Source organism: Erwinia sp. B116 (genome assembly GCF_002865965.1).
GTDB lineage: Bacteria > Pseudomonadota > Gammaproteobacteria > Enterobacterales > Enterobacteriaceae > Erwinia.
Window position 1 is genome coordinate 91,597 of the sequence record NZ_JRZZ01000007.1, and the last position, 45,232, is coordinate 136,828.

Annotated in this window: 43 protein-coding genes and 3 pseudogenes; 26 read left to right on the forward strand and 20 right to left on the reverse strand. The window is 60.2% G+C overall.

Annotated elements, in window-relative coordinates:
* From NV64_RS23955 to NV64_RS07565, 3 genes and pseudogenes are all read left to right on the forward strand, one after another.
* Positions 1-286: pseudogene (locus tag NV64_RS23955) on the forward strand (thiamine phosphate synthase); the annotation flags it as partial.
* The gene (gene dgoD, locus NV64_RS07560; protein ID WP_101505655.1) at positions 283-1,431 is read left to right on the forward strand and encodes a galactonate dehydratase; all 1,149 of its coding nucleotides are present in this window, start codon (positions 283-285) and stop codon (positions 1,429-1,431) included. The pseudogene NV64_RS23955 and the gene dgoD, both read left to right, overlap by 4 nt.
* A gap of 229 nt (positions 1,432-1,660) precedes the next feature.
* Positions 1,661-2,953 carry an MFS transporter gene (locus NV64_RS07565; RefSeq protein ID WP_056241350.1) on the forward strand — a complete coding sequence of 431 codons (1,293 nt, stop codon included), beginning with the start codon at positions 1,661-1,663 and terminating at the stop codon, positions 2,951-2,953.
* Between the two features lie 127 nt (positions 2,954-3,080).
* On the opposite strand, the gene NV64_RS07570 is transcribed toward NV64_RS07565, so the two are convergent.
* Complete coding sequence (locus NV64_RS07570) at positions 3,081-3,374, reverse strand: SelT/SelW/SelH family protein (RefSeq protein WP_056241347.1); 294 nt, start codon at positions 3,372-3,374, stop codon at positions 3,081-3,083.
* 315 nt (positions 3,375-3,689) lie between these two features.
* Between NV64_RS07570 and NV64_RS07575 the strand changes: the two genes are divergently transcribed.
* Positions 3,690-4,559 (forward strand): ABC transporter substrate-binding protein, encoded by an 870-nt coding sequence (locus NV64_RS07575; protein ID WP_101505656.1) that lies wholly within the window; start codon positions 3,690-3,692, stop codon positions 4,557-4,559.
* Positions 4,560-4,632: 73 nt separating this feature from the next.
* On the opposite strand, the gene NV64_RS07580 is transcribed toward NV64_RS07575, so the two are convergent.
* On the reverse strand, positions 4,633-5,028 hold the full coding sequence (locus NV64_RS07580) for a cupin domain-containing protein (RefSeq protein WP_056241772.1): 396 nt from the start codon (positions 5,026-5,028) through the stop codon (positions 4,633-4,635).
* Between the two features lie 423 nt (positions 5,029-5,451).
* Between NV64_RS07580 and NV64_RS07585 the strand changes: the two genes are divergently transcribed.
* The 5 genes from NV64_RS07585 to NV64_RS07605 all read left to right on the forward strand — a co-directional run bounded on the left by NV64_RS07585 (position 5,452) and on the right by NV64_RS07605 (position 9,477).
* The gene (locus NV64_RS07585) at positions 5,452-5,877 is read left to right on the forward strand and encodes a hypothetical protein (protein WP_199177636.1); all 426 of its coding nucleotides are present in this window, start codon (positions 5,452-5,454) and stop codon (positions 5,875-5,877) included.
* 454 nt (positions 5,878-6,331) lie between these two features.
* On the forward strand, positions 6,332-6,907 hold the full coding sequence (locus NV64_RS07590; protein ID WP_056241340.1) for a peroxiredoxin: 576 nt from the start codon (positions 6,332-6,334) through the stop codon (positions 6,905-6,907).
* A 26-nt stretch (positions 6,908-6,933) separates the two neighbouring features.
* Positions 6,934-8,184 carry a protein-disulfide reductase DsbD gene (locus tag NV64_RS07595; RefSeq protein WP_101505658.1) on the forward strand — a complete coding sequence of 417 codons (1,251 nt, stop codon included), beginning with the start codon at positions 6,934-6,936 and terminating at the stop codon, positions 8,182-8,184.
* Between the two features lie 116 nt (positions 8,185-8,300).
* Positions 8,301-8,858, forward strand: coding sequence for an RNA polymerase sigma factor (locus tag NV64_RS07600; RefSeq protein WP_056241769.1), 558 nt, complete (start codon positions 8,301-8,303; stop codon positions 8,856-8,858).
* Positions 8,842-9,477: an NrsF family protein gene (locus NV64_RS07605; protein ID WP_056241334.1), complete on the forward strand. Its 636-nt coding sequence runs from the start codon at positions 8,842-8,844 to the stop codon at positions 9,475-9,477. Before NV64_RS07600 ends, NV64_RS07605 begins: the two co-directional genes overlap by 17 nt.
* Before the next feature lie 39 nt (positions 9,478-9,516).
* On the opposite strand, the gene map is transcribed toward NV64_RS07605, so the two are convergent.
* Positions 9,517-10,305, reverse strand: coding sequence for a type I methionyl aminopeptidase (gene map, locus NV64_RS07610; protein WP_056241333.1), 789 nt, complete (start codon positions 10,303-10,305; stop codon positions 9,517-9,519).
* A gap of 80 nt (positions 10,306-10,385) precedes the next feature.
* On the opposite strand from map, the gene NV64_RS07615 reads away from it, so the two are divergent.
* Positions 10,386-11,294 carry a DMT family transporter gene (locus NV64_RS07615; protein ID WP_101505659.1) on the forward strand — a complete coding sequence of 303 codons (909 nt, stop codon included), beginning with the start codon at positions 10,386-10,388 and terminating at the stop codon, positions 11,292-11,294.
* A 103-nt stretch (positions 11,295-11,397) separates the two neighbouring features.
* Complete coding sequence (locus NV64_RS07620) at positions 11,398-11,979, forward strand: flavin reductase family protein (RefSeq protein WP_056241327.1); 582 nt, start codon at positions 11,398-11,400, stop codon at positions 11,977-11,979.
* A gap of 13 nt (positions 11,980-11,992) precedes the next feature.
* Here the strand turns inward: NV64_RS07620 and NV64_RS07625 are convergent, their stop codons facing one another.
* The 6 genes from NV64_RS07625 to NV64_RS07650 form a co-directional block, all read right to left on the reverse strand.
* Entirely contained in the window at positions 11,993-14,716 is a 2,724-nt protein-coding gene (locus tag NV64_RS07625) for a DEAD/DEAH box helicase family protein (RefSeq protein ID WP_056241323.1), read from the reverse strand.
* Complete coding sequence (locus NV64_RS07630) at positions 14,703-16,616, reverse strand: hypothetical protein (RefSeq protein ID WP_146005459.1); 1,914 nt, start codon at positions 16,614-16,616, stop codon at positions 14,703-14,705. Before NV64_RS07630 ends, NV64_RS07625 begins: the two co-directional genes overlap by 14 nt.
* Positions 16,613-17,962, reverse strand: a complete 1,350-nt coding sequence (locus NV64_RS07635; protein ID WP_101505661.1) for a hypothetical protein — start codon at positions 17,960-17,962, stop codon at positions 16,613-16,615. The genes NV64_RS07630 and NV64_RS07635 overlap by 4 nt, the downstream gene beginning before the upstream one ends.
* A gap of 81 nt (positions 17,963-18,043) precedes the next feature.
* Positions 18,044-20,143, reverse strand: coding sequence for a peptidase domain-containing ABC transporter (locus tag NV64_RS07640; protein ID WP_101505662.1), 2,100 nt, complete (start codon positions 20,141-20,143; stop codon positions 18,044-18,046).
* The gene (locus tag NV64_RS07645; RefSeq protein WP_056241312.1) at positions 20,136-21,422 is read right to left on the reverse strand and encodes an HlyD family secretion protein; all 1,287 of its coding nucleotides are present in this window, start codon (positions 21,420-21,422) and stop codon (positions 20,136-20,138) included. The genes NV64_RS07640 and NV64_RS07645 overlap by 8 nt, the downstream gene beginning before the upstream one ends.
* A gap of 103 nt (positions 21,423-21,525) precedes the next feature.
* The gene (locus NV64_RS07650; RefSeq protein ID WP_101505663.1) at positions 21,526-21,741 is read right to left on the reverse strand and encodes a hypothetical protein; all 216 of its coding nucleotides are present in this window, start codon (positions 21,739-21,741) and stop codon (positions 21,526-21,528) included.
* An 837-nt stretch (positions 21,742-22,578) separates the two neighbouring features.
* Between NV64_RS07650 and NV64_RS07655 the strand changes: the two genes are divergently transcribed.
* From NV64_RS07655 to NV64_RS07685, 7 genes are all read left to right on the forward strand, one after another.
* Positions 22,579-23,211: an aldolase gene (locus tag NV64_RS07655; protein ID WP_056241309.1), complete on the forward strand. Its 633-nt coding sequence runs from the start codon at positions 22,579-22,581 to the stop codon at positions 23,209-23,211.
* A 102-nt stretch (positions 23,212-23,313) separates the two neighbouring features.
* Positions 23,314-24,618 carry an MFS transporter gene (locus NV64_RS07660; RefSeq protein ID WP_233208948.1) on the forward strand — a complete coding sequence of 435 codons (1,305 nt, stop codon included), beginning with the start codon at positions 23,314-23,316 and terminating at the stop codon, positions 24,616-24,618.
* 53 nt (positions 24,619-24,671) lie between these two features.
* Entirely contained in the window at positions 24,672-26,759 is a 2,088-nt protein-coding gene (locus NV64_RS07665) for a hydantoinase/oxoprolinase family protein (protein WP_101505665.1), read from the forward strand.
* A complete protein-coding gene (locus tag NV64_RS07670) occupies positions 26,759-28,447 on the forward strand; it encodes a hydantoinase B/oxoprolinase family protein (RefSeq protein ID WP_101505666.1) in 1,689 nt (562 codons plus the stop codon). Before NV64_RS07665 ends, NV64_RS07670 begins: the two co-directional genes overlap by 1 nt.
* Positions 28,444-29,250, forward strand: coding sequence for an SDR family oxidoreductase (locus NV64_RS07675; RefSeq protein ID WP_101505667.1), 807 nt, complete (start codon positions 28,444-28,446; stop codon positions 29,248-29,250). Before NV64_RS07670 ends, NV64_RS07675 begins: the two co-directional genes overlap by 4 nt.
* Before the next feature lie 132 nt (positions 29,251-29,382).
* Positions 29,383-30,534 (forward strand): pyridoxal phosphate-dependent aminotransferase, encoded by a 1,152-nt coding sequence (locus NV64_RS07680; protein ID WP_101505668.1) that lies wholly within the window; start codon positions 29,383-29,385, stop codon positions 30,532-30,534.
* Between the two features lie 46 nt (positions 30,535-30,580).
* Positions 30,581-31,201: a TetR/AcrR family transcriptional regulator gene (locus tag NV64_RS07685; protein WP_233208949.1), complete on the forward strand. Its 621-nt coding sequence runs from the start codon at positions 30,581-30,583 to the stop codon at positions 31,199-31,201.
* A 97-nt stretch (positions 31,202-31,298) separates the two neighbouring features.
* Here the strand turns inward: NV64_RS07685 and NV64_RS07690 are convergent, their stop codons facing one another.
* The 6 genes and pseudogenes from NV64_RS07690 to NV64_RS07715 all read right to left on the reverse strand — a co-directional run bounded on the left by NV64_RS07690 (position 31,299) and on the right by NV64_RS07715 (position 34,045).
* Positions 31,299-31,799, reverse strand: a complete 501-nt coding sequence (locus tag NV64_RS07690; RefSeq protein WP_101505670.1) for a hypothetical protein — start codon at positions 31,797-31,799, stop codon at positions 31,299-31,301.
* Positions 31,796-32,155 carry a tlde1 domain-containing protein gene (locus NV64_RS07695; RefSeq protein WP_101505671.1) on the reverse strand — a complete coding sequence of 120 codons (360 nt, stop codon included), beginning with the start codon at positions 32,153-32,155 and terminating at the stop codon, positions 31,796-31,798. The genes NV64_RS07690 and NV64_RS07695 overlap by 4 nt, the downstream gene beginning before the upstream one ends.
* 80 nt (positions 32,156-32,235) lie before the next feature.
* Positions 32,236-32,727 carry a type VI secretion system tube protein TssD gene (locus tag NV64_RS07700; protein ID WP_101505672.1) on the reverse strand — a complete coding sequence of 164 codons (492 nt, stop codon included), beginning with the start codon at positions 32,725-32,727 and terminating at the stop codon, positions 32,236-32,238.
* Positions 32,728-32,791: 64 nt separating this feature from the next.
* Positions 32,792-33,301: a hypothetical protein gene (locus tag NV64_RS07705; RefSeq protein WP_101505673.1), complete on the reverse strand. Its 510-nt coding sequence runs from the start codon at positions 33,299-33,301 to the stop codon at positions 32,792-32,794.
* Positions 33,298-33,588 (reverse strand): annotated as a pseudogene (locus NV64_RS07710) (tlde1 domain-containing protein); the annotation flags it as partial. The pseudogene NV64_RS07710 and the gene NV64_RS07705, both read right to left, overlap by 4 nt.
* A 247-nt stretch (positions 33,589-33,835) precedes the next feature.
* Complete coding sequence (locus NV64_RS07715; protein ID WP_056241284.1) at positions 33,836-34,045, reverse strand: YdgH/BhsA/McbA-like domain containing protein; 210 nt, start codon at positions 34,043-34,045, stop codon at positions 33,836-33,838.
* Between the two features lie 366 nt (positions 34,046-34,411).
* On the opposite strand from NV64_RS07715, the gene NV64_RS07720 reads away from it, so the two are divergent.
* The 6 genes from NV64_RS07720 to NV64_RS23120 all read left to right on the forward strand — a co-directional run bounded on the left by NV64_RS07720 (position 34,412) and on the right by NV64_RS23120 (position 38,296).
* Positions 34,412-35,656: an MFS transporter gene (locus tag NV64_RS07720; protein ID WP_101505674.1), complete on the forward strand. Its 1,245-nt coding sequence runs from the start codon at positions 34,412-34,414 to the stop codon at positions 35,654-35,656.
* Between the two features lie 148 nt (positions 35,657-35,804).
* Positions 35,805-35,963, forward strand: coding sequence for a hypothetical protein (locus NV64_RS23395; RefSeq protein ID WP_156365633.1), 159 nt, complete (start codon positions 35,805-35,807; stop codon positions 35,961-35,963).
* Positions 35,964-36,065: 102 nt separating this feature from the next.
* A complete protein-coding gene (locus NV64_RS07725; protein ID WP_056241280.1) occupies positions 36,066-36,926 on the forward strand; it encodes a hypothetical protein in 861 nt (286 codons plus the stop codon).
* Between the two features lie 235 nt (positions 36,927-37,161).
* Complete coding sequence (locus NV64_RS07730) at positions 37,162-37,857, forward strand: sugar phosphate isomerase/epimerase family protein (protein ID WP_369878860.1); 696 nt, start codon at positions 37,162-37,164, stop codon at positions 37,855-37,857.
* Complete coding sequence (locus tag NV64_RS24480) at positions 37,854-38,030, forward strand: hypothetical protein (RefSeq protein ID WP_369878861.1); 177 nt, start codon at positions 37,854-37,856, stop codon at positions 38,028-38,030. The genes NV64_RS07730 and NV64_RS24480 overlap by 4 nt, the downstream gene beginning before the upstream one ends.
* A 29-nt stretch (positions 38,031-38,059) precedes the next feature.
* Positions 38,060-38,296 carry a hypothetical protein gene (locus NV64_RS23120; RefSeq protein WP_146005460.1) on the forward strand — a complete coding sequence of 79 codons (237 nt, stop codon included), beginning with the start codon at positions 38,060-38,062 and terminating at the stop codon, positions 38,294-38,296.
* Between the two features lie 12 nt (positions 38,297-38,308).
* Here NV64_RS23120 and NV64_RS07735 read toward each other — a convergent pair whose 3' ends face one another.
* The 4 genes from NV64_RS07735 to NV64_RS07750 all read right to left on the reverse strand — a co-directional run bounded on the left by NV64_RS07735 (position 38,309) and on the right by NV64_RS07750 (position 42,994).
* Positions 38,309-39,289 carry a LacI family DNA-binding transcriptional regulator gene (locus tag NV64_RS07735; RefSeq protein ID WP_101505675.1) on the reverse strand — a complete coding sequence of 327 codons (981 nt, stop codon included), beginning with the start codon at positions 39,287-39,289 and terminating at the stop codon, positions 38,309-38,311.
* Between the two features lie 234 nt (positions 39,290-39,523).
* Complete coding sequence (locus NV64_RS07740) at positions 39,524-40,672, reverse strand: Gfo/Idh/MocA family protein (protein ID WP_101505676.1); 1,149 nt, start codon at positions 40,670-40,672, stop codon at positions 39,524-39,526.
* The gene (locus tag NV64_RS07745) at positions 40,669-41,733 is read right to left on the reverse strand and encodes a sugar phosphate isomerase/epimerase (RefSeq protein ID WP_101505677.1); all 1,065 of its coding nucleotides are present in this window, start codon (positions 41,731-41,733) and stop codon (positions 40,669-40,671) included. Before NV64_RS07745 ends, NV64_RS07740 begins: the two co-directional genes overlap by 4 nt.
* A 22-nt stretch (positions 41,734-41,755) precedes the next feature.
* A complete protein-coding gene (locus NV64_RS07750) occupies positions 41,756-42,994 on the reverse strand; it encodes an MFS transporter (RefSeq protein ID WP_101505678.1) in 1,239 nt (412 codons plus the stop codon).
* A 379-nt stretch (positions 42,995-43,373) separates the two neighbouring features.
* On the opposite strand from NV64_RS07750, the gene NV64_RS07755 reads away from it, so the two are divergent.
* Both NV64_RS07755 and NV64_RS07760 read left to right on the forward strand, forming a co-directional pair.
* The gene (locus tag NV64_RS07755) at positions 43,374-44,282 is read left to right on the forward strand and encodes an SDR family oxidoreductase (RefSeq protein WP_101505679.1); all 909 of its coding nucleotides are present in this window, start codon (positions 43,374-43,376) and stop codon (positions 44,280-44,282) included.
* Between the two features lie 176 nt (positions 44,283-44,458).
* On the forward strand, positions 44,459-44,854 hold the full coding sequence (locus NV64_RS07760; protein ID WP_056241263.1) for a YgiW/YdeI family stress tolerance OB fold protein: 396 nt from the start codon (positions 44,459-44,461) through the stop codon (positions 44,852-44,854).
* Between the two features lie 136 nt (positions 44,855-44,990).
* Here NV64_RS07760 and NV64_RS23960 read toward each other — a convergent pair.
* Positions 44,991-45,232: pseudogene (locus NV64_RS23960) on the reverse strand (ABC transporter ATP-binding protein); the annotation flags it as partial.

Below are 45,232 nucleotides of genomic sequence, written 5' to 3' on the forward strand. Positions count from 1 at the left end.
CACTGAAGCTTTTACCGCGCTGCAGGCCGGCGCACAGTCGCTGAAAATCTTTCCCTCCGCGGCGTTTGGCCCGGACTATATCAAAGCCCTGAAGGCGGTGCTGCCGCCGGAGGTGCCGGTGTTCGCCGTCGGCGGCGTCACCCCGCAGAACCTGCATCAGTGGCTGGCGGCAGGGTGCATCGGCGCCGGGCTGGGCAGCGATCTCTACCGTGCCGGGCAGCCGCTGGCGCGCACCGTTGACCAGGCACTCGCATTTGTTGCCGCATATAAGGAAGCGTTACGATGAAAATAACCAAACTGACCACTTACCGCCTGGCACCGCGCTGGATGTTTCTGAAGATTGAGACCGATGCAGGCGTGGTCGGCTGGGGCGAGCCGGTAATCGAAGGGCGCGCGCGCAGCGTGGAAGCGGCGGTGCACGAGCTGTCGGAGTACCTGATTGGCCAGGACCCGGCCCGCATTAACGATCTGTGGCAGGTGATGTATCGCGGCGGCTTCTACCGCGGCGGCCCGATCCTGATGAGCGCCATTGCCGGTATCGACCAGGCGCTGTGGGATATTAAAGGCAAAGTGCTGGGGGTGCCGGTGTGGCAGCTGCTGGGCGGTCTGGTGCGCGACAAAATGAAAGCCTACAGCTGGGTAGGCGGTGACCGTCCGGCCGAGGTGATCGCCGGTATTAATAAGCTGCGGGCGATCGGCGTCGATACTTTTAAGCTTAACGGCTGCGAAGAGATGGGCATTATTGACAGTTCACAGAAAATTGACGCTGCGGTGAATACCGTAGCGCAGATCCGTGAAGCCTTCGGTAATCAGATTGAATTTGGCCTGGATTTCCACGGCCGCGTCAGCGCACCAATGGCAAAAGTATTAATTAAAGAGCTGGAGCCGTATCGCCCGCTGTTTATTGAAGAGCCGGTACTGGCCGAACAGGCGGAATATTATCCGAAGCTGGCGGCGCAAACGCATATTCCTATTGCCGCCGGTGAAAGGATGTTTGACCGCTTTGAATTTAAACGCGTGCTGCAGGCCGGTGGCCTGGCGATTCTGCAGCCGGACCTGTCGCACGCCGGTGGGATTACCGAGTGCTATAAAATCGCCGCAATGGCGGAAGCCTATGACGTGGCGCTGGCTCCGCACTGCCCGCTGGGGCCGATTGCACTGGCCGCCTGCCTGCACGTCGACTTTGTCTCGCGCAATGCGGTATTCCAGGAGCAGAGCATGGGTATCCACTACAACAAAGGGGCCGAACTGCTGGATTACGTGCTGAATAAAGATGACTTTAAAATGGATGACGGCCACTTTGCCCCCCTGCAGAAACCTGGCCTCGGGGTGGAAATTAATGAAGAGCTGGTGACTGAACGCAGCAAACAGGCACCGGACTGGCGGAATCCGCTGTGGCGTCTGCCGGACGGCTCCGTCGCCGAGTGGTAATTGCCGTTACTGAATAAACAGTGAAAACAGATTAAAACAGCCTGTTAATAAAACAGGGACGGGATCGGCTGCGCCTCAGTCAGGCCGCACGACCGCTTCTGCACGCATCCGGCATGGCACAATAATAACCCACGGCGCATATTTAGCGCGGCAGGGTGGGCCATGCCGTTTTCAACACAACCTCTACCCGGTGCGCAACCCGGCACCTTAAATATAACAGGTACCCTCTATGGAACTTTCTCAGGTTAACGCCAGACCAACCCGCAGGCGTTATTTAACGCTGCTGATGATTTTTATTACCGTGGTGATCTGCTACGTCGATCGCGCCAATCTTGCCGTGGCCTCCGCGCACATTCAGGAGGAGTTTGGCATCAGCAAGGCGCAGATGGGTTACGTCTTCTCCGCCTTTGCCTGGCTCTATACGCTGTGCCAGATCCCCGGCGGCTGGTTCCTTGACCGCGTAGGCTCGCGGCTGACCTACTTTATCGCCATCTTCGGCTGGTCGGTGGCGACGCTGCTGCAGGGCTTTGCCACCGGGCTGATGTCGCTGATTGGCCTGCGGGCGATCACCGGCATCTTCGAAGCGCCGGCGTTCCCGACCAATAACCGGCTGGTGACCAGCTGGTTCCCCGAGCAGGAGCGCGCTTCGGCGGTGGGCTTCTACACCTCAGGCCAGTTTGTCGGCCTGGCGTTTCTGACCCCGCTGCTGATCTGGATCCAGGAGCTGCTGAGCTGGCACTGGGTGTTTATCATCACCGGCGGCATCGGCATTATCTGGTCGTTTATCTGGATCAGATACTATCAGGCCCCGCGTAAAAGCGCCGGCATCAACCAGGCCGAACTTGACTATATCCGCGACGGCGGCGGCATGATCGACGGCGATGCGCCGGTGGAGAAAAAGACGCGGGTGAAGATGACCGCGGCGGACTGGAAGCTGGTGTTCCATCGTAAGCTGTGCGGCGTCTATCTCGGACAGTTCGCGGTGACCTCGACGCTGTGGTTCTTCCTCACCTGGTTCCCTAACTACCTGACCCAGGAGAAGCAGATCGCGGCGCTCACGGCCGGCTTTATGACCACCGTACCGTTCCTCGCCGCGTTTGTCGGGGTGATCCTCTCCGGGATGGTGGCGGACCGGCTGGTACGCAGCGGCCGTTCGATCGGTTTTGCGCGGAAAACGCCGATTATCTGCGGCCTGCTGATCTCCACCTGCATTATGGGCGCGAACTACACCAACGATCCGCTGTGGATCATGGTGCTGATGGCGGTGGCGTTCTTTGGCAACGGTTTTGCCTCGATCACCTGGTCGCTGGTCTCGTCGCTAGCTCCGGTGCGGCTGATTGGCTTAACCGGCGGCGTATTTAACTTCGTTGGCGGACTGGGGGGCATCACCGTGCCGCTGGTGGTCGGTTATCTGGCGCAGGATTACGGCTTTGCCCCGGCGTTAACCTATATCTCCTGCGTGGCGCTGCTCGGCGCACTCTCCTACATCCTGCTGGTGGGCGACGTGAAGCGGGTCGGCTGAGTCGACTCCTGCATGCGAACCGCCTGCACACCGTGCAGCCCGTGTGGCTGCACGGTGCATAATCCTCTCCTGAAACCGCAGGTCAGCGCTGCGCAACAGCCCCCCTCGTCACGCCGCTGACAGGCGCTTACTGCGCCGCCTGATGCTTATCAATATGCCCCAGATCACGCTCCGGCCAGCACACCGCGCGCAGGCGACGTTTGATTTCAGCGGCGTCCGGGAAGCCGTTATCCGTTTTGCGATCCCAGATAAGTTGTTCGTTAACATGGATCTGATAAATGCCGCCGGTGCCGGGCACCAGCGTCACCGCGCCGAGATCGGTGCTGAAGGTGTGCAGCAGCTCCTGCGCCATCCAGCTGGCGCGCAGCATCCAGTTGCACTGGGAACAGTAGTTAATGGTCACAACGGGCAGGGTACTCATGGCTGAACTCCTCGGAAGGGGGCGGCGATCGCGGTTAAACAAGTCTCTGTAGTCTAACGTTTTAGTGCCCGGCTGTCGCGCAGCACAGGCGGCCTGCGGGATGACGCGAATAAATGCTTTCTTCCTCTGACGATTCCCCGATTTCTTCTTTGTCCCGCCGCCTGCGGTTTGCTATTGCTGAGAGAGGCTACTCAGAATTCAGAAAGGAAACGACATGGAAATCTACTGGTATCTTACCGTCCCCGACGGGCCGCAGCCGTGGACGGCGGACGGCAGTTACAAAACTGACTACGACGGGTTTAAGAGGGTGGCGTCATGACGCTTCGTATTGGCAGCCACCCGGACAACCTGTCGCTGTTTATTCTGCGCCATCGCGGCGTGCTGGAGAGCGCGCTGGCAGACGCGGGCGGGGTGGCCTGGGTGGACTACCTGCACGGCGGCGACAGCGCCAGCCTGCTGAGCGATGGACGGCTGGACGTGGCCGGCACCGGCTCGACGCCGCCGGTGATCGCCGCCGGCAACGGACTGGACGTCGCCTATCTCGCCGCCTCGCCGGATCGCGGGGCCAGCTGCGCGCTACTGGCGATGAAGGAGGGGCCATACAGAAGCCTCGACGACCTGCGCGGCGCGCGCATTGCCTGTATGCAGGGCTCGTTTACCGATCGCTTTATCGCCCGCCTGTTGCTGCAGCAGGGGCTACGGCTGGAAGACGTCACGCTGGTCGATCTCAACGGCAGCGATTCGGCGCGCGCGCTGCGTGAAGGGCGGGTGGATCTGTGGGCGGCGATTGACCCCTGGCTGACCGCAGCGCGGGATGCTAAAAAAATCCGCTGCGTGGCCCAGGCCGACGATGCGATCGCCAACCGCTCGCTGTTCTGGTGCCGCCGGCGCTGGCTGCAGCAGCACGAAGCGCTGGCGGAACCGCTGCTCGACGCGCTGACCGCCAACGATCGCTGGATCGCCCTGCATCCGCGCCAGGCAGCAGAGCTGCTGCACCAGCACCTGCCCGGCGCGGTCAGCGCCGCCCACTGGCTGACGACCATTGGCGCGCGGCCGTGGGGTATTCAACGGATGAACGATGCGCTGCTCGCCGGGCAGCAACGGCAGGCCGACGATCTGTTGGCCGCCGGATTTATCACCCAGCCGCTGGCGATTGCCGCCGCGGTGGTACAGGAACCACGATGAAAAAGCAGAGAACGCTGGCCGATGGCTGCCGCATTGGGAGGATCCCCTGACAGGTCACCCGGGGTTGTGAATGTTATTGCTGATACTGCTCATCCGTCACATGCTCCAGCCAGTCAATGGCGCTGCCGTTCACCTCCTCAGCAATCGCCACATGGGTCATGCTGCTCTCCACTCCGGCCCCGTGCCAGTGTTTCACGCCGGGGCGGATCCATACGCTGTCGCCTTCGGCGATCGGCTGCGCGGCTTTTCCCCACTCCTGCACCCAACCCTGGCCGGCGATCACGATCAGCGTCTGCCCCAGTGGATGCGTATGCCAGGCGGTGCGCGCGCCGGGGCTGAATGACACGGTAGCCCCGCTGACCCGTGCCGGTTCGGTGGTTTTAAACGGCTGGTTAATCTTTACCCTACCGCTGAAGTAGCTGGCCGGGCCATCGGTGGTGGGGGTGCTGGCTTTTTTCGTTACGTCGATCATCAGAAATCCCTGATTAAAACAGATCACAGCAGCCAGTATGCCAGCGGTAACCTCGTCGGCCTTATGACAAATTTTTAGTTACTGTGCAAAAAAATGAATGAACCGGGCGTTTCACTTTCTCTCTGTAACTTCATATTATTGATGTGATTTATTATCTCGCTATGACAACGTAATTTTATAGATGAAACCCTTGAAGTGCCCAGGCTGCTCGCAATAGCATCAGTGAGAACGTTACTCCTGGAGGGTAGCGCATGTTCCTCATCGATTTCAGGTAACGCAGCGTGGCAAAGTATCAAATCGTGTCGATCCAAAACTGGCCTGCCTTCGTTTTTAACAACGTTTCTTATTCACTGTCGCATCTGGATGCGCATGAGATCGGTTTGAAAGGCCGAAGTCAGAATTACACATTTGTGGTGACCTATGGCCTTCACTGCCATCGCAAAGGATGCTACTGCCTGGAATATCCCTTTCCGCTACGAAGATGGTCGCGAGAAAATAGCCATATGTATGGAGCGCTATGAGGCTTCAAAACAGCTAAGACATATCCTGAAGAATCTGCCTGCAATGAATTTGTATCACACGGCGGCTGAGAAATTTTTCACGCTGGACATGATGAACAGCGCCACTGGACAGGTCGAACCTTATAAAATTTGTATCGCCTTCTACAAAGAGAAACGCCTGCTAAGGATGCACATTCTCTCGGCCTTTTTTGTGCGTGAAGGACCCGGAGCACCGGGTGTGCCTGTACCTAACAAGTCGGTGAGTATCTTTAAAATTGCGATGGACACCGCAAAACGCCCGAAAACAGCGGCGATGCCAAAAGAGGCACGAAACCGATACCGGTAAGGGAACGTTACAGCACAGAGAGATTAAGGCGCTGAGCAAACAGCTGAAGATAGTGTCAAAAAAGAGAGTCAAGGCAGGAAGGGGAAACTATTCAGATCCTGAAAGAATCGCCCCCCTTGCGGGGGGCTCAGCCGCCTTAGGGCGGGGCAGGACACTTTACCATCATGGATGAACCCGTTATCGGGAAGTGGGATGCGATTCCGTTGCCGAAATCCCTGTAACCATCCGAAGACTATTTTAACCCGTTCCCTGAGAAGACTCAACCAAAGGTTGAAAAACAACCTAATCAACTCGCTCCCTTGCGCATTAAAGTTCACTTTAAGGGTGCGTCCCCTTCGCCGGGTACCTCACTTTTTTATCTTTTTATGCATTCCTGCGAAACTTTCTGCGCATGCTGGCGAACCATAGAAGAAAGCATACCCTTAATCTGAATCTTATCTGACAGGAGTGGACTATGACCCGCATGAAAAAAATGTTCTCCGCACTGACCGCCACCGCCGTTCTGGGCTTGTCCGTCGCTGCGCTGCCGGCGCAGGCAGCACTTAAGGCCGGTGAAAAAGCGCCGGACTTTACCCTGCAGGCGGCGCTGGGCGGCAAGCCGATGAGCTTCTCGCTGCAGCAGGCGCTGAAGAAAGGGCCGGTAGTGCTCTACTTCTTCCCGGCCGCCTTTAGCGCCGGTTGCACCATTGAGGCACACGCCTTTGCCGAAGCGACCGACGGCTTCAAAAAGCTCGGGGCCAGCGTGGTTGGCGTTACGGCCGGCAATGTCGATCAGATCGGCGAGTTCTCGCGCCTTGAGTGCCGCGATAAGTTTGCCGTCGCGGCTGACCCGGGCGCGAAAGTGGCTACCGAGTACGATACGTTGATCAAGCTGGCAGATAAAACGCTCTCTGACCGCACCTCCTATGTGATAGCTATGGACGGCAAAATCCTGCTCAGCTATACCGACCGCAACCCGGAAACGCACATCGACAAAACGATGGCCGCCGTGAAGCAGTACAGCGAAACGCATCCCGCTAAAGCACTGTAATCCGCAATATCACCGAGGCCAGCATCATGTTAACCGCCATGCTGGCCGCCTTTGCAGGCGGCCTGATCCTGAATTTTATGCCCTGCGTTTTCCCGGTGATCTCACTGAAGGCGCTCAGCCTGCTCGGGCAGCAGGGCAACGCCGCGGAAACGCGTAAAGAGGGGCTGGGCTTTCTGCTCGGCGTGGTGGTGACCATGCTGGCGCTGGCCGCGCTGTTGCTGGCCCTGCGCGCCGGCGGTACGGCGGTCGGCTGGGGCTTCCAGCTGCAGTCTCCGCTGGTGGTCGCCGCGCTGGCGCTGGTGATCCTGCTGGCTGCCGTTAATCTGCTGGGGGTGTTTGAAGTCGGCTTAACGGCGCAGCGCGCGGGGTCGATCGACGGCGGCAAGGGCACCTTTACCCGCTCGGCGCTGACCGGCGCGCTGTCGATTATCGTCGCCACGCCGTGCTCGGCGCCCTTTATGGCCGGCGCGGTTGGCTATGCGCTGGTGCAGCCGACCGCCGTGGCGCTGCTGATTTTCCTGATGCTGGCGCTCGGCTTCGCCGCGCCTTTTGTGCTGATTTCGCTGTTCCCGGCGCTGGCGCAGCGGCTGCCGCGTCCCGGCGCCTGGATGGCGACGCTGCGGCGCGGGCTGGCATTCCCGATGTTTGCCGCCTGGGGATGGCTGGTTTGGGTGCTGGCGCAGCAGGCGGGCACCACCGCGCTGGCCGCGCTGCTGGCGGCTTCGGTGGTGGTCAGTTTTGCTGCCTGGATCTACGGCATTGCGCAGCACCGCCAGTTTGCCGGGCGCAGCTATAAGGCGCTGCTGGCGGTGGCCGCCGTGCTGCTGCTGGTGACGGTGATCCCGCTGCCGGGGGTGATGAAGGTCACGGCAGCGCCGACGGCGTTAGCCACCAGCACGCCACCGGCGGGGCAGGAGAAAACCACGCCCGTCGCCTGGACGCCGCAGGCGCTGAGCGAAAACGAGGGCAAAGGTCGGCCGATTCTGGTTAACTTTACCGCCTCCTGGTGTATTACCTGCCAGGTGAACGAACGCACGTCACTCTCCACCGCCGCGGTGAAAGCGGCGCTGGCGCGCACCGATACCCTGTATATGGTTGGCGACTCAACCAAATTTAACCCGGATATTGACGATATGCTGACGAAGTTTGGTCAGGGCGGCCTGCCGTTCTACCTGGTCTACCCCGCCAGCGGCGGTAAGCCGGAAGTGCTGCCGCAGGTGCTGACCCCGGCGATTGTGGTCAGTGCGCTGGAACGTGCGGCGGCGAAAAAAACATAACCATTCTGCGCGCCTGCGGGCGCGCCGGATTTCGTGAGGAAGGGAATGCCAGCGTGACCGTCGCAGAGCAAGAGAGTTCGCCACAGCCCGCGCCGCGTGAAGCGTGGCCGCGCCTGATGGCCCGTGCCCAGCGCGGCGACGGCCAGGCGTACGCCCGCCTGCTGACCAGCCTGCTGCCGGCGATCCGCGCGCTGATACGGCGGCAGATTGCCGATCCGCTGCTCACCGAGGATGTGATCCAGGACGTGCTGCTCAGCCTGCACCGGGTGCGGCACACCTACGATCCGCGCTGCCCATTTTTACCCTGGCTGACGGCGATCGTCTCCGCGCGCAGCACGGATGCGCTGCGCCGTCGCGGCCGCGATCGCCGCTGGCACCCGGCTGCTGACGGCCCGAACGGTGACGTGAGCGAACCGCCAGACGCGCCGGCGGCGCGCGGTGATGAGCCGGGATTTTCCCTGCATCAGCGCGACCGCCAGCGCGAACTGCAGGGCATTCTCGGCCAGCTGCCGCTGCGCCAGCGTGAGGTGGTGGAAGATATTCATCTGCGGGAGATGAGCCTGGCCGAGGCGGCCAGTAAAAGCCAGCTGAGCGTCGCGGCGGTGAAGTCGCTGCTGCATCGGGCGCTGACCACCCTGCGGCGCTATGGAGAAAAAAATGACCGATCATCGTAAACTTATCGCCGAACTGAGCCGTGATGCCGTACCGGTGCGGCGGCCGCTTACCCGGCCGTGGCGCCTGTTAAGCTGGCTGTTGATCGCGCTGCCGTGCGGCGCGTTGATGAGCCTGCTTTCCGCCCGGCCGCTGACCGACTGGTCGCAGCCCGGTGCAGAATGGGCGCTGCTGCAGCTGGCGCTGTGCCTGCTGGCCGGGCTGTTTGCCATGCTGCAGGCCTTCACGTTAAGTATCGCCGGACGGCGTAAGCTGAGCTGGAAATGGTTACTGCCGCTGGCCGCTGGCTGGCTGCTGGCGCTGCTGATGGGGCAGGCGACCGCGACGCTGCCGTCGGCCGATCATGATGCCAGCAGCTGCTATCGCTTTATGCTGACGGTCAGCGTGCCGATGGTGCTGATAACGCTGCTCTACCTGCGGCGCACCCGCACGCTCTATCCGTTACAAAGCCTGGCGGCGGCCGGTTTTGGCGTCGCCTGTATGGCGATGGCGCTGCTGATGCTGTGCCACCCGGTGCATCAGCATCCGCTGGATCTGCTGCTGCACGTCGCCGCCTTTATCAGCATTATCGCGCTGACTCTCGTCAGCGGCCGCTGGCTGGTTGGCCTGCCGCGTTCCTGAGGGCAGCCCGGCGGCAGCCCTCAGGAACGTTAACCGCTATTACACCGGCGAGTAATCACCCAGCCCGTCCGGCCACGGCGTTAACAGATCGAAGCCGGTTTCGGTGACGGCAACGGTGTGCTCCCACTGCGCCGACAGTGAGCGGTCTTTGGTCACCACCGTCCAGCCGTCGCCCAGCACGCTCACCGCCTGCTTACCGGCGTTGATCATCGGTTCAATGGTGAAGATCATCCCCGGTTCCAGCACCATGCCCTGGCCCGGATTACCGTAGTGCAGGATCTGCGGTACGTCATGATAGATACGGCCAATGCCGTGGCCGCAGTACTCGCGCACCACGCTGAAGCCGCTGGCTTCGGCCAGCTTCTGGATCGCGGAGCCGATATCGCCGAGGGTGTTGCCAGGGCGCACGGCGCGGATGCCGGCCAGCATCGCCTCGTAGGTGACTTCAACCAGCCGCTTTGCACGAATCGACGGCGTGCCGACGTAGTACATGCGGCTGGTATCGCCAAACCAGCCGTCGCAGATCAGCGCCACGTCAATATTGACGATATCACCGTCGCGCAGGCCTTTCTTATCGGTAGGGATGCCGTGGCACACCACGTGATTCACCGAGGTGCAGACGGTTTTGGTATAGCCGTGATAGCCGATATTGGCCGGGATGCACTTCAGCGTGTTGACGATATAGTCGTGGCAGATCGCGTCGAGCTGCTCGGTGGTGACGCCCGGACGCACGTGTTCGCCGATCATCGCCAGCACCTGCGCCGCCAGGTTGCCCGCGGTGCGCGCCTGTTCAATCTCCGCCGCGGAGTGGATTTTGACTTTTTCCATCTCAATTCTCGTATTTCAGTGTCTGATAAGGCATTTTAATAGATTCAACGAGTTAATTGAAACACTGATTCAGGGATAGCATGGAAAAGGTGAATGCACGTCAGCGCTGGCTGGCGGAGGGATTACTGGTTTGCGTGGCGGCGGGCTGGGGAATCGGCTTTCCGGTGATGAAAAGCGCGGTGGATGTCTATCCGGTGCTGATGGTGCTGTTCCTGCGTTTTCTGCTGTCGACGCTGCTGATGCTGCCACTGACCGGCAAAAAACTGCTCAGGGTGCAGCGCAGCACCCTGATGACCGGCGTGCTGCTGGGGACGTTACTGGGCGCGACCTATCTGTTGCTGATCTTCGGGCTGCAACAGACCTCGGCGGCCAGCACCGGTTTTCTGGCGGGCCTGAATGTGATCTGGGTGCTGTTACTGGCGGCGCTGCTGGCCGGCCGTTTCCCCGGTGCAGACGCCTGGCTGGCGACCGGCTGTGCGCTGCTCGGGCTGGCCCTGATGTCAGACATCAGCAGCCTGCAACTGCGGCAGGGCGATCTGCTGGTGATTGCCGGCTCGTTTTTCTCTGCCCTGCATATCCTCGCGCTGGACCGCTGGAGCGGCCGTCACGATACGCTGACGCTGACGGTGATTCAGATTGCTACCATGACGGTGATGATGCTGCTGGCACTGCTGGGCACCGGTCAGCCGCTGTTCCCCGACCATGTTGACACCTCGCTGCTGACCGCACTGCTGATAACCGCCGTCTTCTCGACCGTATTTGCCTTCTGGGTGCAGACCCACTATCAGCGCTTCACCACCCCAACGCGGGCGATTCTGATCTACAATCTTGACCCGGTATTCTCCGCGCTGTTTGCCGTCTGGCTGCTGCACGAAACCCTGTCTGATAACGTAGTGACCGGTGGCGCTTTTATCCTGCTGGGCATGTGCCTGCCGGGGGTGTTGAGTACGTTTGTACAGCGTTATCGTGTCAGGAAGGTTGCAAATTAACCATTCCGGTGAACGGCGGCCTGACGAGAAAATAATGATGGGTGTCCGATAAACATCGGATCGAGATTGAGTCGACTTCACTAATCAAAAGAGAGCTGTCCTGATGAACAATACGTTTATTCGCCCCGTAGCCTTAGAAAAATCCTGGCGTTTAATTAACCACGGGCCGACGGTGCTGGTCTCCGGGCGGCATGACGGCGTGGACAATGTGATGGCCGCCGCCTGGGCTACCGGGCTGGATTTCAATCCGCCGAAAGTGCTGGTGGTGCTGGATAAAATCGCGGTGACGCGCCAGCTGATTGAAGGTAGCGGTCAGTTTGTTCTTCAGGTGCCGACGGTGGCGCAAATCAAACTGACCCACGCGGTGGGCCACAGCAGCCTGGCCGACCAGCCGGATAAGCTGGCGCGTCACGGCGTTGAGCTGTTCGGCTTCGACGGCTTCGACCTGCCGTTTGTTGCTGGCTGCTCCGGCTGGCTGGCCTGCCGCCTGATTAACGAGCCGCATAACCAGCAGGCGCACGACCTGTTTATTGGTGAAGTGATCGGGGCCTGGGCCGACAGCCGGGTGTTCAGCGACGGTCACTGGCATTTCGAACAGGCGGACCCGTCTCTGCGCAGCCTGCACTACGTGGCCGGCGGCCAGTTCTACGCCACCGGCGAGTCGCTGAACGTAGCGGAAGAGTGACCGGGGCGAGGGGTCAGCCCTCATCCTCCCGCAGCGCCGGCCAGGGATCGATCGCGCTGGCGTCAGGATCGGGCTGGCGCAGATAGTCGCGCCAGCGGCTGCCGTCTACCTGCATATCAATCTCGCCGCTGAACGCCTGGACGCGGCAGGCATCTACCCGCTTTTCCACCTGGTGTTTGGCGATGATAAAGCGCGCCAGCTGCTCCTGGTCGAAGGAGTTTTCCAGATAAGGGTAGTTAATGGTCAGGCGCGTTTCCCCCCGCTGGCGCAGCTGATGGTTTAGCAGCCCGAACAGCCGATCCACCCGGCCGATACGTTGCTCATTTGCGCCTGGTGTCCAGGCCAGCCCGTAGTGGTGCACCTTACGGCACTGCAGGTGCAGGTTAACGCCCTCCTGGAACACGGCGGTGGCGACCAGCACGTTGGGGTAGAACGGGCTGTTAAAACCGATTTTCAGCGGCGTCCGGTTGCCCGTTTCACCGCTGGCAAAGCGGGCGGGGCTGTGCATGCTGCTGATAAATGTCCAGGGCGTATCGCAGTCTTCCAGCGAACGCGAGACGACCTTTGTGCACAGCGCCTCAAAGGTGCGCAGCGCGGCGGAAAAGTAGTTAAAAAGATGCGACCCGGCGATTTTCGGTTGCACAAAGCGGATAAAAGCGCGGTATTCGCCTTCAACGCCTTCAGCTTCTCCCCGTTGCTGGCGCTGCCGCCAGAAGCCGGTGTACCAGCAGTATAGCTCGATCATTACCGGGCTGGCGTAGAGGAAACCGCTTTGCAGATAGCGGGAAAAGTTCTCCACGATGCGCGGGTTTGTCTTGCGCCAGTCAAGAATTTGCTGCTGCTCAGATGCGATCAGCAGCGGCCAGACCAGTGCCCAGGCGGTGGTGGCTGGCTGGCTGATGGGGAGCCGCCGCTGCACTGCCTGTTGCCCGAGCAGGCGGTAATGCTGCGCGGCCAGCACATAGTTAATGCGATCCCGATCCTGTTCAGCAGCGTGATCCCCCCCTGGGTACTCAGCCTGGCAATAGTCCGCTGCCGGCTCAAGAAACAGAGCAAACAGACTCTCTTTTTTGCGAAAGCGCTGGCGCACGTTGGCGCAGTCGCTGCGGTTTTCTTCGGGGTTACCCCCTTTTTTTACCGTAAACAGATCGGCGATGCGCGAACCCGTAGCATCGTCCTCCCGGTGCGGCAGGTCGTGGTCAGCGTCGGCATCATATTCATCCTGGTAGACAGGATCGGTAACAGCTGCGGTCTCAGATCTCGTCCTGGCGCGTTTTTTACCGGTACGGGAGGCATTCTGCGACACCGCTGACTGCCAACGAACCATCCCGTTAAACCAGCTGCGTGACCATTTATCCTGGTGCCACTGCGCAAGATTTTCCGCCACCTGGTCTTCCGGCAGCCAGGCCTCCAGCAGCAGCCGTGCCTGCTGGCGGTCATAATCATCATTGATGCGGCGGGTTAATTCGCGCACGGAGGGGATACGGCGTACGAACACCAGATGCTTATGCTCTTCGATATTTTTGCAAGGCGTCAGCGGATCGCTGGCGCGGCAGAGATCGACCAGCTGCTGATATTTCGGGTGCTCCGGCACACTGCCGGTGAATTTCTGATGAGCCTCTGTCAGCTGCTGCAACAGTGAGGAGTCGGGTGCCTGATGCCACGACTGCCCCTGATTATCATTGTCAGCCTGTTCGGTCGGACGCTGCGGGGTGGTGGACTCAAACCCTTCCAGATATCCATAGAAAAAACGACGTGGCGCGTCGGCCTGCTCGTTCTCTTTTAACAGCAGCTTATGGTAGAGCGCAAAAAACAGCTCCGCCCGTTCGTCACCGGCCAGTGAGGCAGGAAGCGCCCGCTCTTCACGATAGTGATATTTGTTAAACGCTTTCCCCCCGGCACCGGACAGAATACGCATCCGCCGGATGGCGAAGCGCCGGAGCAGCTCGTCCGCATCCGGCAGGCTGTTACTCCCTTCAGCGGCGAGAAAGTAGCTGAACATATTGGGAATATCATCCAGCGAGGAGTAGCTCGGCGTGGCGGTCATCAGCAGCACCTGCTGACTCAGCGGCTGCGCGGGGGGGCCGAACAGTCCGCGCGCGGCAGATGCCCGCTGGCTGCCGCTCCACGCGTGGCGAAAATAGTGCGCCTCATCAATCACCAGCAGGTCAAATCCCTGTGCGCCCAGCGCCGCTTTAAGCCGCTGATGGATCCGGCTGGCGGCCGTAAAAGCAGCCTGAGCACGATCGTCGGTGGTCTCTTTCTCCGCGCTGCTCAGCAGATGGCTCAGCGCGTGGATAGTGGTGATACAGAGCTGGCTGCTGCCGGCCTGCACGGCGGTGACCAGGTCCTCCAGCCGGTAAGCCACGGTAAGCGCCGGGCAGAGCGTCTTATCCCGGACGTGCTTTGCGAAAAAGGTAGCAAATTCCGTCTCCCAGTGCTGGCAGATATCCCGGTTCGGTGCCATGACCAGCACCTTAGCCGCGGGGTTCTTCTGCCAGTTCCACGCCATCACGGCCAACGCCTGCAGCGTTTTGCCCATGCCAACTTCATCTGCCAGCAGGGCCAGCCCGCCAGCGTGCAGGCGGTTAAGCAGTCCGGCAACGCCTTCTGCCTGGCGGTCGGCCATGCTGTTACCGCCCGGTTGCGGCAGCCAGTCCGGCTGGCTGAGGTCAAAATTGATCCGTTCTGCGACCTGTACCACGCTAACCGGTTTGTCTTGTTTACTGTTTTTCATAACCGCAGTTCTTCTTAATCCAGCGCTGATATTGCGGTGACACTGTCACCGGGAGTTTTAAGGAGGGCAGTGCCAGGCGCGACCACGGCAATCCGGACAGCTCCGGCCACGCTTCTGCCAGCTCCCCGGCATGGTTTACCAGCGAACTTAACTCCTGAATCAGAAACCAGCGGAACAGTGGGCTGGGGTGCGCCTGCGGCTGACGTGCAAAGGCCACCAGTTCAGCCAGGCCGCCGGGAAAACCAAACGTCTGCTGGTAAAAAGCCTGGCCGGTTGCCGCTGCATCCAGCCTGGTGCGCAGCTGTGAGCAGGCCAGAAACAGGCCGTGCCACGACACGGTATCCTGCGCGGTGTCTGTTGCATGCTCCGCCGGAGAGCCATCCGTTTCCAGGTTTTCTGCCAAACCGCGCAGCAGCAGGCTGTCCGACTGCTGCGGGTCGCGCTGTAAAATCAAATCCTGCAGCAGATCGTTCAGCGAGGCATAACCCTGTGCCGGGCGGCAGTGCGGATGGCTCTCCACGATCGGCCCGGAAAACGGAACTTCACGCCTGCGCCACGCCTGCCAGGCACGATCGTGGAGCAGTGCGGTGTTATCGGCCACGTGCAGCGTTGTCGGTGAGATCAGGCGGAAGCTGTTTTTGCCCTTGCTGCGGCGCTGCGCCCACTCCAGCGTCAGGTTGCCCTTAACGCCCGGCAGATGCAGCCGGTAACCGCTCTGCGGTTTACCCTCCGCCCAGCTGCCGCTGATAGTGTACTCACCGCGCTGCCAGTCCCAGTGCACCTGCAGGTCGAACGGTGGCGGCAGCGGCCAGTCCGGGCCAAGTGCTTCCAGCTGTTCAGGGCTGGCAAAGTGTACCTCTTCCGGCGGCAGGGCGGCCCCGGCGATCGCCAGACCGACCGGGACCGTCTGCACCACCCCGGCCTCAATATTGTGACCCACGCCGCTGGGGGTGAAATTCCACGAGCCGGTGGCCATTCTGGCGCGTTCACCGTCGTGCAGATGCCAGATCTTGGCGTGCATCAGCTCGCTGTGCGGCTGTTGCAGCGGGTTATGACAGAAATGCAGCTTCTCTTCTGCCATCAGCTCCAGCAGCGCTTCGCTCCGGCGGGTGCGGTAAACGCGGCCGTCCACCCGATCGCTGACCAGGCTGACCGACAGGCTGGCGTTATGACTCTCTTCCGCCAGCTGTTGCCAGAACCCGGCCAGATCGGCGGCCAGGTAAGGCGACCAGACCGTCAGCCTTCCGCGGCGCATACCGCGAAACAGGGTGCTGAGAAAACTACCGGGCTGGAAGCTGTGAACAAATCGCCAGCCCGTCTCCCCCGGCAGATAGCGACAGCGCGGGGGCAGGCCGCCTTCGTGCTGGCTCTCCTGCTCCTGAAACGGGCGCAGCGGGGCAAAGAAGTCGAGAATGGCCTGATACTGCACCCGCGCACTCACCGGATAGAAGCGAAACACCTCCTGATTGCGGCCCCAGCCGCCCAGCGTCAGGTTTGCGCTGCCAGTGCCGAGGATCGTCTCGCCGAGGCTGTTCTGCAACAGGATCACCTTGGGGTGAAACAGGGTATGCCGATCCGGCGTTATTTCAGCATCCGGCCACTGCAGCAGGCGGGGAGCCACCGGATGAATCTTCAGCGCGGTGCGCTTCACCTGGTCGCTGCCGGCCAGCCGGTGATCGCAGAAGATGCGCAGGTCGAGGCCGCTCTCATTGAGTCTGCTCTGCAGCAGCTCATAATCCATGCGGGTAACCGGCTCCACTTCGCCATCCAGCACACGCGGCAACAGGTATTTTTCAATAAACGGGATGTTGAGGTTAAAGCTGGTCATCCACACCCGGACGAGCGGAGCCCGGCCGCGCAACGCCGCCAGCTGCTGTTCAAATTCGGTCAGCAGTTTCACGGTGTGTTCCCCCATAACCCCTGCAGCAGATACTGAAACTGCGGCAGGTAGTAACTGTTTTTCCAGCGGCCTGGCAGCTGCCGCTCCTCCTCGTCGACTGCGGCTGAGAGCACGCTGACGGCGTAACGGCCGGGGGCGGTCTCCCGCAGCCAGGGCAGCTGACCGCGCAGCGCCATCACCCGTTGATGCCAGCTCAGCAGCAGGGCAATCTGCTCTGCCAGCGTACCGGCGCGGGCAATGTCCAGCAGCTGCCTGCGCCGCTCGCCGGCGGTGCTCTCCGCCAGCCACGCCACCTCGGCCTGTTCCGCCTGTACGGCCAGCGCAGGCAGGGTCTGCGCATCCCGCTGCATCGCGCGCCAGTCGGCCTCAATCTGCCGCAGGCTGTTGTGCCGGCGGCAGGTCAGCGTGCGGAACAGCAGATCGATACCGGTCAGCAGCGGTTCGGTCAGGCGGATATCATCCAGCCGCTGGCGTGCATCACCGGCAGGCAGTGCGGCACGCGCAAGCCTGAACACCTCAGCGTTGTGCAATGCGGTGGCCGGCGGCCACTGCAAAAGGACGTCGCCCAGCGCACCGGCGGCGGCGTCATCCAGCCCGGTGACCTCCAGCCAGAATTCACGCGCGTAGCTGCCGCAGTGTTCCCGCGAGCGAAAAGCCGCCACGTAGTGTGCGGCCAGCGCCGGATCGCACTGGCTGAAGCGGGCGATACGGCGGGCAGCGGGCAGCGCCAGCTGCTGCTGCAGGTGGGTTACCAGCGCGGTAAACAGCGGATGCAGCACGCCGCCGTGCCCCAGCAGCACCTGCGCCTTCTGCCAGACGGCGCCGCTTTCCGCGCCGCTGTAGTGGTAGTGCCGGTCAAAAAACTGCATCTCCATCATCGGCGTTTTATAGCGGCCGCTGATGCCCAGCAGCGTCTGTCGTTCCAGCAGCCAGCCGTCCCCCCGATGGCTGAACAGCAGCCGCTCACGCTTCTCATGCCGGTTTTTCTGCCCCATGCGGATGCCGGGAACCCCGCTCAACACCACGTCCTCGCGATCCTGCGCGCTGAGCATACTGTAAACAAACAGGTTCTCCAGGTACGTCAGGCAGGCATGTTTAAACGCCAGGCTGTTGAGGTCGGGGTAGTCCGCCGGGGTCAGGTCGCTGGATTCGGTAAGGCGTTTGATCACCGCGTGGTGCAGCAGATTGAGGGTATACTGGCGCACGTCGTTTGAAATCGAGCTGAGTCGGTGGCGAAAAACCCGCTGCCCGAACGCAGACCAGATAACCAGGTTGCCCAGCGGGTCGCTATTGATTTCTGCCGTCAGGCGCTGATCATATTCGGTAAGAAACTCCGCGAGTTGCATCCTTTCATGACTCCCTTATCACTGTGATAAGGGAGTATCGGCAGCCGGTGGAAATTCCTGAATCCGCCCGTGCGTTCGCCGTCAGCCCAGCGTCATTACCCGATCCGCCGAGGCAATGGTCGAAGGCCGGTGGGCGATGATTACCCGGGTGATATTCAGCCCCTGAATGGCGGTGTTAACCCGCGCTTCGCTGTCGGTATCCAGGTGGCTGGTCGCCTCATCGAGGAACAGGATCGCCGGGCGGCGATAGAGCGCGCGGGCGATCAGCAGCCGCTGTTTCTGGCCGCCGGAGAGGCTGCTGCCCAGCTCGCTGATCAGCGTCTCATAGCCCATCGGCATGCGCATAATATCCTCGTGGATCGCGCTGCGCTGTGCGCACTCCAGCAGCCAGGCCTCATCCTTCTGGCCGTCGAAGCCGGCAATATTATCGGCGATCGAACCGGCAAACAGCGTGTCCTCCTGCAGCACGCAGGCGATGCAGGCGCGGTAGTTATTGCTGCCCGCCTGGCTGATATCCAGACCGTTAAGCCGCACCTCGCCAACGGTGGGCTGCAGCAGACCGGTGAGGATCTTCATCAGCGTGGTTTTGCCCTTGCCGGAGGGGCCGGTAATCGCCAGGCACTCGCCGGGAGCGACGCTGAAGCTCAGTTCGCGGAACAGCGGCGCGGAGAGCGCATCGTACTGGAAACCGAGGTTGTGCACCTCCAGCCCGGCCGGTTCGCCGGGGCGCAGCAGCGGCCGGTCCGGCTGTACCGGTTCGGTTTCGGTCAGCGCGATGTCGGCGATGCGTTCGGCGTGCAGCGACAGCATGCGCAGCTGCAGCAGCATCTCCAGCAGGTTGGCGGTGCGCTCCGAAAACTGCCCGCGGTAGGTGTTGAAGGCGACAAACATCCCCAGCGTCATATGGCCGTCAATGACCTGAGTGGCACCCAGCCACAGCAGGGCGATCTGATCCAGGGTGGCGATCAGCGTGCTGCCGCCGCTGAACAGCATCTCAAATTTGGCCTTGCGCACCCCGACGTTGGCGGCGTCGATATTCATATTCAGCCAGTGCTGCGCCCGGGTGCCGGAGAGCCCGAGCACCTTCAGCGTGGTGATGCCGTACAGGGTTTCCATAAAGTGCGAGCCGGAACGGGCATTTTTTACCAGCATCTCTTCCGAGATCTGCCGGTAACGCTGATAGGTGCTCAGGCGGAACAGGCAGTAAATCGCGGTGAATGCCAGCACCACCCACACCAGCCAGCCGCCGTACAGTACCATCATCACCAGCAGCCCGATGGTCATCACGCCGTCCATCAGGCTGTTAACGACGTTGCTGGTCAGCGTGGCTTTCAGCGTATCAAGGGAGAGAAAGCGCGACTGAATGTCCCCCAGCTTGCGCTTTTCAAACCACGCCAGCGGCAGCGCCATCAGATGGTCAAACAGCCGCGCCTTCCACTGCACGTCGATCAGCGTGGTCATCACCAGCGTGGTCCAGGATCGCACGATGCCCATGCCGGTGCGGAACAGCACAAAGAACAGCAGGCCGAGGCAAATCAGCGTCAGCAGGTCGGCGTCCCGCGCCGGGATCACATGGTCCATCACCAGCTGCATCCCCACCGGCAGCAGCAGGTTAACCGACTCGATCATCAGCGCCAGGCAGGCGATTTTGGTCAGGGTGGCGGGCAGGCCGCTGATGCTGCCCATCAGCGAGCGGATGCTGACGCGTTTCTGGCGTTTCTGGCGGGTGAATTCACCGTCCGGCCACAGCTCCAGCGCCACGCCGGTGAAGTGCTGCGACACATCGTTCAGGCTCAGCACCCGTCGCCCGGAAGCCGGATCGTGAATAATTACCCGGCTGCCGCGCACGGCGACCAGTACCACAAAATGGTTCATATCCCAGTGCAGGATCGCCGGGGTTTTCAGCGCCGCAAGCTGGTCGATATCCAGCTGCAGCGCGCGCGATTTCAGATTCAGCGCGCCGGCCACCGCCATCAGCGTGCGCAGCGTCACGCCGCGGCTGGAGACGTCAAACCGCTGGCGCAGCGTCAGCAGGTCGGTATGCAGGCCAAACCAGCCGCAGACCATTGCCAGACAGGCCAGCCCGCACTCGGCGGCTTCGGTCTGGATGATTTGTGGCACGCGGCGTCGCAGGCCCAGGTGCAGGCGGCTGGCCAGTTGCTGCACGTCTTCTTTATTCATTGACGGGTCCCGTGATGCTTTTCTTCAGGCTGTAATAGGGGGAGAGCATCCACTGATAGAGCGGGCGTTTTTCCAGAAACAGCGTCGACTGCGCCTGCATGCCGCTGGAGAGCACCAGCGGCTGGCCCTGCCAGCTCAGGCCGCCGTTATCCAGCGCCACCGTGGCCTTATACCAGGAGCCGTTAACCCGGCCGGCCGGGTCGCGCGGCACGCTGGCCCACCCCTCCAGCTCACGCACCGGCACCGGCGCAGCGGAGACGGAGACAATGCGGCCGGGGAACTGGCCGTACTTCTCATAGGGGAAGGCGGCATAGCGGATATTGATGGTTTCCCCCGGTGCCACGTGCGGGCGGCTGTCGTCGGGCAGCCAGGCGACAAAGAGCACGCTGGCATGCGAGGAGGGCACCAGCTGGATCAGGCTGTCGCCGGCGTTGACCATCTGCCCTGGCGTCACGCTGAGCGAGGAGACCACGCCGCGGGTCGGGGCGATGATCATCCGGCTGCCGCGCGCGCCGGTCTCTGCCCGCTGGCGCGCGAGGTCATCACGCTGATAGCGCGACTGGGCGATCTGATTATCGAAGTCGGCGGCTTTGGTCTGCAGCTCGCTTTTCAGGGTGGTGATCTGCAGCGACTGTTGCAGCGCCTGCGAGTTCAGGCTCTGAAATACGCTCTGCTGCTGATAGTAGAGGTAACGCTGGTTATTCATCTGATCGGTGTTGATCAGCCCCTTGCGCAGCGAGGCTTCATAGGAATCCCGACTGGCACGCATCGCCTGCAGGCCTTCGCGGGCCGTGGTCACCATCCCCTCCAGGCCCTGCTGCGCCTGCTGATACTGTTTCAGCTGTTGTTGCAGGCTGGACAGCGTTTCCCGTTTGTTGCTCTGCAGCTGGCTGATAATGGCGTCCAGCTGCTTCGTCTGTTGTTCGAGGATGGTGAGGGTGGTGCCGCTGACGCTGCCCGTGTCGGTCACCTGGCTGACGTCCAGCTGGTAGAGCGGCGTACCTGCGTTAACCTGCTGACCGTCGGCCACCAGCAGCTTTGAGACGATGCCCTGTTCCGGGGCAAACAGGTTGATGGTGCGCGGTTCGGTGATGATTTCACCGTTAACGGTAATGCGGCGGGTGTAGGTACCTGAAATCAGTAAGGTAAGCAGTGCGATGATAAAGCCGGCGGTCAGCAGCAGGGTCAGCCACAGCGGCCAGCCGTTCAGCAGCAGCACCTGGCCGTTCCAGCGGCTTTGCTGATGCTGCGTCACCTCCGGGCGAAACTGTATCGGCATGGCATATCCCTGGTCAGATGTTCTGTGGCAGCATAGCATACTAAAAAAAGCCCCCGACGCGGCGGAGGCTTTTTTTCCTGAAGAGGATGTCTGACGGGCAGTATCAGAACAGCAGTTTGCCCAGCAGGCCGCCAACGCCAACGGTCGCCGCCTGTACGCCCGGCAGCGCCACGGTGACGCCCTGGCCCGGCGTGACCTGGACGACAGAACCGAGGTTGAGACCTAATGAACTGGTTAGCCCCAGCACGCTACCCAGGAGACCGCCACCTGCAACATCATCAATTTCTGTTTCAGTTAATTCACGAATGGTTGAAGTCATTTCCACTACTCCGCAATAAACTTGATGTGCCTGATGACTGAGCATCAGGGGAGGTAAGCCATTAACAGCAGGCTGAAAAGAGCATAGCAGAACAGTTGTTGGCAACCAGTCTCTGTGGCGGAGTTTTGGCTGCGTTTATGAGACTGGCGGTCAGGTGATTTATGGAAATCATTAATTTTATGACTGTTTTGGTGATGCGGGTGGGGTGATAAATCATAAAAAATACTATTGAATTTTGGAATGGAGATAGAAGGGCTCGTTGTCTTTGTGATCGAGAGTGCCGGGCCTGTCAGCGGGCGACCCTGCGCGGGTTACCCCGCTTCGGGCTCATCCCGCTGCCCTCCCTGATAATCAGCGATGGCGTTGGCTGAGTTATTCCTCGTCGCATATTGGATCGGGGAAGAAGCTTGCACCTTAATTGCACGGGTAATGGGGAAGAATGGTCCGGCGGGGTGCAAAATTGATGAAAATAATGTTCCTTTACTGGCTTTGTGCACATTTTTGGGGCGGGGAGAGCATGCGTGCGTTTATTTTCGGCAGAATTTAGTTAACCCTGCATTATGTTTAACTCCAAAACCATAAGAAAAGAGAATGACCTGTTTTATGTGATGCTACCTGCATTTTTGAACGTCTGTAATTTTCGATTTAAATTATTCTAACGTTATGTTTTTGAATGATTTTTGTCATTTCAACTTAATCATAGCATGTCATTTTATTGTGATGAATCTCACCTTTTCCATTAATTCCCTCCGCAGAAATCGATTGCCAGATTAATTTTTAAAGTGATAAAACATTCTCATTCGAGAAATCATTATCACAATAACGACGAGGTAAGTTATGGCACTTGAAACTGCAGAGGTTCGTATTGCCCCGCGCTGGACGCGGCCATCTTCCGAGTGGCTGGAAGCATTTTCCGCGTTTCCGGTAGCCAATATCGGTGATGCGATGGAACGGCTGAGTATGTGTGATGCCGGGATTGTTCCGCTGGCCGGGCAGAGCCAGTTTTGCGGGTTTGCGCTGCCGGTACAGGTGACCGCCGGCGATAACGCGGCGGTGATTATGGCGCTGGAGTATATCGAGCCGGGTGATGTGATGGTGATTAACGGTATGGGCCACACCGACCGGGCGCTGGTGGGCGAACAGCTGACCCAGCGTTTCCAGCACGCCGGGGCATGCGGGCAGATTATCGACGGCGCGATCCGCGATCGCAGCGTGATTGAGTCGACCGGTTTTCCGACCTTTGCCCGCGGCACCACGCCGGCCGGTCCGTATAAGAATGGTCCGGGTGTGATTGGTGAACCGGTGGCGATCGGCGGCGTGGTGTGCTGCGCCGGCGATATCGTGGTAGCCGATGCCGATGGCGTGATTGTGATCCCGTTCTGGCGCGCCGCCGGTGTGCTGGAAAAAGTCAGAGAGGTGGCTAAGCGAGAAGCGGAGATGACCGCCGAAGTCACCCGTCAGTACCGCTAGCTGAATACGCCGTGCCGGTTCAGCCGCGCTGACCGGATTTCGTCAACACTGTAGCAGGGCACAACCATGAATAAATCTCAGGCAGTCCCGATGGATTACCCGATGCCATCAAAAGCGGCGGCACAAAACAGCGTGGTCAGGCGCGCGTCGCTGGCCGGTGGCGTCGGCTCCTTTGTCGAATGGTATGACTACGGCATTTATGGCCTGCTGGTCAGTACGCTGGTGCTGGTGTTCTCCTCCAGCGAGATGGGGATGACCGATGCCGGGCTGATGCTGACCTATCTCGGCTTTACCGTCAGCTTTGTGGTGCGGCCGTTTGGCGGCATTATCTGCGGTTACTTCGGCGACAAAATTGGCCGCCAGAAGCTGCTGGCGATCCTGCTGCTGATGATCTCGCTGGCGACCGCCGCTATCGGCCTGCTGCCCAGCTATCAGAGCATCGGCTGGGCGGCACCGGCGCTGCTGATTTTACTGCGCATCGTGCAGGGCTTCTCGGCGGGCGGTGAAGTCTCCGGTGCCGGGTCGTTTGTTGCCGAGTACGCGGAAGATCACCGCCGTGCGGTGGTGATGTCGCCGCTGGTGATGGGCTCGTTTATCGCGCTGCTGTTCGGCAGCCTGCTGATCAGCGGCCTGATCAACCTGTACGGCCCGCAGGCGATGGTGGCCTGGGTGTGGCGCGTGCCGTTCCTGCTGGCGATCCCGATGGCGCTGATCGGCGTCTATATCCGCACCCGCATTGAAGACACGCCGCACTTCCGTCTGATGAAGAGCGAAAAACGCGTGGTGGCCAATCCGCTGCGTGAGGTATTGACCTCAAAACGGCACCTGAAAGCCATCCTGCTGGCGATCACGCTACCCGCCGTTAACGGCCCCGGTTACTACATTCTGTTCGTCTATATGCCGACCTACCTGAATAAGGTGATGCACTTTACCCAGATCCAGAGCCTGATGGTGACCGCCTGCGGTCTGCTGACCATTATCGCCGCCATTCCGCTGATGGCGTGGCTCTCTGACCGGCTGGGACGCAAGCCGCTGCTGGTCGCTTCGGCGATTGCGATGGCGGTACTGGCGTGGCCCTGCTTCTGGCTGCTGACGCTGGGTATGCTGCCGCTGGCCTGTATGGCCGCCATTCTGCTGGCGCTGGCCTTTGCCGGCCACGCCGGAGTGATTCAGGCCGCGCTGGCGGAGATGTTCCCCACCACCGTGCGCTACAGCGCCTACAGCATCGGTTTTAACCTCTCTACGGTAATTTTCGGTGGCTCCGCGCCGCTGCTGATGACCTGGCTGATCGGCCTGACCGGCATCGCCAGCATCCCCAGCTATATGGTGATCGCCACCGCCGCGCTGACCTTAATCAGCACCCTGTACCTGAAAGAGACCGCCGGTAAACCGCTGCGCGACGTATAACGGCCCGCCGGGCCAACCGAACACTCTGAACATTCTGAACATCTGAGGTCACTATGAAACAGGATTCACCCTGGCGCATGGGGTTTGATATCGGCGGCACCTTTACCGACCTGGTGCTGCTGAACGATGCCACCGGCAGCACGCTGCGCCATAAAACGCTGACCACGCCGCACGATCCATCAGAAGGCGCTTATACCGGCTTAACCGAACTGGTGGCGATGGCCGGGCTACAGGCCAGCCAGATCCACACCATCACCCACGGCACCACGCTGGCGATTAACGCGCTGCTGGAGCGGCGCGGGGCAAAAACGGCGCTGCTGGTGACAAAGGGCTTCCGCGATGTACTGGTGCTGGGCCGTGAGTATCGCTACGACATCTACGACCTTAACGGCGCGCCCGCTGCGCCTTTGCTGCCGCGCTCCCAGGCGTTTGAAATCAGTGAACGGGTAACGGCTCGCGGTGACGTTGTCACGCCACTGGATGACGCAGAGGTGGTGGCGCAGGCCGCTGAGCTGAGAAAGGCGGGCTATGAGGCGGTGGCGGTGCTGTGCATGCACGCTTACGCCTGGCCTGAGCACGAGTTACGCATTGAAGCCATCCTGCAGCGCGAACTGCCGGGCGTGTCGGTCTCCGTCTCACATAAGGTTTCACGCGAAATCCGCGAGTATGACCGCGGCGTGCTGACGGCGATGAACGCTTTTGTCCAGCCAAAAGCCCGCCACTATATGGCGCAGCTGGAGCGCAAACTGCGCGACGGCGGCTTCACCTGCGACTGGCTGGTGATGGGCTCGAACGGCGGGCTGATGGCACCGCAGGTGGCCGCCGACTACCCGACGCGGATTATTGAATCCGGCCCGGCCGGCGGCATCGTCGCCACCGCCGCCTTTGCGCGCCGCAACGCGCTGCCGCAGGTGCTGGCCTTTGATATGGGCGGCACCACCGCCAAAGCCTGCGTGGTACGCGGCGGCGTGCCGTCGATCACCACCGATTATGAGGTAGGGCGCGCCGACCGCCTGCTGAAGGGCAGCGGCCTGCCGGTCAAGCTGCCGGTGGTGGATATGATTGAGATCGGTGCCGGCGGCGGCAGCATCGCCCGCGTCGATCGGCTGGGGCTGCTGGAGATCGGCCCGGAGAGCGCCAGCGCGTTCCCGGGGCCGGCCTGCTACGCGCGCGGTGGCGTATTGCCGACGGTAACCGACGCTAACCTGGTACTCGGGCTGCTCGACCCGTTGGCCTTCCTCGGCGGCCGTATGCCGCTGGACGTCGCCGCGGCGCGGCGCGCGATTGAGACGGTGGCCCTCCCGCTTGGCCTGAGCATTGAAGAGGCCGCGTGGGGCATCCATGAGGTTGCCAACAGCAAAATGGCCGAGGCGCTGCGCACCCACGCGGTGGAGAAAAACGTCAGCCCGCAGCAGATGACCATGCTGGCCTTCGGCGGCGCCGGGCCAAGCCACGCCTGGTCGCTGGCGCGCACCCTGCACGTAAAGCGGGTGTTCTTCCCCAACGGAGCCGGGGTTTACTCCGCCTTTGGCCTGCTGACCGCGCCGCCGGGTGCCGACTTTGTCCGCAGCGACCGCTGCCGCCTGCGGCCGGGCCTGCCAATGGCCGCCGTGCGCGCGCTGCTTGCCGAAGGCTTTGATGAGGCCTTTACCACCCTGGCCGCGGCCAGCGTCGACCCGGCCAGCGCGGAAGTACAGCGGCTGGCCGACGTACGCTACGTCGGCCAGGGATCGCAGCTGACGCTGCCCCTGCCGGATGCCTTTATCGACGACGGGGACGTGCAGTCGCTAATCGCGGCCTTTGAGCAGGCGCATCACCAGCGCTTTGGCCGCACGCTGCCGGGTCTGGAGGTGGAGGTGGTCAACTGGCGCGGCCGGGTACAGACCGCCGCGCCGCCGCTGCACACCCGTGACGAGGCGGAGACGGGCGGGACGCAGCCAGCAGAGAAGTCGCTGCGCGTTTACCTCGGGCGTGATGCCGGTTTCAGCACCTGCCGGGCGATCCCGCGCGCCTTACTGGTCGCCGGCGAGTCGGTTTACGGCCCGGCGCTGCTGCAGGAAAAAGAGTGTGCGATTTTTGTCGGGCCGGGGGCGGTCGCGACGCTGGATGAACAGGGCAATATCCTGATGGAGCTGAACTGATGAGCATCACAACCCACGAAAATCTGCGCTTCCTTAACGATCCGGTGGCCCTGCGCATCACCTGGGACCGGCTGGTCAGCATCTCGGAAGAGGCGGCGGCCACGCTGGTCAATATGGCCTTCTCCAGCATTATCCGCGAGGTGGGTGACTACTCCTGCCTGCTGATGGATGCAGAGGGCAACTCGCTGGCGCAGCCGAAGGCCAGCGTCCCGGTGTTTATCGGCACCCTGCCGGCCACCGTGCGCCATCTGCTGGCGAAATTTCCTGCGGAGACGCTGAAGCCGGGCGACAGCCTGGTCACCAACGATCCCTGGCTGGGCACCGGGCACCTTAACGACGTTACCATCGTCACCCCGGTATTCCGCGACGGCCGGCTGGTCGCCTTTACCGGCGCGGCGGCGCATATGTCAGATATCGGCGGCTCGCTGAATATGGGCTCCTCACGCGACATGTTTGAAGAGGGGTTTCTGATCCCGCCGAGCAAGCTGGTCCACGAGGGAGTCATCAACCAGCAGCTGTTGGACCTGCTGCTGGCCAACGTGCGCGCCCCGGATCAGGTGGAGGGTGACCTGCACGCCATGCTGGCCGCCAACCAGATTGGTGCCAGCGGGCTGCTGGGGCTGATGGACGATCTGCATCTCGATTCGCTGCAGCCGCTGGCAGAGAAAATCCACGCGCTGACCGAACAGGCGATGCGCAAGGCGATTACGGCGGTGCCCGATGGCCGTTACCAGGCCGCGGTGGATATTGGCGACTACGAGGGTGATATCCACCTGAATGTGACGGTGATCGTCGAGGGCAGCAATATCACCATCGACTACGCCGGTTCGTCGGCCGAGTCGCTGTTTGGCAGCAACTGCCCGATGTCCTTCACCTACGCCTACAGCGTCTATCCGCTGAAGTGCCTGCTGGAGCCGCACCTGCCAAATAACGAAGGCTGCTTTAAATCGATTCGCGTTACCGCGCCGGAAGGATCGATCGCCAACGCGCGGCCACCCTGCGCGGTGGAGATGCGTAACCGCGTCGGCCATATGGCCCACGCGGCGATCTTCAGCGCGCTGGCAGAGATTATGCCGGAGCGGGTGATGGGCCACTCCGGCAGCGCGCCGGTGACCTGCGACGTGTTCGCCGGGCAGTTTGACGACGGTCGCCGCTTTGTCGAAAGCCTGTGCGTCAACGGCGGCACCGGCGCCCGCCCGGCGGCGGACGGCATCGTCACCGGTTTCCCTGGCAATATGTCCTCCACCCCGGTGGAGCTGATCGAAGCCGCCACGCCGCTGCTGTTTCTGGAAAAGGCCCTCGTGCCGGACTCCGGCGGTGCCGGGCGCTGGCGCGGCGGCGTGGCGCAGCGCATGACCATCCGCAACACCAGCCCCTATCCGCTGTCGCACAGCATGTTCTATTCGCGTCAGAAGCACCCGGCGCAGGGCGTGCTGGGCGGCGAGGCCGGTGCACCGAACCTGATTGCGCTGAACGGCCAGCCGCTGGCGAAACCGGTCGGACGGCACGACGTGCAGCCTGGCGATGAGATTACGATTCAGATGCCCGGCGGCGGCGGCAAGATGCCGGTGGCGGAGCGCAGCCGGGAAGCGATCCTGTTCGATCTGCAGGAAGGGTATATCAGCGCGGAAGGCGCGCTGCGGGATTACGGCATTGCGGCAGAAACGCTGCTAAAGGAGGCAAAATGAACGGGCAAACGCTGAAGGGACAGGTTGCGCTGGTGACCGGGGCGGGCAGCGGTATCGGCAGAAGCAGCGCCGCCGCACTGGCGGCCGCCGGAGCGCGCGTGGTGCTGGTCGGCCGACGGATTGAGGTGCTGGAAGGGGTGGCGGCGGCGCTGCGCCAGCAGGGCGGTGATGTCTGGCCGCACGTCTGCCATATCGAACGTAAAGCGGAGGTCACGGCGCTGATCGCTGCGGTTGAAGCCGAACTCGGCCCGGTGGATATTCTGGTCAATAACGCCGGCAGCGCCAGTAAAACCCTCAACGCCCGCTGGATTGAAGAGCAGGAGTGGCAACAGGTGCAGGACGTCAACCTGAAGGCGGTATTCCTGCTCACCCAGGCGGTGCTGCCGGGGATGCTTAAGCGCGGCGCGGGCACGGTGATTACCGTCTCCTCGCTGGCGGCGCTGCGCCCCAATCTGCTGGGCGGGGCGGCCTACGGTGCCGCCAAGGCCGGGGTACGCAACTTTATGGCCTACCTGCACAACACCTACCGTAACGACGGCATTCGCGCCACCTGCATTCTGCCGGGAGAGGTTAATACGCCGATTATGAACAGCCGCGCCAGGCCGCCGGAACAGGCGGTGCGTGACGCGATGGTGCAGCCGGAAGACGTGGCAGCGGCAATCCTGATGTGCGCCTCACTGCCGCCCCGCACGGTGATTGAAGAGTTGCGCATTGCGCCGACCCGACTGCGTGATATCTCCGGTGATCTTGAGATCAGCCGCTGGCAGGGCGCGCCCGCCGACTGTCTGAGTGAACGCGAATAACGCCCTTCAGAGCAGTTTCATCAGGCGTCATTGTCGCAGCCCGTTTGGATTCAGACAGCGCGGAAACACCGTAGCTTAGGCGAAATACAGCAGCCTGATGCGTCAGGCTCTTAACCTGTTCAGGGGTAACTTATGTCATTAAAACCTTTCAGCCCGGCCGAGGCCGTGCTGCGTATCGAACGCACCTCGCTGCGCGTGCAGCAACCCGCCTCCGGCGCGGAGATGATCTCACTGGCGATGGGCGAACCGGATTTTGACACGCCGCCGCGTATCGTTGCCGCCGCCGCCGATGCGCTGCGCGACGGCTACACCCACTACGCGCCGCTGCTCGGAGAGAAGGCGCTGTGCCAGGCGCTGGCCGCTGAGATTGAGTCGCACTCGGGCGTGGCGGTAAAACCCAGTGAAGTGCTGGTGACCCACGGCGGCACTGCCGGGCTGGCCGCCGCCATTCTCTCTATCGTTAACCCCGGCGACCGGGTGGTGATCCCCGATCCGACCTATTCGCTGTATGCGGACCTGGTGAATATGGCCGGCGGGATTTGCGTGCCGATGCCGTGTAAAGCCGATCTGCACTGGGATCTGCAGCGCCTGGCACAGACGCTGGAAGGGGCGGCGCTGTTTGTCTTCTGCAACCCCGGCAACCCCACCGGTATCGTTCACAGCCGGGAGGAGATCGAAACGCTGGGCGCGCTGGTGCAGCAGCACAATATCCGGGTGATTGCCGATGAAGCTTACAGTGACCTGGTATTTACCGACCGACCCTTTACCTCGGTGCTGCAGGTGTCGGCGTTCAGAGGCCGCACGCTCTACTGCCAGACCTTCTCAAAAAGCTATGCCATGACCGGCTGGCGCGTCGGCTATCTCTCCGGCCCGGCAGAGATGATTGCGGCGGCGGCGCGGGTACACAACACGGTCAACGGCTCGGTAAATACGGCGGTACAGCGCGCGGCACGGGTGGCGCTGACCGAGTGTAAAGATGACGTGCAGCGGATGGTGGCAGTCTACCGCCAGCGGCGGCAGCTGATGATGGATGGCCTGCACGCCATCCCGGGGCTGACCCTCAACCCGCCGGAAGGGGCGTTTTACTGCTTCCCGTCCTATGCGCTGCCGATCCCGGCCATCGACCTGGTGGCGATGCTGCGCGAACAGGGCATTGCCGTGCGGCCGGGCAGCGAATTCGGCGCGGCGGGTGAAAAACACCTGCGCCTGTCTTATGCTGCCAGCAGTGAGGCGATCGCTGAAGGGGTTAAACGGCTGAAGCGCGGTCTGGCGCTGTTGGGCTAAGGCATTGTAAAGTCATCACGGACTGGGATTAACCATGGCGAAAATAATGCGCAGTGATACGGAGAGGAACCGCAAAAACCTGATTCAGGCGGCGGCCAGGCTGTTCGAGGTGGCCGAAGGGCCGATCAGCATGACCGAGATCGCCCATGAAGCCGGGGTGTCGGTGGCGACCGCCTACCGGCAGTTTGCCTCGGTGGAGGAGGTACTGAACACCTACCGTCAGGACGTTGGCCAGCTGCTGCTGGAGTTCAGCGAACGTCAACAGGGCAGCGGGGTGCAGCGGCTGGAGAGCATCAGCCGCTACTGGATCAGACTGGTCCGCGAGCGCGGCGCGGCGATGGTGCCGATGCGTAACCGCCGTGGCTACCTGGCCCGCTTATGGGAAGGCGCTGACTACCTGCTGGTGCAGGCCAACGCCGTACGCCCGGCGTTGCGTGACGCGATGCAGGAGCAGTCACTGCCGGATATCGGCGATAAGGCGGTATTTCTGTGGAATATCCTGTTTGACCCACGTGAAATCTTCGACCTGCTCGACACCGTCGGCCTGAGCGAGCAGCAGGTCGGCAGCCAGCTGATGGCGGTGCTGCTGGGCGGGCTGCGCGGGTTTGCCGAGGGGCAGGGGGCAAACGCTGAACCTGCCAGCCACTCTGCAGGCCGCGAGAAGTAAGTCATTATCCTATCATTGGGCACGGAGGCCCGATGATTGCGCTTGCCACTCCGCATATCATGCAGACTTTGTTCGGAGTCATGAGCATTGAATAAACTCAGTTGTCCTCGCGATATCCGTCGGACTGCCCAATTGTACTGATTATCTTATCCAGGCAGGCCTTGCCATTGGGCACTTTATACAGGGCCCGTATCGCATCCACCACGTACTGGTTTAGTTCGATTTCATTCATTGAGTAGAAGGGTAAACTGCAAACGTTAGCCATCGCGAGAGGAGGATATCGTTCGCTGGTAATAGCCAATACGCCCGTTGGATTATGCGGTATTGCTAACCCTAAGGCTGAAGACAGGGACTCAGCAGAATCTGCGTCCGCTCCCGGCGCAAGCTGTGCCGCTAACTGCAGCCAGCTCTGGTCGCCTTGTGCAATCTTCGAGGTCACTAACAGCCACTCTTTTTCATTATTGGCATATAGCTGGGCGATGGTTTTTTTGGGGCCGAGAGTAGTGATTTTTTTTTCAAGTTCAGAGATGTCCGTGGTGGCTGTACCACCGAATGAGACAATAGTAAGTAACAACGCTAAATATCTGATTTTCATCATCGTACCACCAGAATGGAGTCGCCACTGTTTACAATTCGTTGCCTCCTTGCAACGCCATCAATAACAATGCAGCCTTGAGAAGCATTGTGGGCTCCAGATTTGCTACCGCCATGAATTCTGAACAGATCGCGGCCAAAAGTATTGGTGCCAAGAATCGGCTCAAGAATAATTGTTACTTGTGTGATAGTGTTATGAGATCCTGCTATTCTGTAGTGCCCTTTTGGAATCGGACCTACACCAGTCTCAGTTTCTTTTTCAGGATTGTTCTCACCAATCCCGGCACCACTGTATCCTTGGGCAAAAAATTGACCATTATGCGTCAATACACCAGTTCGTTGCGAGTATTCCCATGTCATATGAACATTCCTTGTGTGCATTATTTATGGCTAAGGAGGAGAATGCATCAATTAACTCCGGCCCTCAGCGTTAAATCTCTTCAGGCTGACTTCCTTTCATCCCAGTTATCTGAGTGTATTATATTCCCCATTAGATATTTCCAAGTGATTTTACGATAACGAAATTCTATCGCCTCCATGTGATTAAACTGTTTCTTTGTTTCATCTTTGATGTCATGCATTACTGGTAATATCGTTACAACTTTGACGTCTTCCAGTAACGTGTTGAAGTACTCCTCTTCCTGTCCGGCAGTATTAATTTGAAAAAATTTAAGTTCTGCCGTTCTGAAAGTCCTTCCGCTGGTTAATGCCTTATAAAGCCAGGGTGAAGAGCAATCAATCTCTTTTTCAATAAGATACGAAAGATGGTTTCGCATTCCTGAAATTTCCCCTGTCAGATCATCTGTTGGCAGGAATACACCATGATGTAGGTCAAGAACTTCAATGCTTTTTTCACGACCACGAATATCAACGCCGCCCTTGACGATATTTCCAGCATCGTCAGTTAAAAATAAATATACAGGTATTGCCATATTTATTACCCTTAATTATATGAGTGAATTTATAACGCGCAATACGTTAACTATAATACTGCATTTAATTAGCTTCTCTAAATGTGCTGGATTGACCGACCATGCTCACCAGTTGGTTCAGACATTTCATTGCCTGGGCACTTTTACTTTTGTACAGCGCCTGTATTGCTTTCACCACATAGTCGTTCTGTTCGGCAACTGACCTGGTATATAGTGGCATTGCACAAACGCTTTGTGTCGAAACAGGATGATGATAATCATCAATGGCTGACATAACGCCTTCAACATTAGCAGGAATGGCCTCGGCAAGTGAAGTTGCAAGGTCGTCAGCAAAGCCTGCATCCACTTCCGGCGCCAATAGTGGCACCAGAGACAACCAGGATGCATTGCCACTGGCAATATGCTGCATAATGCTATGCCACTTGCCTCCCGGAGCGTCGGGCATTTCACTAATAAATTGTTTCGCGCCTTGTTGCTGAATCTGTTTAGTTACAGCCTCAACTGTGATATCCGTTAATGTTGCAGCCTGGGAAGTTGAGAAAAGCAATGGTATAATAACGATTAATGATTTCATCGGACCACCAAAGTCGTGTCACCTGAGTTGTCCACCTGAGCACGAAGTTCTGCGCCATTGATAACAATGCATCCCTCCGACGAGCGCCCCAGAGTTCTGGCATTGTCACCATGTATAAGAAAATGGTCTCGTCCAAAAGTATTAGTTCCCAGTATGGGACTGAGAAATAGGGTCCAGGGACCCTTATGATTGTCATATCCCGATATTCTATAATGGCCCTTCGGGATAGGGCCGGTGTTGCTGACATCGTCCATTGATGGATTGTTCTTACCTGAGTCTTTACCGCTGTAACCCTGTGCGTAGTGCTGGCCGTTGTGTGTTAACTCACCTGTTCTTTGTGAATACTCCTACGTCATATGAGACTCCTTCCTGTGTTTAAACATCCGTTTTCTCCTTATCCACCGCCAGAAGTGAGGTTGGTGGATAAGGACTACTGTACCGCCGTATATTTTAAAAACTATTGTAGAAACGCCGAAAACGACAAAAGCCCCATCAGGGGCTTTCGTCGCAGTGTAACGTGTAGATGTTAAACGCTTATTTCACCAGTTCAGCCGTCATATAGGCACCGTTGTTCTGGCGGGCAGATGTGATTTTGTAGCTGGTGCCGGCCTGCTGTGCCTGAGCGGCGATTTGCGCTTCGGCAGCGTCCAGCGTAGAGGCGCTGACGCTGATGCTCTGGGCAAAGCTGGTTGAAGCGAACAGGGTCAGGGCGGCAACTGCAACGAAAGTTTTGATTGTTTTCATGGTCATTTCCTCAGAGATTATTGTTTGTAGTAAGGCGTTTTGCCTTGATGTGATAAATAATAGTCCTGTTCATGGGGAAGGAAAAGCGGAGGGTTTTGTTGATATCTTTCAAATAAACTGAATGACAATACCCTTCTGAATGACCTTCTGAATCAAACACCAGCAGCCAGGCTAGCTCCACACAATCCGCTCTCTGCCGGTCGCCACGGACTCGACACTTTTTGTCACATCCTTATAACAAACAGTGCGCTAGCGGGGCGGACTTCTCTGGCATAATCTTGCCCGCCGGGAGAAACCGGCAATCATAACAATGAAACGACATCGCTCACCGGCCGCTGGCCGGGGCACTTTCAGGTAAGGATCCGCATGATTTCCCGTCTTTCCCCGGCGCAGAGCGACGACTCGCTGCTGCGCCAGAGGCCGTTTGTCGCGTTCTGGCTGGCCCGCACCTTCTCCTCATTCGGTTTCCAGATGTTCTCCGTGGCGGTCAGCTGGCAGATCTACGCGTTGACCCAGAGCGCCATGGCGCTGGGAATGATCGGGCTGATGCAGTTTTTACCCTCGGTGCTGCTGGCGCTGCCGGTCGGCCATATGGCCGATCGCTATGACCGCCGCCGCCTGGCGCTGGCCGGGCAGCTGCTGGAGTGGCTGGCGCTGCTGGCGCTAACCCTGCTAACCCTGCTGCACTGGCCGGAAAAAACCGCGCTGTGGGGGCTGGTGTTTCTGATTGCGGTCGCTAAGGCGATTGAAGGCCCGGCGATGCAGTCGATGCTGCCCTCTCTGATACCGGCACCCTTGCTGGCGCGGGCCACCGCGGCGGCGGCGGTCAGCGGCCAGAGCGCGGTGATCCTCGGGCCCACGCTGGGCGGCCTGCTGTACGTGGCCGGGCCGGAGGTGGTGTACGGCGTCTCGGCGCTGTTTTATCTGCTGTCGATCGTGATGGTTGCCCGCATTCACTACGTGCGCCCGCCGCAGCCGCGCCAGCCGGCCACGCTGAAAAGCCTGTTCGCCGGGGTGACATTTATCCGTGAACGTCGTGACGTGCTGGGGGTGATCTCACTCGATCTGTTTGCCGTGCTGCTCGGCGGAGCCACCGCGCTGCTGCCGATTTTTGCCCAGGACGTGCTGCATACCGGCCCGTGGGGGCTGGGGCTGCTGCGCGGTGCCCCTTCGGTGGGCGCGCTGCTGGTGGGGGTGTGGCTCAGCCGTAACCGGCTGGAGAAAAACGTCGGGATGATTATGTTCGGCTCGGTGGCCGGTTTTGGCGTGGCAACGCTGGTGTTCGCGCTCTCCACCCAGCTGTGGCTGTCGCTGGTGGCGCTGGCGCTGCTCGGCGGTTTTGATATGGTCAGCATGGTGATCCGTGGTGCGCTGGTGCAGCTGGACACGCCGGACGAAATGCGCGGGCGGGTGAATGCGGTGAACAGCATCTTTATTAATACCTCGAACCAGCTCGGCGAGTTCGAATCGGGTATGCTGGCGGCGCTGATGGGCGCGGTGCCTGCCGCGGTGCTGGGCGGGGTAGGCACGCTGGTGGTGGTCGGCGTGTGGATGACGCTGTTCCCGCACCTGCGCCGGCGGCAAACGCTGGAAAATGAGGCTGCGGCATAATCGGGTCACCGGAAACTGACTTAACGCAGTCGCAGCTGGTTGCTATTCTGGAACGGTTTTTACATCCGAATACGGTTTGCAAGGCGTTATGAAATTGCGTATATTTGAAATTCGAGGCAAACGCCCACACGGTTAATCGGTAAATACCATGTCAGCTAAAGATGCAAAAATCAGTCATCAACGTGAGTATCAGCAGCGTGTCGAAGCTGTCCGTAATGGTCAGCAACCTGGCAGCGTGATGCAAAAACGTCCCGCTGGTATTGTGCCTGCGAAAAACGCCCGGAAGGTCACTTTCTTCTCAATGTAAGCCATCACGCATTATCCCGGCTGGTATGACAATGTTACAATGAGCCCATCTTAACCGATGGGCTTTTTTATGACTAAAACATCGATACCTCCGGAAGATCAGATGGTTAAACTCAACCGCTATCTGATTAAAAACGCTCACCAGCTCCCGTCGCCTGTGATCACCGTTGGCGGTCAGGCTGTCATGTACTGGTATGCCACTTATATGGATGCCTATCCGGTTCAGCCTGAGATGACGTATATCACGTCGATAGATGTTGACTACGTTTCCCGAAGGGAAGGGGTGGAGCCGATCGCCCGGATTTTCAATGTCGATGCCCGCGTGCAGGAAATTTTTAACCCGCCTTCGATCGCCGTGCTGAACCTTATTGATAAAGACACCGGTAAAGTTAAAGAGGACGAACAGGGGGTTTTCCTCAATGAGAGGGTAAATGAACCTAATGTGGTCGATATTATCGACAGGCCGAATGGTTTTGAGCCGGGGGATTTCGTCGGAGAAAAACTGCTGCTGAATACAGAACCCTATCTTGTCATGCCAGAACAGCATGGGGACGAAATGAGCAACGAGCTGGTGCGCGTCCTTAACCCTATTGCCTGTATCCGATCGCGTCTTTCAAATGCCACGGTTCCGATGGGTAAGGACAGACTGACAGAAGTAGCTCGTATAAAAGTTCTGGCGCTGCCTGTCTACAACTTCCTGCTGAACAAGATAGAAAACCTGCCTTTCAGAGAAAGCCGAAAGTATGTCGATTATTACTGTTCGATGATCTGGAAGCGGGGCTACCGCAGATTCCAGGTCGAACACAATATCCCGCTTTATATCATTGTGGCGCAGTTGCTGTCAGAGCTGGCGGAGTCACCCGCTGATTATGACGTTCCAGAGGCATTTTATACCCAGGAGCTGCCGCGTACAGTGGACTATCTTCACAAAGAGTTTGAAAGGATCGCCGCGATTAATCCGTGATAAGGCTTGCGGAACCACCGGTAGCGCTTCTTATTGACTACGGCCAGAACAGGCAGAGGAGCCAGCGGGTGCTTCTGTGATCGGCTTCATAAATTACAGCATTAACTCTAAGCCGCACGATGGCGTGCTTGCCAGCAAACCTCTGCTGCCAGTAGCATAAGTAATCGATTACATTTATCAAATCAGAAAAGTAATCGATTACTTTAGGCGTCTTACCCTACAATAAGGATTTCCCATGGCTCGCGTAAACCTCATCACCGGCAGCGTGTTGTTCTCGCTGTTATCCTTCACCAGCCTGGCACCGGCCGTCGCCAGTGAGACCGCCGCCAGAGAGCACCTGGCGCTGCAGATGTACACGCTGCGCAACGTCGGCACGCTGGAGCAGCAGTTTGCTCTGGCGCAGCGGAGCGGCTTTAGCGCGGTGGAGCTGGTCGGCAACCATGGCGTCAGTGCCGGGCAGATGCAGGCGCTGCTGAAGAAATATCAGTTAAAGGCCATTGCCGATCACGTCCAGCTGGAGGAGCTGCGCAGCAACAGCCGCGAGGTGGTGGCGTTTAACCAGGCGGTAGGCAACTCGCTGCTGGTGATGCCGTGGCTGAAACCGGAAGAGCGGCCGACTTCGGCCGAAGGCTGGAAAAAACTGGCACACGAACTGGACGCGCTGGGCGGTCAGCTGCGTCAGCAGGGGATGACGCTGGCCTACCATAATCACGACTTTGAGATGAAAAAGTATGACGGCAAAACGGCGCTGGAGATCCTGCTGGACAACAGCCAGCCCGCTAACCTGCAGCTGGAGATGGATGCCGCCTGGGTGTCACGCGGCGGGCAGGATCCGGTGCGGCTGCTGAACAAATATGCCGGGAGAGTGGTGGCGATCCACGCCAAGGATAACGCCGGCATCGGCATTCGCGATGACGAGATGACGAGATGAATTTTGCCCCGGCGGGCAGCGGGCTGCTGGCGTGGAATGAGGTGCTACCGGCGGCGGTAAAGGCCAACACCCGCTGGTTTATCGTCGAGCACGACCTGCCTAAGGATCCTCAGGCGATTATCGTGCAGGCCAACAGTTACCTGGTCAGCCAGCTGAAGACGCTGGAGAAATAAGTCAGCAGGCAGGGTTCGTGTGCTGAACGTTGCGTGTTCAGTCCGCTGCAAAGCTTGAGGATGCATTCAACGGAAGTTTTATCGCGAATGCATCTGCTGATTCGCCGCGTGAAGAAGTGCTAAGCGTTGCCGTCCGGTTCGAAATCGGCAAGGCGGATAAAGAGCAGAGCCGCCAGCACAAAAGCCAAACCAACCAGCCAACAGGCCCAGAGTCGCCACTTTCTTATCAAAACACTATCCTCTCTTTCGTGACGGTGTCACGCTGACCTGCTGACCCGTCAGGCCGATCCCCGCGCCAGGTAGCGCCAGGCCAGCGTAGTGTGCTGGGCCTGGCTGTCCGGGTCGTTGATGTTGTTCAGCAGCAGCAGCACCGCCTGGCGGCCAATCTCCTGCGAGGGTTGTTCAATGGTTGAGAGCGGCGGCGAGGTGAGGTGGCCCAGCTCGGTGCCGTCAAAACCGATCACCGCCGTCTCTTCGGGCACGCGAATGCCCGCCTCGCGCAGGGTAGCGATCGCCCCGGCGGCCAGCGTATCGGAAACGGCAAAGACCGCATCCGGGCGCTGGCCGTGCTGCAACAGCTGTGCCATCGCCGCTTTCCCCGCCTGGTAAGTCAGTTCGCTGGCGTAGGCTACCTCAGGCACCGCCTGCTGCTGCTCTGCCAGCACGTCGCGGAAACCCTGTTCACGCTGCTGGGCATATTTGTAGGTCAGATCGTGATTGATCATCGCCAGCTGCCGCCGGCCGCCGGCAAGGAAGTGCTCTGCCACAAAGCGTGAGGCCTGGCGATCGTCGATGCCGACGGTGGAAACGCGCGACGCCTCGTCGTATTCGGCGCACTGCACCCAGGGGGCATCGCCGATCAGGTTTTGCAGTCCGGGCAGGGCGGCGAGGGCGTCCATGGTGATCACCCCGTCGACCATCTTGCCGGAGAGCAGCTGCAGGCTGGACTGGGAACGGGCGAGATCGGAGCCGGAGTTGCACAGCAGAATGCGGTAGCCGTTTTTTTCCGCCTCGGCCTCAATGCCTTTGACCACATCGGCGCAGAACGGGTTAGCAATATTGGAGACCATCACCAGCAGCATATTGCTGCGCGCGGTACGCAGCTGGCGCGCCAGCAGGTTGGGCTGGTAGTTGCTCTCTTTGATGGCGTTAAGCACGCGTTCACGATTCTGCGGCTTTACCGTACCGAGATTGTTGAGCACGCGGGAAACGGTGGCGACGGAGACGCCCGCCAGGCGTGCAATTTTTTGAATCGACATCCCGATAACTGTCCCTGCTGATGAGTTAAAAACAGGGTAACACAGTTCCTGATGCCGCTGTATTCAGGTTAGCGGGGCACCAGGCTGGCATGCCCGCAACGATCCCCCGTGATGCAGAGCCGCCTCAGCCTGCTGCCGGGGGAGTGGGCAACGTTTTTAGCGGCTCACCGGCCGGAGCCTGGCAGGCTTTCCCCGCCGGGGGCGGGGAAACGAGCGCAGCAGGGTGGCAGGTTGTCAGTCCGCCACCTTCACCCAGCGCTGCTGTTTATGGCTCTGCACCATCGCCTCGATAATACACATCACGTTGGCCCCATCGTGGAAGCTGGCGAAGTTGCCCGCCGCCGCGCTACCGCCGTCGCGGATGGTGCTGTAGAAGTTGAGCAGCATATTTTTAAACGCGTCCGGCCAGCCCTCAATATGCCCGCCGGGGAAGTGGGCGGCGGCGGCGATATCCGCATTAAGCAGCGACGGATCGTCGCTCAGCAGCTGGTCAGGCCCGTCGCGGCGGCCGATCCACAGTTTCTGCGGCACCTCCTGGTCCCAGCCCAGCGACAGTTCGCTGGCGTTAACCTCAAACGCCAGCCGGTTTTTACGCCCGGCGCTGACCTGCGACACGGTCATGCTGCCCTTGCTGCCGTCGTCGAAGCGCAGCAGCACCGAGGCGAAATCTTCGGTCTGTACCGCCACCTCGTCGTACTCCGTCACCGCCTCGCCGCTGGTAAAGGTGCTCTGCGCGCCGCGGCTGGCCTTACGGAACGGGTGAACGATGGCGAAATCCGCCAGCACCCCGACGATTTTGCGTCCGGTGACAAACTGCAGCGTGTCGCACCAGTGGGAGCCGATATCGGCCACGGTGCGCGAGACGCCGCCCTGCTGCGGGTCGATGCGCCAGTTGAAATCGGTATCGTGCAGCATCCAGTCCTGCAGGTAGCTGCCGTGCACGGCGAATATCCGCCCGGCCTGCTGCTGGCGGATCATGCTGGCCGCCTGCTGCACCATGGCAAACTGGCGGTAGACAAAGCTGACGCCGTGCACCACGCCGGCCTGTTCGGCCAGCGCCACCAGCTCCCTCGCTTCGGCGGCGGTCATGCACAGCGGCTTTTCCGAGAACACGTGTTTACCGGCCTGCAGGATCTGCCGGTTGATCGCCGCGTGCAGATGGTTTGGCGTGCAGTTATGCACCGCCTGCAGCCCCGGATGTTGCAGCAGTTCGGCGACGTCGCCGTAGGCATGGGGAATATGGTAGCGGCGGGCTTTCTCCTCCGCGGCGGCCTGCGAGCTGTCGCACAGCGCCACCACCTCGACAAAGCCGAGGCGGCGAATGGCTTCGAGATGGGCCGGGCCGATAAACCCGGAACCGATAATGGCTGCTTTAATGGTCATGGCTGCGCCTCCAGGCCAAGCATGCGGCGAATGGCCGGCAGTTCGCTGCCGGTGACGGCGAAGTCGTCAAACGCCCGATCCGCCAGCGGAATCATCTGCCCGGCGATAAACCCTGCGCCTTCGGCCGCGCCGGTCGCCGCGTCCTTCAGGCAGCACTCCCACTCCAGCACCGCCCAGCCGTTATAGCCGTACTGCGCCAGCCGGCTGAAGATGCCCTTAAAGTCGATCTGGCCGTCACCCGGTGAACGGAAGCGCCCGGCGCGTTCCCGCCAGGGCTGGTAGCCACCGTACACGCCGCTGCGCCCGGAGCGGACAAATTCGGCATCCTTAACGTGAAACGCCTTGATGCGCGGGTGGTAGAGATCGATAAACGCCAGGTAGTCCATCTGCTGCAGCAGCATATGGCTGGGATCGAACAGGATATGGCAGCGCGGATGGTGGTCCACCGCCGCGAGGAAGCGGTCGAAGCTGACCCCGTCGTGCAGGTCCTCCGACGGATGCAGCTCGTAGCAGAGGTTGACGCCGTGGCGGTCAAACTCATCAAGGATCGGACGCCAGCGCGCCGCAAGTTCAGCGAAGGCGGTGTCGATCAGCGCCTCTTTGCGCGGCGGCCACGGGTAGAAGTAAGGCCAGGCCAGCGCGCCGGAGAAGGTGGCGTGCGCGGTCAGCCCCAGCCTCGCCGAGGCCTGCGCCGCCTGCATCAGCACCTCTGTGGCCCACTGCTGGCGGGCGTGGCGGTCGCCGCGTACCGCCGGTGGGGCAAAATCGTTGAAAGCCTCGTCATAGGCCGGATGCACGGCGATCAGCTGCCCCTCCAGGTGGGTGGAAAGTTCGCTGATCACCAGCCCGTGGCGCGCCAGCCGCTGCTGAATATCGTCGCAGTAGGCCTGACTGGCCGCGGCCTGCTGCACGTCAAAAATGTGCGGATGGTTACAGGGGATCTGCAGCGCTTTATAACCGAGGCTCGCCGCCCATGCGGCGAGGTTATCCAGCGTATTAAACGGCGCTTCCTGACCGATAAACTGCGACAGGAACAGACCCGGCCCTTTTAATGTGTTCATTGCACTCTCCTGAGGGTAAAAATTAGCGTTCTTCTTTGTAGCGGAACGAGAACAGGAAGATCACCGCGATAACCAGCGCGGCCACCGCCGGGATCAGCCAGAACGTCGTCCAGTCGGCGGGCTGGTGCGCCACGCCGGGGGTAAACAGGCGGTTGTACAACGCGCCGGAGATCTGTGAGCCGAGCAGCATGCCGATGCCGTAGGTGAACATGACAATCAGGCTCTGCGCCTGGCCTTTCACCTGGCTGCCGGCGACGCGGTCGGTGTAGATAAAACCGATCACGAAGAAGAAGTCGTAGCAGACGCCGTGCAGCAGGATGCCGGCGTAGAGCAGCCAGCGCGTCTCTTCACTGACGCCGTAAGCAAACAGCACGTAGCGCACAAACCACGCAACCATGCCGATCAGCAGCATGTACTTCACGCCGAGCCGGCGGAACAGCAGCGGGATAATCAGCATAAAGAAGATTTCGGACATCTGGCCGAACGACATCGCGCTGCTGACGTCCGCAATGCCAGCATCGGACAGGAACGAAGCGGTAAAGGCGTAGTAGGTGCCCAGCGGCACCGAGATCAGCGTGGCGCAGATGGCAAAAATCAGGAAGTGGCTTTTCTTCAGCAGCGCGAAGGCGTCGGCGCACAGCAGGTCGCGCAGGGCGAACGGCTGGCCTTTGGCCGGGGCAGGGGTGTGCGGCAGCGTCATGCTGTAGGCCGCCAGCAGCACCGAACATACCGCCGCCAGCTGGAAGATGGCGGTACTGGCGGCAATGCCGCTGACGCCGATGCACACGCCGGCGACGATCCAGCCGATGGTGCCAAACACCCGCACCAGCGGGAAACTTTTCTCGCTGTTGCTCAGGCTGTGGAAGGCGATGTTATTGGTCAGCGCCAGCGTCGGCATATAACAGAGGGTGTAGCCGAACAGCAGGCCGATCAGCAGCGGGCCGTTTTCGGCGATCAGCGCGGACGGCACCAGCCACAGGATCGCCGCACCCGCCAGGTGCAGCAGCGCCATCACCTTCTGCGACGGGAAGAAGCGGTCAACCACCATCCCCAGCACAAATGGCGACAGGATCGAGGCGATCGGCCCGGCGGAGAAGGCGTCACCAATCAGCGTGCTCAGGTTGTGCTGGCTCATTACCAGCCCCAGCGTCACCGACCAGGTGCCCCAGATAAAGAACTGCAAAAACATCATCAGCGCCAGGCGCGGGACCAGCAGGCGATGTTGCCCGGCTGTATTCGTGTGTGTAGCGGAAGAAACCATTATCGGACCCCTTCTAAAGTAATCGATTACATTATTATCACAGGGCAAATGTAATCGATTACTTTTATGATTTCATATCGATCGTGTTGAAGTGCGAGGAGGATCACAATCAATATTTCTCGCCATTTGTGTCACCGGCGGGGTCTCAGACACAGTTTGTTACCTGCGCCTCTGGCGATGATGAGTGGAGGTTGAGAGCGGAGAATCAGCCTCGCTAATTTCCTTAAAGTATTATTTATCATTACCTTAATCTAAAACCACCCACTTAAAACAGCAGGGTTTACAGGGCAGCACGGTGATTATTTTGCCGCTCAGACCTTCCGCCAGCGGCAGCCTGTTCTAAGCTTTACCCTTCATTCGTCGCGACAAAGGAGTTCCCATGAGCCAGAAAACCGGTACTTTCAACTCACTTAACGCCACTAATGCCAGCACTTATCCCGTGCCGCCGTTTGCACAGCAGAAACAGCCGTTCCCCGGTCTCGCCAGCGAAATGCAGCCGCGCCCGGACCACGGTGAAACCTCTTATCAGGGCAGCGGCCGGCTGAACGGTCGCCGGGCGCTGATCACCGGCGGTGATTCCGGTATCGGCCGCGCGGTGGCGATTGCCTTCGCCCGTGAAGGGGCGGACGTGGCGATTAACTACCTGCCGGACGAGGAGCAGGACGCACGCGAGGTGGTGGAGCTAATCCGCCAGGCCGGACGCAAGGCGGTGGCGATCCCCGGTGATATTACCGACGAGGCCTTCTGCCAGCGGCTGGTCAGTCAGGCCGTTGAGCAGCTGGGTGGCCTGGATCTGCTGGTCAACAACGCCGGACGTCAGCAGTTCCGTGAATCAATTCTTGACCTGAGCACCGAGGATTTTGACGCTACCTTCAAAACCAACGTCTATGCGATGTTCTGGATCACCAAAGCGGCGGTGCCGCACCTGCCCGCCGGGGCTTCGGTGATTAACACCAGCTCGGTGCAGGCGTTTAAGCCGAGTGAAATCCTGCTCGACTACGCGCAGACCAAGGCCGCGATCGTCGCCTTTACCAAATCACTGGCCAAACAGCTTGGCCCGCAGGGCATACGCGTCAACGCGGTAGCACCGGGACCATACTGGACGGCGCTGCAGGTGTGTGGCGGTCAGCCGCAGAGCAAAGTCGAGGAGTTTGGTGCCTCCGCGCCGCTCGGCCGCCCAGGCCAGCCCGCCGAGATCGCGCCGCTGTACGTCACGCTGGCCGCGGTAGAAAACAGCTACACCTCCGGCCAGGTGTGGTGCTCGGACGGCGGTACCGGCACCCTGTAATCTCTGGCTGTGGCGGCAACACTGCCGCCGCAGTCTTAGGCACCCGGTCATCTTCGCCTGCGGCGGTGTATTAAACGTCGCAGCCCTGGCCAACCTGTAATCTCCTGCTGCGGCGGCGATACTGCCGCCGCAGCCTCAGTCACATTATTCAGAACGTTCGCGACCAGGAGGTCAGCATGAAAAAAGTTTTGACCCTTGCCACACTGCTGTTGCTGAGCGGCGGAGCCCTTGCCGAAGAGGGTGGCGGGTTCCGCTCTGGCGAAGCGCCCCCGCCGCCGCACAAGCTGGACAGCGGCTATAAGGGCACCGAAGACACCAAAGAGAGCAGCGTGAAGGACGTGCAAGAGGCTAAAGAGGGGCAGTGGATGACGCTGGAAGGCTTTCTGATCCAGCACCACGGCGGCGACCGCTACGCGTTCCGTGATAAAACCGGCACGCTCAACCTGACCATCAGCCCGTCATCGTTTCGCGGCAAAGAGTTCTCCGCCGACGATCTGGTGCGCATAAACGGCTACGCGCGCGGCGAAGGCGAGAAGCGCTACCTTGAGGTTAAGGAGCTGGGTGAGCCCTGAGTGCGGATCCTAACCTCCTGGTTAGTCCGCGATTTGATGGACACGATCGCGATAGGAATATCGGCCGCCTTTCAGCGGCCTTTTTTATTGTTATGGCGTCTGCTGTTGTCAGGAACGGCGGCGCAACGGGCCGCTGTTACTCGCCGATCCCCAGCAGCCCGTTCAGCTGGCTTATGCGTTGCTGCCACTGCTGTTGCAGGGCGGGCTTCTGATGGTGAGGCTTGCGCTGCTGGTCCGCCATCAGCCGGCTTTCCAGCGTCACCAGCTCTTCCAGCCACTGCTCCTCAACCTGCTGCACGTCGCCGTTCGCTTCAAAGAGGGATGTCAGGCCCTGCATTCTGGCTTCGCTTTCACGTTGCAGCGCAACGCCAGGATCGT

Excerpts from the sequence above, each read along its gene's own strand:
- dgoD (WP_101505655.1), top strand. The coding sequence starts at position 283 with ATGAAAATAACCAAACTGACCACTTACCGCCTGGCACCGCGCTGGATG.
- NV64_RS07565 (WP_056241350.1), top strand. The coding sequence starts at position 1,661 with ATGGAACTTTCTCAGGTTAACGCCAGACCAACCCGCAGGCGTTATTTA.
- NV64_RS07570 (WP_056241347.1), bottom strand. The coding sequence starts at position 3,374 with ATGAGTACCCTGCCCGTTGTGACCATTAACTACTGTTCCCAGTGCAAC.
- NV64_RS07575 (WP_101505656.1), top strand. The coding sequence starts at position 3,690 with ATGACGCTTCGTATTGGCAGCCACCCGGACAACCTGTCGCTGTTTATT.
- NV64_RS07585 (WP_199177636.1), top strand. The coding sequence starts at position 5,452 with ATGGCCTTCACTGCCATCGCAAAGGATGCTACTGCCTGGAATATCCCT.
- NV64_RS07590 (WP_056241340.1), top strand. The coding sequence starts at position 6,332 with ATGACCCGCATGAAAAAAATGTTCTCCGCACTGACCGCCACCGCCGTT.
- NV64_RS07595 (WP_101505658.1), top strand. The coding sequence starts at position 6,934 with ATGTTAACCGCCATGCTGGCCGCCTTTGCAGGCGGCCTGATCCTGAAT.
- NV64_RS07600 (WP_056241769.1), top strand. The coding sequence starts at position 8,301 with ATGGCCCGTGCCCAGCGCGGCGACGGCCAGGCGTACGCCCGCCTGCTG.
- NV64_RS07605 (WP_056241334.1), top strand. The coding sequence starts at position 8,842 with ATGACCGATCATCGTAAACTTATCGCCGAACTGAGCCGTGATGCCGTA.
- map (WP_056241333.1), bottom strand. The coding sequence starts at position 10,305 with ATGGAAAAAGTCAAAATCCACTCCGCGGCGGAGATTGAACAGGCGCGC.
- NV64_RS07615 (WP_101505659.1), top strand. The coding sequence starts at position 10,386 with ATGGAAAAGGTGAATGCACGTCAGCGCTGGCTGGCGGAGGGATTACTG.
- NV64_RS07620 (WP_056241327.1), top strand. The coding sequence starts at position 11,398 with ATGAACAATACGTTTATTCGCCCCGTAGCCTTAGAAAAATCCTGGCGT.
- NV64_RS07625 (WP_056241323.1), bottom strand. The coding sequence starts at position 14,716 with ATGAAAAACAGTAAACAAGACAAACCGGTTAGCGTGGTACAGGTCGCA.
- NV64_RS07635 (WP_101505661.1), bottom strand. The coding sequence starts at position 17,962 with ATGCAACTCGCGGAGTTTCTTACCGAATATGATCAGCGCCTGACGGCA.
- NV64_RS07640 (WP_101505662.1), bottom strand. The coding sequence starts at position 20,143 with ATGAATAAAGAAGACGTGCAGCAACTGGCCAGCCGCCTGCACCTGGGC.
- NV64_RS07645 (WP_056241312.1), bottom strand. The coding sequence starts at position 21,422 with ATGCCGATACAGTTTCGCCCGGAGGTGACGCAGCATCAGCAAAGCCGC.
- NV64_RS07650 (WP_101505663.1), bottom strand. The coding sequence starts at position 21,741 with ATGACTTCAACCATTCGTGAATTAACTGAAACAGAAATTGATGATGTT.
- NV64_RS07655 (WP_056241309.1), top strand. The coding sequence starts at position 22,579 with ATGGCACTTGAAACTGCAGAGGTTCGTATTGCCCCGCGCTGGACGCGG.
- NV64_RS07660 (WP_233208948.1), top strand. The coding sequence starts at position 23,314 with ATGCCATCAAAAGCGGCGGCACAAAACAGCGTGGTCAGGCGCGCGTCG.
- NV64_RS07665 (WP_101505665.1), top strand. The coding sequence starts at position 24,672 with ATGAAACAGGATTCACCCTGGCGCATGGGGTTTGATATCGGCGGCACC.
- NV64_RS07670 (WP_101505666.1), top strand. The coding sequence starts at position 26,759 with ATGAGCATCACAACCCACGAAAATCTGCGCTTCCTTAACGATCCGGTG.
- NV64_RS07675 (WP_101505667.1), top strand. The coding sequence starts at position 28,444 with ATGAACGGGCAAACGCTGAAGGGACAGGTTGCGCTGGTGACCGGGGCG.
- NV64_RS07680 (WP_101505668.1), top strand. The coding sequence starts at position 29,383 with ATGTCATTAAAACCTTTCAGCCCGGCCGAGGCCGTGCTGCGTATCGAA.
- NV64_RS07685 (WP_233208949.1), top strand. The coding sequence starts at position 30,581 with ATGCGCAGTGATACGGAGAGGAACCGCAAAAACCTGATTCAGGCGGCG.
- NV64_RS07690 (WP_101505670.1), bottom strand. The coding sequence starts at position 31,799 with ATGATGAAAATCAGATATTTAGCGTTGTTACTTACTATTGTCTCATTC.
- NV64_RS07695 (WP_101505671.1), bottom strand. The coding sequence starts at position 32,155 with ATGACATGGGAATACTCGCAACGAACTGGTGTATTGACGCATAATGGT.
- NV64_RS07700 (WP_101505672.1), bottom strand. The coding sequence starts at position 32,727 with ATGGCAATACCTGTATATTTATTTTTAACTGACGATGCTGGAAATATC.
- NV64_RS07705 (WP_101505673.1), bottom strand. The coding sequence starts at position 33,301 with ATGAAATCATTAATCGTTATTATACCATTGCTTTTCTCAACTTCCCAG.
- NV64_RS07715 (WP_056241284.1), bottom strand. The coding sequence starts at position 34,045 with ATGAAAACAATCAAAACTTTCGTTGCAGTTGCCGCCCTGACCCTGTTC.
- NV64_RS07720 (WP_101505674.1), top strand. The coding sequence starts at position 34,412 with ATGATTTCCCGTCTTTCCCCGGCGCAGAGCGACGACTCGCTGCTGCGC.
- NV64_RS23395 (WP_156365633.1), top strand. The coding sequence starts at position 35,805 with ATGTCAGCTAAAGATGCAAAAATCAGTCATCAACGTGAGTATCAGCAG.
- NV64_RS07725 (WP_056241280.1), top strand. The coding sequence starts at position 36,066 with ATGGTTAAACTCAACCGCTATCTGATTAAAAACGCTCACCAGCTCCCG.
- NV64_RS07730 (WP_369878860.1), top strand. The coding sequence starts at position 37,162 with ATGGCTCGCGTAAACCTCATCACCGGCAGCGTGTTGTTCTCGCTGTTA.
- NV64_RS24480 (WP_369878861.1), top strand. The coding sequence starts at position 37,854 with ATGAATTTTGCCCCGGCGGGCAGCGGGCTGCTGGCGTGGAATGAGGTG.
- NV64_RS07735 (WP_101505675.1), bottom strand. The coding sequence starts at position 39,289 with ATGTCGATTCAAAAAATTGCACGCCTGGCGGGCGTCTCCGTCGCCACC.
- NV64_RS07740 (WP_101505676.1), bottom strand. The coding sequence starts at position 40,672 with ATGACCATTAAAGCAGCCATTATCGGTTCCGGGTTTATCGGCCCGGCC.
- NV64_RS07745 (WP_101505677.1), bottom strand. The coding sequence starts at position 41,733 with ATGAACACATTAAAAGGGCCGGGTCTGTTCCTGTCGCAGTTTATCGGT.
- NV64_RS07750 (WP_101505678.1), bottom strand. The coding sequence starts at position 42,994 with ATGGTTTCTTCCGCTACACACACGAATACAGCCGGGCAACATCGCCTG.
- NV64_RS07755 (WP_101505679.1), top strand. The coding sequence starts at position 43,374 with ATGAGCCAGAAAACCGGTACTTTCAACTCACTTAACGCCACTAATGCC.
- NV64_RS07760 (WP_056241263.1), top strand. The coding sequence starts at position 44,459 with ATGAAAAAAGTTTTGACCCTTGCCACACTGCTGTTGCTGAGCGGCGGA.